The organism is Clostridium sp. AF17-21AC (genome assembly GCF_003461365.1).
GTDB lineage: Bacteria > Bacillota > Clostridia > Lachnospirales > Lachnospiraceae > Coprococcus > Coprococcus ammoniilyticus.
The window spans coordinates 1-57,671 of sequence record NZ_QTWY01000003.1 but is presented as its reverse complement, the minus strand read 5'-3'; the positions used below and the strand labels follow the sequence as shown (position 1 = coordinate 57,671).

The window sequence follows — 57,671 nt, the reverse complement described above, 5'->3', positions numbered from 1 at the left end:
AATTAACCAGTAAGTCAGAATCATACATACCATTCTTATTCCTATCGGTAATGACATCAATACGAACCGGTTAAATGACATAACACCATACAATCCAGCCACAGCTCCCACAAAACCTATTATCAAAGAAATAATTTCTTTTTTCTTACTCATCCTTCTTATGGCCTTTCTTAATTCATTCGATTTTTTCTAAAGAAACATATATTATTCGCACACGTCTGGAGGCCTATACTATTCCGGCGCATGTCTGGTGTTTTCGCAAATTTTGGCACCCCTCTTAAATTTCTATTTTCTATCTACATTTTTTCTGTTAAAAACACAGATACATAATCTTCAAAAAAGCCCGCTAACCCCCATAAGCTCAAAGTTTCTTCGACAGCAAGCAAACATTTTCACAATGCCCGGTGTGGCCAAATTGGTCGACGACAGCGACTTTTTCGAGGTGGTAGCCGGCGGGAGTGAGGATGGCGATGTCACGGGCAAGGGTTGCGGGATCGCAGCTTACATAGACAAGCCGTTTTGGATTCATCCGGATCAGGGTGTCAAGGAGTACCTTGTCACAGCCTTTTCTTGGTGGATCGACAACGACGACATCTGCCTGGGAACCATCGCCGCCTTTTTCGTAAATGGCAGGAACGACTTCCTCCGCTTTTCCGGTAAAGAATTCGACGTTGTGGATATCGTTAAGTTCCGCGTTTTTACGGGCATCCAGAATTGCCTGGGGAACGATCTCCACACCGTATACCTGTTTTGCTTTCTGAGCAAGGAACAGGGAAATGGTTCCGATGCCGCAGTACATATCCCAGACAGTTTCTTCACCGTTCAGATCTGCATATTCCAATGCTTTTTCATAAAGTACCTTAGTCTGCACAGGGTTTACCTGATAGAAGGACAGAGGTGAGATCCGGTATTTTACATTGCCGATATAATCTGTGATGTATGGACTGCCCCACAGTGTTTTGCAGGTTGGCCCAAGAATCTTATTTGTTTTTTCTGTATTGATGTTCAGGCAGATTGAAGTCATTCCGGAAATTTTTGTCAGACGGGAGATGAGTTCATCTGCATGAGGTAGTTTTTTTCCATTTACGATGAGACAGACCATAACTTCGCCGGTTGTAAACCCGACACGGGTCAGAATATGACGTACCAGACCCTGTCCGGTTGTTTCGTTATAAGTGGAAATGTTATATTCCGTGAGAAATGCACGGATGATCGGCAGAATCTGATCGTTTACTTCTGCACCGATCGCACAGGTATCGGAATCGATGATTGAATGGGTTCTGCCGGCATAAAAGCCGATCACGATATTGCCGTTTTTGTCTCTGCCAACCGGAAACTGTGCTTTATTTCGATAGTGGTATGGTTCTTTCATACCATAGATCGGTTCCATCAGAGTATCGGGATTCTCAATCTTGCCGATCCGGCGCAGACATTCTCTTACCTTGTTCCATTTGTATTCCAGCTGTTTCTCATAGGAAATGTGCTGAAGACTGCATCCGCCACAGCTCTTTGCGACCGGGCAGACCGGAGTTACGCGGTAAGGGGATGGTGTGATCAGGCGAACCAGCCGTCCGTAGGCGATCGATTTCTTTGCCTTCATGATTGAGATCTCGGCTACATCACCGATTACCGTATCTTTGACAAATACAGTGATATTCTGCACGTTATTTCCATCTTCGGATGAAGCTTTCGTGGAAATGTCTGTGCCTGTTTTGTTATTTGCTACATCAGAAAGAGAGAGATGGCCGATGCCTTCTCCCTCATTTCCCATGTCCGTTATTTCTATTGTATATATACTGTTCTTTTTAAGTTCCATAAAATAAATATCGTATCCTTTATTTTGTAGATCTGCGGATATTACTTTCTATCATTTTATTGTAACCAAGCCAGCCGGTCTCGTCCTTGCTGTCTAATGCTTCCATGAATGTCTGGATCTTGGCATCTGTATTATCGGCAAATGATAATGCAAGTGCTTCGATCAGGGCAGGCTTCTTTGGAGAGCCGTATTCCAGTTCGCCGTGGTGGGCGAGGATACAGTGCTCCAGTTCGTTTGCTTCCTTTGCAGGAAATTCCGGAACAGAATCACGAATCTTGTCGCGGATCATCATAGTACCCATTACGATGTGACCAAGTAACTGACCGGAATCTGTGTAATCGTTTTCCGGGAATGTTGAAAGCTCATAGACCTTGCCGATGTCATGAAGCATGGCAGCAGTCAGGAGCAGGTCACGATTTAAGATCGGGTAGTATGTAGTGTAGTAGTCACACATGCTGGTAACTGCCAGAGTGTGCTCTAACAGACCACCGACAAATCCATGATGAATGGATTTGGCAGCCGAATGTTTTTTGAATTCTTTTGCAAGAGCTTTGTCCTCTACAAAGAAGCTTTCCAGAAGCTTTTTGTAGTAAGGCTTTTCGATCGTTGCGATAATGCCAAGCAGCTTGTCAAACATTTCATCGACATTTTTCTTCGTGCATGGCATATAGTCGTTGATATCGTATTCCCCTTCTTCAGCGATACGGATCTTCTTAATTGTCAACTGGAGAGTGTTGTTAAATGAGGTAACCTGGCCGTCAACCTTAACATAGTTCATGGATTCAAAATGTCCAATTCCGCTGTTCAGTTCCCAGATCTTACCATCCATTGTTCCGCTGGCATCTACCAGTTGCAGAGAATAGTAGGATTTACCTGATTTTGTCTTTCCTGTGATCTTGTTTTTGCAGAGGTAAACCTCTGAAACCATTTCGCCTTCGCGAAGCTCGTGTATATATCTCATAATGTAAGCCTTCCTGTTATTTTGTTCCGAAAATTCTGTCGCCGGCATCACCGAGACCCGGGCAGATGTAAGCATTTTCATTTAAGCATCTGTCAAGCTGACCAACATAGATCTGGATGTCCGGGTGATCCTTCTGAAGTCTTTCCAGACCTTCGGGAGCAGCGATGATACACATGAATTTGATATTCTTGCCGCCGTGCTGTTTGATAAATGAAACAGCTTCGGAACCGGAACCGCCGGTTGCTAACATTGGATCAACAACAAGGATTGTTCTCTGCTCGATCGGATCCGGCAGTTTACAGTAATACTCATGCGGCTCGTGTGTCTCCGGGTCTCTGTAGAGCCCGATGTGTCCAACCTTTGCTGATGGAACCAGAGCAAGGATGCCGCTTACCATGCCAAGCCCGGCACGGAGGATCGGTACAACTGCCATCTTCTTGCCTGCGATCATAGGAGATTTGCAGGTTTCGATCGGAGTCTTGATCTCTACATCTTCTGTAGGCAGATCACGAAGTGCTTCGTAGCCCATAAGCATAGCGATTTCTTCTACAAGTGTACGGAATTCATTTGTTCCGGTGTTCTCGTTTCTTAACATTGATATTTTGTGTTTGATCAAAGGATGATTCATAATTGTGACATTACTCATATCGGTAACCCCTTTTCGTAAAATTTTTAACTGTGTATAATTCTACCATAAGACAACAGGAAATTAAACCCTGCGATACCGGAAAAATCAACGGAAAACATTTCGGATAGACATAAAAAATCATCGACCGCGCCAACAGAACAGTTTTTAGAATGATCAGGAAAAACTGTCGGTCGGCAGGACCGATGATTTTGTATAATATGATATTAATCGTTGTAGTCCGGCAGATCGTTATAGTACATTTTGATCGCATTTGTGCTCTTTTCCAGAACGGCCATTGTCGATGGAAGGGGAACCGCGATCAGATCATCGAATTCAAATTCACCAAGCTCCGGTCGGAGCTCATATCCAAGATGTCGTTCGTTGATCGAGAAATCAGCCTGAAACTGGTAATTGTTTCCTCTGGCATCCAAGCGGATCCATTTCTTGACATCCGGTTCAAATACCGCATTCAGTGCATGAAGTGCCAGCTTGTTATCATATGTGAATCGTTTGATCCTCTGGTAGCAGAATCCGGTGTAAATACCGTTTGCACGCATCAGTGCGGCTAACAGATTTGCCTTTGAATAGCTGATGCCGGTTTTCTTTTCCAGAACATCTGACGCAGAGATTGTGATCGTGGAATCTTTGGCGTCCCAGGTGTGATCAATTTCATCTCTGACAAAATAATATATGGTTTCTATTTTTTCGTAAACAGATCTGCAGTTTTTGGTAAGATCCATAGCCTTCTCCATAACCATGGGATTGTCGAAATCGACATATTTATCATACTGTAGATATGCTGCATCCCTATTTCTCTGTATTAGCTTCATGTTTACCTCCCAAAAGTATTACAAGTAAGATAAATGACAGAGGACCAATCTCTGAAACTCCAGCTATTTGTCGCTGGTTACTTGAAATATGTAGAACTTCAGATAGTATGATTCATCTGCAGCCCACAGAATCGGATGATCAGGAGCCTGAGTACGGAATTCAACCTGTCTCAGTCGTTTGTGAGAGTTGGAAGCAGCCTGTCCGATGGTTTTTGTAAAGAGTTCATAGTCCATGAAATGGGAGCATGAACAGGTGGCAAGAAAGCCGCCATCTTTAACGAGCTTCATGGCTCTCAGATTTATTTCCCGATAACCTTTTACAGCGTTTTTAATTGAGTTGCGTGATTTTGTAAATGCAGGTGGATCCAGAATTACAACGTCGAATTTCTCGCCCTGTTCTTCCAGTTCAGGAAGCAGATCAAAGACATCTTTACAGATAAATGTAACCGAATCCTCCAGGTGGTTCAGCTTTGCATTTTCCTGTGCCTGTCTGACCGCAAGTGCGGAAGCATCTACACCCAGTACGCTTGCGGCACCGGCAATTCCGGCATTCAGCGCAAAAGAGCCTGTGTGTGTGAAACAGTCAAGAACTTTTGCATCCTTACAAAGACGCTGGATCGCAAGTCGGTTGTATTTCTGGTCAAGAAAGAAGCCGGTCTTCTGACCGTCTTTTACGTCAACAATATAGTGTACGCCATTTTCAATAATTTCCACGTTCGTGTCGAATTCATCCCCAATGAATCCCTTGAATGGCTGCATCCCTTCATTTATTCTAACTTTAGCATCGCTACGCTCATAAACACCTTTGATTATTATACCATCCGATTTAAGGACATTTTTTAAAATATTTATTAACAAATTTTTAACTCTGTCAATTCCAAGTGCAAGTGACTCAACGACCAGCACATCTTCAAATTTGTCAATCACAATACCGGGCAGGAAGTCTGCCTCGCCAAATACGATACGGCAGCTGCTTGTATCTACGGTTTTCTTACGATAATCCCATGCTGCCTGCAGACGCATGCGGAAGAAATCTTCATTGATCTCGGTATCGACGTGACGTGTCAGCATACGGACAGTGATCTTGGAATTCGTATTGATAAATCCCTTTCCCATCGGATATCCGTCAAAGTCTTTTACAATGATGATATCTCCGTTTTCAAAACTTCCCATGATGGTATCTATTTCATTGTCATAAATCCAGGCGCCGCCGGCTTTGATGGTTCTGCCCTCGCCCTTCTTTAATGTTACGATTGCGCTCATGTTACACCTCGTTCATTTTTTTGATAAGACATAGTATACCATGGATGGCATGGTTTTTAAATCCGCTTTGCGGATGACACAGTGGGAAGCGGAAGGTTCTTATAGAATAAAGAACAAATATTCGATTTGCTCTGTACTTTTTTTAAATGGAATGATATATTAGACAGAGAACAATAATAAGAATATTGATTGTATTTAGATAGATATATCAGGAGAACATAATGGATCATTTCAAATTAGTATCAGAATATCAGCCGACCGGTGATCAGCCGCAGGCGATCAAAGAGCTGGTGGATGGATTTAAAGAGGGAAACCAGTTTGAAACCCTGTTAGGTGTAACCGGTTCCGGTAAGACATTTACCATGGCAAATGTAATAGCACAACTGAATAAACCGACGCTGGTGCTTGCGCATAACAAAACGTTGGCGGCACAGTTGTATTCGGAAATGAAGGAATTCTTTCCGGAAAATGCGGTAGAATATTTTGTTTCATATTATGATTATTATCAGCCGGAAGCATATGTGGCATCGACTGATACTTATATAGCGAAGGATTCTGCGATCAACGATGATATTGATAAGATGCGTCACAGCGCAACTGCGGCATTGATAGACAGAAAAGATGTTGTGGTCGTATCCTCGGTATCCTGTATTTACGGTATCGGTGATCCGGATGAATATCGGGAGCAGATGCTGTCGCTCCGTGTCGGAATGATCAAGGATCGGGATATGGTGATCGATGAACTGACGGATATCCAGTATGTCAGAAATGATATGGATTTCCACCGTGGAACATTTCGTGTACACGGGGATGTGCTGGAGATTCTTCCGGTATCGACATTTGAAGATGCTGTGCGGGTTGAATTCTTTGGTGATGAGATTGACCGTATCTGTGAATTTGATCCGTTGACCGGAGAGATCAGGCGCAGCCTGAATTTTACCTGTATCTTTCCTGCTTCTCATTATGTTGTCGGACATGAGAAGCTGGAGCGTGCACTTACAAAGATCGAAGCGGAATTGGCTGAACGGGTACAGTATTTTAAGGAAAATGATAAGTTGATCGAAGCGCAGCGGATTGAAGAACGGACAAATTTTGATATAGAGATGATGCGGGAGACAGGCTTCTGCTCCGGTATCGAGAACTATTCAGGGCCATTATCCGGCAGAGAATCCGGGGAGACTCCGAGTACATTGCTGGATTTCTTCGGTGATGATTTCCTGTTGATCATAGATGAGTCGCATATGACGATTCCGCAGGTCGGAGGAATGTATGCAGGTGACCGTTCCAGAAAACAGAATCTGGTAGATTATGGATTCCGTCTGCCATCCGCATTGGACAACCGTCCGTTGAATTTTGAAGAATTTGAATCGAAGTTAGATCAGGTGTTATTTGTATCGGCGACACCATCCAAATATGAAGCAGAGCACGAGCTGCTCCGGGCTGAACAGATCATCCGGCCGACCGGATTGCTGGATCCACCGGTGGATGTCCGTCCGGTAGAAGGACAGATCGACGACCTGATGTCAGAGATATTGAAAGAGACAGAACAGGGACACAAGGTTCTGGTTACAACACTTACAAAACGTATGGCAGAGGATCTGACAGATTTCCTGCGTGAGAATGGCATTAAGGTCAAATATCTTCATTCCGATATTGATACAATGGAGCGTGTAGAGATCGTGCGCGATCTCAGAATGGGTGTATTTGACGTATTAGTTGGTATCAACCTCCTTCGTGAGGGACTTGATATTCCGGAGATCACACTGGTGGCTATCCTGGATGCAGATAAAGAGGGCTTCCTGCGTTCGGAGACTTCATTGATCCAGACGATCGGACGTGCTGCGAGAAATTCAGAAGGTCATGTTATCATGTATGCGGATACCATGACGGATTCCATGAAGCATGCGATCTCGGAGACGAATCGACGCCGGAAGATACAGGATGCATATAATAAAGAACATGGGATCATACCGAAGACGATCCAGAAGAGTATCCGTGATCTTATTACAAATGAAGTCACAGAAGATAAACCGGTTGTGGATGCAGAGAAAGATATTGAATCCATGACAAAGAAAGAGCTGAAAGCAATGATCGATAAGCTGACAAAGAAGATGAACATGGCAGCCGCTGACCTGAACTTTGAAATGGCAGCGATCGTCCGTGATGAGCTGAAGAAGTATAAAGAAGCACTTCGGGACTATGATAAGTAGAAAATACAATACAGATCATGCTGTCGTACTAATTGAAAGTGTATAAACATGTATGATCATAATATTATTTGTTTGAATATTAGTTGTTAAACTAATATGTAATGTATCTTTCATATTGTATAAAAGTAATAATAAATATAATGATCATACATGTTTATAAGATTCAAATAAAATGAGCAGAAAGAAGGTCAACCGAAATGGGTGATATTAAGTATATTACGATTAAAGGTGCAAAAGAACATAACCTGAAGAATATAGATGTGAAGATTCCGAGAGATAAATTTGTCGTTGTGACAGGTCTGTCCGGTTCGGGCAAATCCTCACTGGCATTTGATACGATCTATGCCGAAGGTCAGCGACGCTATATGGAGTCCTTATCTTCCTATGCAAGACAGTTCCTTGGACAGGCAGAGAAGCCGGATGTCGAGAAGATCGAGGGCCTGTCGCCTGCGATATCGATCGATCAGAAATCGACGAATAAGAATCCGAGATCCACAGTCGGAACAGTAACAGAGATCTATGATTATTTCCGTCTGTTATATGCAAGAGCAGGAATCCCACACTGTCCGAAATGTGGAAAAGTGATCAGCAAACAGAGCGTGGATCAGATGGTAGACGATATCATGCAATTGCCGGAACGGACAAAATTCATGGTACTCGCACCGGTTATAAGAGGCAGAAAAGGGGAACATGTGAAGCTGTTGGAGAAGGCGGCAAAGAGCGGTTTTGTCCGTGCGATCATTGATGGCAGTATGTATGAGTTATCCGAGGAGATCAAGCTGGATAAGAATAAGAAGCATAATATTGATATCGTTGTGGATCGTCTGGTCGTTCGTCCTGATATGGAACGAAGACTGACAGATTCTGTAGAGACAACTCTGCGGATGGCAGAAGGTCTGATGAAGATTGAGGTTATAAATGCAGATGGAGAAAATGAGATCTTGAATTTCTCTGACAGCTTTTCCTGTCCGGATTGTGGAATCAGCATTGATGAGATCGAGCCCAGAAGCTTTTCATTCAACAATCCATTTGGCGCATGTCCATGTTGTGCCGGTCTGGGATTTAAGATGGAATTTGATCCGGATCTGATGATCCCGGATAGCAAGCTGTCGATCAATGAAGGGGCAATTGTTGTGCTGGGCTGGCAGTCCTGTAATGATGGAAAGAGTTTCACAAATGCAGTACTTCGTGCATTGGCAGAGGAATATCATTTCTCACTGGACACACCATTTCAGGATTACAGTGATGAGATCAAAGATCTGTTATTATATGGCAAGAACAGCCGTCCGGTAAAGGTTCACTATAAAGGACAGCGTGGAGAAGGCGTCTATGATATTACATTTGAAGGTCTGATCAAGAACGTCCAGCGAAGGTACCGGGAGACCGGAGGTGAGACGACCAAGGCAGAGTATGAGACTTTTATGACGATCACGCCATGTGAAGAATGTAAGGGAAAACGTCTGAAACCGACAGCACTGGCTGTTACGATCGCCGATAAGAATATTGATGATCTAACCAGAATGTCGATCGAGGATCTTACAGACTTTATGGATAATATTAAGTTGACAGACCGGCAGATGCTGATCGGCGGGGCAGTTTTAAAGGAGATCCGGGCGAGATTGCATTTTCTGATCGATGTAGGCCTTGATTATCTGGCACTTTATCGTTCTACAGGCACATTGTCCGGTGGCGAGGCACAGCGAATCCGTCTGGCGACACAGATCGGTTCCGGGCTTGTGGGCGTTGCTTATATTCTGGATGAACCAAGTATCGGTCTGCATCAGAGAGATAATGATAAGCTGATCGGAGCATTGGAGCATTTGCGTGATCTTGGAAATACTCTGATCGTAGTAGAGCATGATGAAGATACGATGCGTGCTGCGGATTATATTATAGATATCGGTCCGGGAGCCGGTGAAAATGGTGGTTATGTCGTTGCGGAAGGTACGGCAGAGGAGATCATGAAAAATGAGAACTCGATCACCGGTGATTATTTAAGCGGAAGAAAAAAGATTCCGGTACCGGAGGTACGAAGAAAGCCAACGGGCTGGCTGACCGTTCAGAATGCTTATGAGAACAACCTGAAGCATATTGATGTGAATATACCACTGGGTATTATGGTATGCGTGACTGGTGTATCCGGTTCGGGAAAGAGCTCACTTGTAAATGAGATCTTATATAAGAAGCTGGCGAGAAGACTGAACAAGAGCCGTATCAAACCGGGACATCATGATCACATCGTGGGATACGATGCACTCGATAAGGTGATCAATATCGATCAGTCACCAATCGGAAGAAGCCCGAGATCGAACCCGGCAACCTATACAGGTGTATTTGACATGATCCGTGATCTGTTTGCAAATACAAAGGATGCCAAGGCAAGAGGATATAAGAAGGGAAGATTTTCATTCAATGTATCGGGTGGACGATGCGAAGCCTGCCGTGGTGATGGTATCATCAAGATCGAGATGCATTTCCTGCCGGATGTCTATGTTCCTTGTGAGGTATGCGGTGGCAAGCGGTACAATCGTGAGACACTGGAAGTAAAATATAAAGGTAAGAGCATTTATGATGTTCTGGATATGACTGTGGATGAAGCCTGCGAGTTCTTTGCAAATGTTCCAAGCATTCTGCGCAAGATCGAAACGTTAAAGGATGTTGGTCTGGGCTATATCCGTCTGGGACAGCCATCTACCACTTTATCCGGAGGAGAGGCACAGAGAGTAAAGCTTGCGACGGAGCTTGCCAGACGTGGAACCGGAAAGACGATCTACATTCTGGATGAACCGACGACCGGACTTCATTTCGCCGATGTTCATCGTCTGGTGGATATTCTTCGCAGACTTAGTGACAGTGGAAATACCGTAGTTGTTATCGAGCATAATCTGGATGTTATAAAGACTGCCGATTATATCATCGACATGGGACCGGAAGGCGGTGTCCGCGGTGGAACAGTGATCGCACAGGGAACACCGGAGGAGATCGCAGAATGTGAGAATTCATATACCGGACAATATCTGAAGCGGTATTTATAAAGTGTGAAGATAGAGAATACAATTAAGCTCTTATATAGATATCAGTTTTATAGAATGTGTAGAATTGATATAGAGGAATTAGAGATATAGAAATTTGGAAACATAAGGAATTAGCAACATGAGGAATGATAAGATCATTGGCGCATTGATCGGCCTTGTAGGTGCGGCCGGTAATTCCGGCTGGACAGAGAAAACAGATCAGACGATCGCAAGTGCGTTATTACAGGAAGACAATGATGAGACAATAGAGGAAATACACCGGGAGAAATACCGGCTTTCTCCCGGGTGTTCCACCTGTACGGCTCCATGCGGGAATACATCTGATTATGATATGAGCTGTTTCTGGAATGGCAGCCTGGAAGAACAGAAGCGTAAGCATGACATAATCAATGAATTACAGCAGGTGGCAGAACAGTATAACAGCGGAAAACTTAAGAGATTACCTGAGGTCTGTTTCCGTGCACTTGCATGCTTTTCTTATGGCATGGACGAAGCTGCATACGAGTCTTTAATGAGCGACTTCCATAATATAGCCGAAACTGTTTAAGAGCAGAACTGCAGATAGAGTTACAGTTATATCTTAGCGTTTATGTTCTATATAGATTTGCTTTTCAGGCAGCCAAGGCTGACAAATAACACTACGACTTCAACGATCGGCATAACAAACCACAGGCTGGATGCACCCAGACACAATGGAAATACAAGGATACAGATACTGCTTAAGATGATATTTCGGAGCAGTGAGATGCACAGGGATTGTGCAGATTGCAGTATCGCCTGTAAATAGTAAGAAGTCAGCAGGTTAATGCCAAATGGCAGGAATGCAAAAAAGTAGGTTCGTACACCCAGATTTGCAATATCAGTCAGTGTTGGATTCATTTTAATAAAAATACGACAGACCGCAGTCGGGAATAAGATTCCACTAAGTGAGAAGATGGCACCCATTATAAGGATAGTGGTATATGCCATCTTTTTTATTCCTTTGATTCGGACCCCATTTCCTGCACCATAATTAGTAGAGATAACAGGCTGGATCGACTGACCGACTCCGGTAAACAGGGAGTTGAACAGGATTACACAGTTTGAGATCACGCTGTAGATCGAGAGTGCATTTTCACCGCAGTATTTCAGGATTTGGATATTAAACAGCAGTACGATGAATCCATTTGCAAATTCATTGAAAAAACTTGGGATACCACCGACAATAATATGACGGATACTGGGAATCGTGTGAATCGGTCGGATGAAATGAAGACCGTTTTTGCGTGAGAAAAAGTGTGAGCCACCGACAATTACCTGGATAGTCATACCGAGAACGGAAGCGAATGCGGCACCGCCCATTCCCATATGCATAGGAAATACAAAAATGATATCCAGTGCGATATTTACGACGCCGCCAAGCAGAACTCCCGCCATTGCACGGTTTGGATCATTGTCGGCACGGATAAAGATTGCTACATAATTTGAAAATACAGCAACCGGAAGGAAAATGTTGATATAACGCATGTAGGACATGGCGTATGGGAATAAGGTGTCATTTGCTCCCATCAGATGAAGCAGCTTAGGCATGCAGGTGGCATAGATCAGCCATAAAAGGGCAGTAACAGCCGTAATCAGGAAAAAAGAGATCGTAAAATAACGATTGGATTTCTGATGATTACCACTTCCCCTGTGAACACTCATCTGTACAGAGCCGCCGACACCAAACAGGATTCCGGTTGACATCAGGATGCAGAGAAGTGGTGTTGTAATACTTAGGGCAGCAAGAGCATTTGCGCCGACACCTTTTCCAATGACGATCGCATCTGTCAGTGTATAAATAGACATAACCATGGCACTTCCAAGTGATGGTATCAGAAATTTGAAGTATAATTTTTTCAGATTGTCTTTTAATAAATCCATTATAAGTCCTCCTATGCTGTGCTGTTCACAAAAAAAGAGCCAGATAAGATAATCTTATCTGGCTCATAACATTCATGTCCATCCGGGAATCCTGAATAACATTCAGAACACCTTGCAAGGTATATCATATATACCGTCCGATTCGTGCCTATTATACCAAGTTGATAGAAAATGTCAATCAATTTTATGGCATTTTTAGTATGCGGGTGTTATAATAGCATCCGCAAAAAACACAGTGAGGTAGGAATAAATGAATTTTATTAAGAAAAACTGGATAGGAATTCTGGTGTGTTTTATCATAGCAGTTCCTTCATGGTTAATTGGAAAACGGTTTCCGGTTGTCGGCGGACCGATCATTGCGATATTAGCCGGTATGTTGATCGCACTTGTATGGACGGATAAGGGAAAGGCAGAAGCCGGTATCAAATGGACATCAAAGATTGTTTTGCAGACAGCCGTTGTATTATTAGGATTTGGCATGAATCTCGGAGTAATCCTGCAGACAGGAAAACAGTCGCTTCCGATCATTATCTGTACGATCGGTACATCCTTATTGATCGCATGGATCCTTCGAAAGGTGATGAAGGTTCCGGCAAATACTTCGATTCTTGTCGGTGTTGGATCTTCTATCTGTGGTGGTTCTGCAATCGCAGCAACAGCACCGGTTATAGATGCAGATGACGATGAAGTCGCACAGGCTATTTCTGTTATCTTTTTCTTTAACGTGCTTGCGGCTATCTTCTTCCCAATCATTGGAAAAGTAATAGGATTTGACACGGCATCCGGTGATGCATTTGGAATATTTGCGGGAACAGCCATCAATGATACATCTTCTGTAACAGCGGCGGCATCAACATGGGACAGCATGTGGAATCTTGGAAGTGAGACTCTCAATAAGGCAGTAACGGTAAAACTGACCAGAACACTGGCAATTATACCGATCACATTAGTGCTTGCGGCAGTTCGTGCAAGACAGGCGGCAAAGACAGAGCAGAAGACAAATGGATTCAGCTTGAAAAAAGCATTTCCTATGTTCATTCTGTATTTTGTGATCGCATCTATAATCACAACGATCTGTATCAGTCTGGGCGTAAATGCGGATGTATTTGCACCGTTAAAGGAGCTGTCCAAATTCTTCATTATCATGGCTATGGCGGCGATCGGGTTAAACAGCAATGTTATTAAGCTGATCAAAACCGGTGGCAAGCCGATTTTGTTAGGTGCATGCTGTTGGATCGGCATTACCTTGGTCAGCCTGCTTATGCAGCATGTTATGGAAATCTGGTAAAGAGATATAGGAATGCCCGTGGGGCTCAAACAGGCACCCACATTTGCAGATATATGCATTTCATCACGAAATCCTCGCAATATTTTTCAGGTATTATGCCGGCTGGCAGCTATGCCCGGGGACGTTCCTGAATGAAAATATTTATGTAGCATGAGAGAAAATTCTCCATAGCACAGAATATCATAACATAGTACAAGCCAGATATGGTTTATGTAGCAGAACGAGATTATAAGGCAGTTGTCAGATGATACATTCACTATTATGAAGCAAGCCTTTTTCAACGTCGGTTCTTAGCGAACTACCACAGGTAGTGAGGTTAGAACCGCTACGTTGAAATAGAGCAAAAGCGCCTTGCGGAATAATATGTGAAATGTATCAGCTGGCAACTGTTATACAGAAATCTGATCTGCTACATAAAGCCATATCTGGCTTGTACTATGTTATGATATTCGTACTATATACTAGTCGTTAGCTTTGCCAACTGATCCGAAAAGTTCCATCTTTTCTTTAACAGTAGCCTTGATAGCTTCGAAACCAGGAGCAAGAAGCTTTCTAGGATCAAATCCCTTACCTTCAAGATCCTTACCAGCCTCGATGTACTTTCTTGTAGCATCTGCGAATGATAACTGGCACTCTGTGTTAACATTGATTTTTGAAACGCCAAGTGAGATAGCTTTCTTGATCATGTCAGCAGGGATACCTGTACCACCGTGAAGAACTAATGGCATAGTACCTGTCTTCTGCTGGATAGCATCAAGTGTTTCGAATGAAAGACCCTTCCAGTTTGCTGGGTACTTACCATGGATGTTACCGATACCGGCAGCAAGCATATCTACGCCAAGATCAGCGATGATCTTACACTCTTCTGGATCTGCGCACTCGCCCATACCAATAACACCGTCTTCTTCACCACCGATTGAACCAACTTCACACTCGATAGAAAGACCAAGCTGATGAGCAACATTAACAAGCTCTGTTGACTTAGCAAGGTTCTCTTCGAATGGATAGTGTGAACCATCGAACATGATAGATGTGAATCCGGCCTTAACACACTTGTAGCATCCTTCATATGTTCCGTGATCAAGGTGAAGAGCTACAGGAACTGTAATTCCTAAAGAATCGTGCATAGCCTTAACCATAGCTGCAACTGTTTCAAATCCAGTCATATACTTTCCAGCGCCTTCTGAAACACCAAGGATTACAGGAGACTGAAGTTCCTGAGCTGTAAGAAGAACAGCCTTTGTCCATTCAAGGTTATTGATGTTAAACTGACCAACGGCATATTTTCCAGCCTTAGCCTTTTCCAACATTTCTTTTGCTGAAACTAACATTATAAATTCCTCCATTGAAAAAATTATTTTGGGCTTTCATCTGCCCGAATTGTCCACATTTATAATGTAAAAATCCGGTTAGATAACCCTACTCTGTCGCCATTATACATTATTTATTTCCAAAATAAAAGCCATTTACAAAAACTTGATAAAAATAAAAAAATACTGCGCCATAATAACCCTGATATCGCGGCGTAGTATTTTATCATTATGTAAAACATTTATAAAAGAATCCGCCATTTCCTTGAAATGCTAAAACCGGGATGGTAAAATTTTTATAATATAATTCGTGGAGGAAACAATATATGCTTCAGTTAAAGAAGATTGTGAAGGACTATCAGACTGGAGATGAAGTGGTAAAGGCGTTAAAAGGCATTTCCATTAATTTCAGAAAGAATGAATTCGTATCGGTACTTGGTCAGTCCGGTTGTGGTAAGACAACGCTTCTTAATATTATAGGCGGACTTGATCAGTATACGAGTGGTGATCTGGTTATCAATGGCAGATCAACAAAAGAATTTAAGGCAAGAGACTGGGATTCATACCGGAATAATTCGATCGGTTTTGTATTCCAGAGTTACAATCTGATTCCGCATCAGACGGTTCTCGCAAATGTCGAGCTGGCGCTGACCTTATCCGGTGTATCCAAATCCGAGCGCAGAAAACGTGCAAAAGAGGTGTTGGAAAAGGTTGGTCTGGGCGATCAGATCTATAAGAAGCCGAATCAGATGTCCGGTGGACAGATGCAGCGGGTAGCGATCGCCAGAGCATTGATCAATGATCCCGATATTCTGCTTGCAGATGAGCCGACTGGAGCCCTGGACTCCGAAACCAGTGTCCAGATCATGGAGCTGTTAAAGGAGATCGCAGAAGAAAAGCTGGTCATCATGGTAACACACAATCCGGAGCTTGCAGACAAATATTCTACAAGAATCGTGAAGTTGTTAGATGGTAAGATCATAGATGATTCCGCACCATTTTCAGATGAAGACGAAGCGAAAGAATCAGAAGAAGCATATGCACCGAGAAAGACATCTATGTCTGTATTTACGGCATTTTCCCTCAGCTTTAATAACCTGCTGACGAAGAAAGGACGAACCCTTTTAACGGCATTTGCCGGAAGTATCGGTATCATCGGTATGGCTCTGATCCTGTCATTATCCAGTGGATTCCAGGGCTATATCAATGATGTGCAGGAGGAAACCCTGTCATCCTATCCGATCGAGATCCAGAAAAAGGCAATGGATTATTCTGCCCTGATCTCGGAAATGGCGGGTAATACAAAGGAAGAAGATCTGAGTGATCATGACCCGGATCGTGTATACTCCGGTGATGTCATGGGCGATATGATGGTATCCATGCTCTCAGAGGTAAAGGAAAACGATCTGGAAACATTTAAGAAATATATTGAAGATGATACAAATGGATTCAAGGATATCGTGAGTGATATCAAGTATACCTATGATACTCCGATGTATGTATTTAACGAAAATGCAGCAGGCGGTACACAGCAGGTAAATCCAAGTATCATGATGCGAGAGATGGGATTTGGCGATATGGAAGAATCTCAGAAATCCCTTTCAGGCTTCATGTCGGCATTCAGTTACGGAAATAATTCCATGGATATGTGGAAGCAGTTAATGAGTAATCGGGAGCTGTTGGAACAGCAGTACGATGTGCTTGCAGGACACTGGCCTCAGAATAAAAATGAAGTTGTACTGGTCGTTGATAAGAATAACGAGATCAGTGATTTTACCTTATATACATTAGGTGTCAGAAATGCTTCTGATCTTGGAGAGATGGTTCCGAAGATCATGGCAGGTAAAGATTACGATGCACCGGAGGAAATGAGCTTCTCCTATGATGATCTTTTAAATCTCAAATTCAAGCTCATTCTGCCGAGTGACATTTACCAAAAAAATGCAGACGGAACATGGGCAGACAAGAGTTCCGATGAAGATTATATGGCAGATGTGATCAGCAAAGGTCTGGATATTCAGGTCTGTGGTATCATCCGTCAGAGCGAATCCTCTTATGCAGCATCGATCGATGCGGGAATGATCGGTTATACCGCTGAACTTGCAGAGTATGTTGTATCCGAAAATGAAAAATCGGAGATCGTAAAACGACAGCTTGACAATCCGGATACCGATGTATTTACAGGACTTCCGTTTTCAAACGGAGAAGATATCGACATGAGTCAGGTGGACATGCAGCAGATCGTTGCATCTATGAACCTGTCAGAGGAACAGCAGGCATATATTTCACAGATGTCTGATGAGCAGTTATTTGAAATGTTAAAGGAACAGGGCTATTTTGCACAGTCTACCGCAACCTATGATGATAATATCGAGAAGCTTGGATTTGCGGATCTGGCAAAGCCGTCCGTTATCAGCCTGTATTGTTCAGAATTCGCGGACAAGGATAAGCTGACAGATCTGATCGACAAATATAATGATTCACATTCAGACAGCGAGATCACTTATACCGATTATATCGGGCTGATGCTATCTTCCGTTACGAAGATCATCGATGCGATCACTTATGTATTGATCGCATTTGTAGCTATCTCGTTGATCGTATCATCGATCATGATCGGAATCATCACCTATATCTCTGTACTGGAGAGAACGAAGGAGATCGGTATTCTTCGAAGTATCGGAGCGTCGAAAAAGGATATTTCCCGTGTGTTTAACGCAGAGACATTTATTATCGGACTGGTATCCGGTGCGATCGGTATTCTGGTTACGGTGCTGTTAAATATCCCGATCAGCAAGGTGATAGAGAAATTTGTAAATGTGCCAAATGTATCTTCACTTCCGGTAAAGGGTGCGGTGATCCTTGTGGTCATTAGTGTTGTGCTTACTCTGATCGGCGGTCTTATCCCATCTAAGATGGCAGCGAAGAAAGACCCTGTAATAGCACTTAGAAGTGAATAACAGAAAGGAGCGAGGCGGCATGAGTGCATATGTTGAGTTTAAGGATGTTAAGAAAATATATAAGACCGGTGAGGTTGAAATCCATGCTCTGCGGGATGTGAACTTTGAGATTGAAAAAGGAGAATTCTGTGTCATCGTTGGAGCGTCAGGAGCGGGAAAGACAACGATTCTGAATATCCTGGGCGGAATGGACACGCTGTCCGGCGGCAGTGTATATCTGGACGGAAAAGAAATCTCCGGGCTGAACAAGCGGCAGCTTACGGCATACAGGAGATATGATGTAGGATTTGTATTTCAGTTCTATAATCTGGTGCAGAATCTGACGGCACTGGAAAATGTAGAGCTTGCGGCACAGATCTGTAAGGACCCGTTAGATGCGGCAACGGTATTAAAGCAGGTAGGGCTTGAGGATCGTATGGCAAATTTCCCTGCACAGTTATCCGGTGGAGAGCAGCAGCGGGTAGCGATCGCCAGAGCACTTGCAAAGAATCCGAAGCTGCTTTTATGTGATGAACCGACCGGTGCGCTGGACTATAATACAGGAAAATCCGTACTCAAATTGCTTCAGGATACCTGTAGGAATACCGGAACTACGGTTATCGTTATCACACATAATCAGGCACTTACAGCAATGGCAGATCGTGTGATCACAGTTAAGAGCGGAACAGTAGAGAAGGTTGTTCTGAATGATAACATTAAAAATGTAGAAGATCTGGAATGGTAGGTATGTCTTATGAAATCAATGATGCGTCGTACGACATTTCGAGAAATTAAAAACAGTTTTGGACGGTTTGCAGCGATTCTCGCAATCATAGCGTTAGGTGTTGGTTTCTTTTCAGGCCTGAAGATGACCAAGCCGGCTATGGTGAAGACGATTACGGATTTCCTCAGTGATTCGGAATTCTATGATCTGCATCTGGTGTCTACTCTTGGCTATACAGATGAGGATGTGGAAGCATTTGCGGGTGAGGATGATGTCCGGTATGCAGAGGGCAGCTATTCATTTGATGTGCTTTATGATGGTATGGGTGATAATGAACGTGCACTCAAAACCCTGTCATTGCCGGAGCATGTGAATGACATCCGCTTGGTGGATGGCAGACTGCCGGAAGAGGATGATGAATGCGTAGTGGATGACAAGCTGACAGATGTGAGAATCGGTGATGTCATTACCGTGGCAGATACGAATGGTGATGCCACTGAGACAAAGCTCCGCTATAGGGAATTTACGGTTACCGGAACCGTACAGTCCTCCCTTTATATTAATTTTGAACGTGGAACGACTACTCTCGGGACCGGTAAATTAAGTGGATTTGTATATATGAAGCCGGAAGCATTCGACTGTGAATGCTACACTGACGTCTATGTCAGGTTTGATCAGGACTATGCGTTATACAATGATGCGTACGATACCTATATGGACGAGAAAAAGGATGAATGGGATGCTATCTGTCATGAGCGTGTTACGAAACGATATCAGGCGCTTTTGATGCAGACCGGGCTTACCGAAGATATGGTTGCCGGCGTAACCATAGATGACGCACCGGATGTCAGTTATTATATTCTTGGCAGGGAGACGAATGTCGGTTATGTCTGTTTTGAGAGTGATTCCGATATCGTGGATGGTGTAGCAAAGGTATTTCCGGTGTTCTTTGTATTGGTTGCTGTGCTTGTCTGTATGACGACGATGAATCGTATGGTCGAGGAACAGCGAACAATGATCGGAATGCTAAAGGCACTTGGATACAGTGAGCATACGATCATGAGCAAATATATGATCTATTCAGGGCTGGCAGCAGTTATCGGATGTATAGGAGGCTTTTTTGCTGGAACGTATGCATTCCCACGGGTAATCTGGAAAGCATATCATATGATGTATCTGAATATTAGCTTAAAATATATTGTAGACTGGAAGCTGGCAGGAATTGCTATGCTGGTATCTCTGGCATGTTCGGTAGGAACGACATGGTTTACCTGCCGGTATGAGCTGTCGGAGACTGCGGCAGGTCTGATGCGGCCGAAGGCACCGAAGGCGGGCAAACGTGTATTTCTTGAGAAAATATCATTTGTATGGAAACGGTTAAAATTCCTGCATAAGGTATCGGTTCGAAATATCTTCCGGTATAAGAAGCGTTTCTTTATGATGGTAATAGGAATCAGCGGATGCACAGCCCTGCTTCTGACCGGATTTGGTATCAATGATTCGATCGCCGGCTTTGCAGATCGTCAGTATGATGAGATCCAGATCTCAGACGGAACGATGACCCTTGCAGAGAGTGTTGATGATGTGAAGAAAACGAATGCAGCTTCTGAGGAAAATCAGAAGGATCAGCAGGAAGCAACGCAGACGGGTTCGGAATCAGCGGCAGCCGGTGATCTGTATGATAAATTAGACAAATATATGCAGGACTATGATTTTGTTGGTGAGACAAGCTGGGATCTGATAGAGTCCGATGGCATTAAGAGCATTAATCTGGTTATTATGAAGGAACCGGAGCATTCGGACAAATACATGGATTTTCACAACAGTAAGAATGAGAAGGTCGCTTATCCGGGCAAGGATGAGGCGATTATCAACAGTGCTCTGGCAACCCGGTATGATCTGTCCGTTGGAGATACCATTACGATCCGGAACAGTGATATGAAAGAGATCAAGGCAAAGATTTCCGGCATCTTTGAAAATTATGTATATAATTATGTATATCTGTCGCCGGAAACATACATGGATCAGATGGGAGAAGCTCCGGTATATCATTCCGTCTATTTCAATCTGAAGCCTGATATGGATGCACATGAAGTGGCTGCCGATCTTATGAAAGGAAATGTAGTTTCTGCAGTAGTCGTGAATGGAGATATGCGCGAACGTATCAGCAATATGATGAAGAGTCTGGACTATATCGTTCTGGTCGTTATCCTGTCGGCGGCAGCACTGGCATTTATCGTGCTGTATAACCTGACAAATATCAATATTACAGAACGAATCCGGGAGATTGCAACCGTAAAGGTGCTTGGATTTTTCAGAAATGAAACCTCATCTTATGTGTTCCGTGAAAACTGGGTGCTGACGGCAATCGGAATAGCGGTCGGTCTGGTGCTCGGAGTATTTCTGCATAGCTTTGTTATGGATCAGATTCGTGTGGATATGGTTTCATTTGACACTTACATTTCACCGCTTAGTTATGTGTACAGCATTATCCTGACGTTTGCTTTTAATGGCTGTGTCAACCTGTTCATGTCGGTGAGACTGGAGCGGATCAATATGGCGGAGTCCTTGAAGTCTGTGGATTAAAGCGGATAAGATAAAAATGCAAAGAACATATTGTATCGGGTTCTGTGTTGATACCATATGTTATAAGAAAACTGCAGGTGTATAGAGTGATTGCAGGCAGAAAATATATAAATGAAATGACAGGAGGAAGAAAAGAATGACAGTTACAAATGATATTAAGTACATCGGTGTGAATGACCATGAGATCGATCTGTTTGAGGGACAGTATATTGTGCCAAATGGCATGGCATATAATTCTTATGTGATCATGGATGAGGAGATTGCCGTTATGGATACGGTGGATCAGAATTTTACAGATGAATGGTTTGCAAAGCTGGAAACGGAGCTTGCAGGCCGGACACCGGATTACATCGTAGTTCAGCATATGGAGCCGGATCATTCGGCGAATCTTGCAAATTTCATGGAGAAATATCCGACAGCAACAGTTGTTGCAACAGCGGCAGCATTTAACATGATGAAGAACTTCTTTGGAAAAGATTATGCTGATAGAAGAATGATGGTGAAAGAGGGAGATACCTTATCACTTGGAAAGCATGAGCTGACATTTGTCATGGCTCCGATGGTACACTGGCCGGAGGTTATGGTGACCTATGACAGCACAGATAAGGTATTATTCTCCGCGGACGGCTTCGGCAAATTCGGAGCCTTGGATGTAGAGGAGGACTGGGCATGTGAGGCTCGCCGTTACTACATCGGAATCGTAGGAAAGTTCGGTGCACAGGTTCAGGCATTGTTGAAGAAGGCAGCAGGACTGGATATCCAGATCATCTGTCCGCTTCATGGACCGGTTCTGACAGAGAATCTCGGATACTACATCGGTTTATATGATACATGGTCATCGTATGGAGTGGAAACGGATGGCGTAGTGATCGCTTACACATCTGTTTATGGACATACAAAAGAAGCAGCAGAGCTTCTTGCAAAGAAGCTGACCGAGAAGGGATGCCCAAAGGTAGCAGTCAATGATCTTGCCCGTTGTGATATGGCAGAGGCAGTAGAGGATGCGTTCCGTTATGGCAAACTGGTGCTTGCAACAACGACCTATAACGGTGACATTTTCCCATTTATGAGAGAGTTCATCAATCACCTGACAGAGCGTAATTTCCAGAACCGCACGATCGGTCTGATCGAGAATGGCGCATGGGCTCCAATGGCTGCAAAGGTTATGAAGGGTATGTTTGAAAACAGCAAGAATCTGACATTTACTGATACAACAGTTCAGATCAAGGCGGCATTAAATGACGCAAGCCTTGCACAGATCGATGCACTGGCAGATGAACTGTGTAAATAATCGATTCTTATATAGAAGTATTGTTCTACCACTATGATAAAGAGGTCGTACATATAAATGACAGAATGGAGAAACTATGAGTCTGGTAAAAATCTGTGGAATCACAGAAGAACAGGAAGTTGAATATGTAAATGAAGCCGGCGTGGATTTTATGGGAATGGTGATGTTCTTTCCGAAAAGCAAGCGGAATATCACAGTAGAAAAAGCATCTTCCCTTATAAAAAAACTGAACCCTGCGGTCACATCCGTAGCGGTAACGGTAGAACCGACGCTCGATCAGATCCGGGAGATCGAAGCTGCCGGAATCCAGATGATCCAGATTCATGGGGATATCAGCCAGGAACTGCTGCAGGAGATCCATATTCCTGTTATCAAAGCATTTAATGTACATGATCTGTCTTCCTATGAGAAATATCATCAGGCTGATATAGTAAAAGGATATATCTTTGATGCACAGACACCGGGCAGTGGGAAGATCTTTGACTGGTCTGTACTTTCCGATATTCCACATGATGAGAAGTTTGCCCTTCTTGCCGGAGGTTTAAATCCTGACAATGTGGCAGAGGCATTTGCCGCAACTCATGTGGATGGTGCAGACACCAGCTCCGGTGTGGAGAACGACACCGGAATCGGCAAAGACCGGGAGAAGATCCTGAGATTTGTGGAGAATGTGAAGAATCAGTAGAAGATGTATTATTTCAGGCACTCTGTGGGCAGTGATACGTTTTTGAGCAGACATTGGTTATTTTCATTGACTGCTTGAAAGGTATCATGCTTATAGGGTGCTGTTTTATTGTGCGATTCGCAGCAATGCTTTTCGTATGTCATCCAGATAATTTCTTCCGACCGTCTGGGTCTGTTTATTTGCAAGATAGATCGTGGAGCCGGATAAGGAAGTGACATGATTTATATTGACAATGCAGGATTTGTGACACCGTATAAATGGTTCGGGCAGATGCTGTTCCATGTTTTTCAGCGAGGTTCGTTCTGTGTATAAGCCGGAAGCTGTTGTGATACAGCAGTCATGCCCCAGCCTGCTTATGGAAATGATATCGTTGAATGGAATCCGTATGATATTATTGTCCTTATGCAGGCAATAGTAGTCTGAAGAATGCAGTGAAATATACTGATCCAGGCAACGTTCGATCGCTTCAGGTGAAACAGGTTTTAATAAATAGTTGATCGCCTGTGCCTGATATCCGTCAAAGACATATTCGCGGAAGGCTGTAAGAAAAATAATATCTCCTTGATATCCGTTTTTCCTTAATTGTGTACAGATATCGATTCCATTTTTGATGTGATCATCGGCAGGTATATTCGTGTCGGCATTTTTCAGTTCAATATCGGAAAACAGCAAATTACAATCTTTCATAAATGCTGATCCTAAAATAGAAGTTTCATCGTGAAACCATTTGACAGAAACAGCATATTCCTTTTTCTCAGCCCAGTTATGTATAACTTCCGCTAATTGTTTATAATGTTTTGGAATGTCTTCCAGTACAGCGATATTTATATTCATCCGATTAGTTCATCCTTTCATTTAAGTGGCAATAATATCCGGATCATAAAGGTATCTGTTGTTGGTTGAATATCTAAGATACCGTTATGATCATTTATAATGCTTTGGATTCTCGACAGCCCTAATCCATGTTCGGGTGTATCCTTTATGGTTTTCGTTGATAGAAAATGATTCTTCTTATCTATTCTGTAATTTCCATTTGTCCGGTTGCTTATGACGATGGAAAGCATATTCTGAAATGGTTTCATCGAAAAATCAATCGAGCGTTGTTCTGTTTCCGGAAGCTGTTCACATGCTTCGATGGCATTGTCAAATAAATTACCAAGTAAGGAACATAATTCAATATCCGATAGCGGAATGCTGTCCGGCAGAAATACCGAGTATTCAACCTGAATCTGTGCAGATTTACATTGGATCAGTTTATTTGTGAGGATGCTGTCTACCGTGGAGTTGCCACTCGCAAGAATGTAGTGGTTGTTATTTACGGTTGCGGTCAGGTCCCGGATAAATGCCTCTGCTTCCGGATATGCATGATTTACCATCAGGGCGTGAAGGGTGTCCAGATGATTGCTGATGTCATGCTTCAGATAGCGAAGCTCTGATATGGAGCTGATGATCTGGTCGTATTGCTTACGCTCCATTTCTGATAGGAGCTGTTGTCTGGACAACTGGATATTTTTCTCACGTTCTATGCCGAGATGGTACAGGTATATTGTCAGGGAGACAAATAAGATCAAGATCAGGAAACAGATGGCAGACAGAAGATCTGCATAGGTTTCCGGGCTTCCGGTATGGATATTTACCTGACCGGCAACGATAAGATTTTCAATCACGATGCATAAGACTGACAACAGAACGAAGGTTATTTTTTCTGTTCGTGAGAGCTTGAAGGCTCTGGATGAGAAACAGAGCAGAATGGATGTCAATACCGTAAGGGTCAGAAGATACAGGATCGTAACCGAGCTTTGTACTGCATGATCCGTCAGCATCCTATCGGCATCTGTGTGCAGCCATTCTACAGGGAATATGGTCGCTGTGAATTTGGAAGCAAGTTCTACTATGCAGAATATAACGACCCAGAACAGATTGCTGATCTGGAACGTAAAGAATATACAGGTATACAGGTAATGTAAGACCAATAGTATAGTCAGGGATTTGATGATAACGGGAGCCTGCATGACATCCAGTAATAAGGCACATTCTGCCAATACGAGAACCGACAGGATCTGTAACAGATAAGAATATTTCAAGTTTCGTCGGTTTAATTTTCCATTTGCAAGTATCAGAAAAAGAAATGATACCCAGATATTTATAATAAATTCTACAATATAGTCACTCAAAAATATCCCCTCGCATTCCCATATCGTTTGTGTTCATTTTCGATAAATCTACACTTCTACAATATTTATTGTAACATACCAGCCTTTGCTGTGAAGACTATAATTTCATTTCCGTATGTTGTTTGCATCCGGCAGGATGTTGTTTGCGCCGGCGTGCCTTGAACAGGGGAATGTGGATGGTATGATGATGAAAAATCATTTACTTGCAAGGGATGATCTTTCAGGTGTACGGGGTGAGAGGTGGCTGCAAAATCATTTACTTGCATGGTTATTTAGGAAGGAGGGCATATCTATGATATTCGGACATGTATTAAAGAAACACATAAGCATGAATCCTGTCATATCCGGGTTGTTATTGTCAGGCGTTGTCATATGTGTATATTGCATCAGTATCATGCTGGGGTTGGCAGTTGGACAGTATCAGTTGGCTACCTGCAGCAATACGGAAGCATCTCTGACGATAGATATAGACGAGAAAAACGGTATAAATATGGATGAGATGTCTGCATATCTGAACAGCATCTCAAAAAAAGGGATGGTAAATGTATTATATTTCACAAGGTTGGAAAGTAAAAAAATATTGGTAGGCTGGGATGGAACAAAAGGAAACAATTGGTTTCCGATCACTTCAGGAAATTTTTTTAACAAAGAGGAACAGGCAGCAGGTGAATATGTTGGTTTTGTATCTGATAATATGAAAAATGCAATAGCCGGAAGCGGAAGTTTTGAGGCAGGAGAGCATACATATGAAGTAATCGGTATGGGCTGGATCGTTCCATGGTCCTTTGCTTCAGCCAGATCATCACAGTCGCAGATCGACATTTTAGGGGAAGAAGCCGGTGAGGAAATGCAATATATGTTGATTCCATATAAATGCTATAAAGAAGAATTTCAACCGGAACAGATACTGGCACAATTCAATTATGCATCTTATGAGGATTTGCAGAAATATGCAGAAAAAATACAGGATATGTTTCCTTCGACGCAGGTATATTTACCTGATAGTAATTCCGATGATGTGCTGGAAGAAGGACGGACGCAATATGAAATACTGGCATTTCTTTTGTGTATGATCGCCGGGATAACAGTGATCAGACTCATGTCAGAGTGGATCACAACTTATAAAAAAGAGATCACCGTTTTGTGGTTGTGCGGGATGCCAAAAGTACGATGCATGTTATTGATCTATGGACACTGGCTTTTATATTATGGCGTTGGCAGTATCATTGCGATTATTCTGCAATATCTTACATTTCCATTACTTCAATATGTCTATGGAAATGCATTCCCAATGCCTGACAGCCTGAGATATATATTAGCTGTTATGTTTGGATTTTCGATATTATGTACGTTAAGACCAATGGGAAAAGTCGTTCGTTTATATACAAAGGGGGAGATCGTATGAATTTTCTTCGGATATGCAGGTATTTATATACAAAAAGGTTATGGGGGGAGTTTGTTTTATTTGTTCAATTAATATGTATGTTAGAAATGTCGTTTGTTGTATTAAAACCGGTTGATTCATATTTAATGGAGAAAAAACAATTAAGGGCGGCATATGTATCAGACCTCGATTCTATGGTGCATTTTAGTAAAAATAATTTGATATATGAACAAGAGATGAAAGGAAATAGAGCTGCGGCACAGGAAATCTATAAACTTCTGCTGGAGGCAGACGATGTTGAAAAAGTGGATCGATGTGCATTTGAAAATGGTACTTATATGCAGACGGATGGGAAGATGAGCAGTGCAAATCTGGTTTTATATTCGAGTGAAATGTTAGATGTTATCCGGTTAAATACGGAATCGGCGGCGTTGAAAAATGTATCGGAAGGATATGTTCCGATATTGGTCAGCAGTTCTATGGCAGAGGAATTACCGGTTGGAACAAAGACAGAAATCAATCTTGCTTTTGATGATACGATAAAAATACCGTGTGAGGTGGCAGGTATCTTACAGGAAGACAGTGCGGTTCCTGTGGTTTTCAGTTATGGAGATATCATGGAACTGGGAGATATGGCAGTTCCGTCGAAAGATTTATCGGAATACAGATTTATTGTATTTGGCAAGGCTATGGATGAATTATTTGCTCGTTTGACAAATGTTAATTTCCTGATAGAACCGGATGAACATATATCGGGAGAAAATCTGGCAACCTCTTTGCAAAGCAAAATGAGAAATTATGGAACTTTAAATACTTATCGGACGATAGCAGCAGGAGCTTTTAAGAATATGCTGAAAGAAAATGCATGGTATGTGCTTGCATTTGCTTTGTTGACCTTGATCGCAGTATTTGGATATGGCGGGTATCTGTATCTTATGATCGCACAGAAGAAAAATGAGTTTGCAGTATTTTATATATTAGGAATGACAAGAAAGAAGATGATAGCGGTTATTTTCTCATCCGGTGCAATTTTGCTGGCTGTGTCATTTGGAATAGCGGCACTTTTATATCCATGGTTTACAAAAACGGTATTAAAAATACAGGAGAGTTACGGATACACAGGGATATTTAGTTATGGATTTTCAGCAGGTGTGCTTTTGTTCATTCTGCTATTGAGCATATGGATGGGATTCCGGCGAACCGGAAAACAGGCAGAGATCGAATTATTAAAGGGTGGTGACTGATATGATCGAATTAGAAAAGATTGAAAAAATATATAATGCAGGAAAAGCAACCGAGACGCACGCATTAAAGGATATTAATCTGAGAATAGAAGAGGGGGATATGGTTGCCATTACTGGACCCTCCGGTTCCGGGAAATCAACTCTGCTGCATATTATTGCAGGAATTGATTCGCCGAGTTCCGGGAAATATCGTTTTTGTGGGAAACTGGTTTCTGATATGTCTGATAAAGAAAGATGCAGAATACGCAATCAAAAGATAGGGATGATCATGCAGGATTTTGGACTCCTTGGAAACGATACAGTTCTGCGGAATGTATGTCTGCCCGAAGTGATCGGAGGACGATATAATCGTAAATTTGAAAATAAAGCAAAGGAAATATTGTCGGCTGTTGGGCTTTCGGGGTTAGAGCAAAAAAAGACAAATCAGTTATCGGGCGGACAAAGACAGCGGGTTGCGATCGCCAGAGCATTGGCAATGGATGCAAAAATAATCATTGCAGATGAACCAACGGGAGCGTTAGATTCTGAAAATACCGATAGTCTTATGGATTTATTGTTGGAACTAAACAGACAGGGGATAACGATCATTATCGTATCGCATGATCCAAAGGTTGCGATGCGGTGTCCGATCCGGTACAGGATAGAGGATGGAAGAATTGAACGAACGAAAATATATTAACATTACACAATTGTTGTGTATAAATAATATTATAAGGAGGGATAATACTGGGTGAAAAGATCGGATTTAATTAGACAACTTGAGGCAATAAGGATGAGAAATGTATATCCAGTTTATTTTACAAAGACAGAAAAAAATATATTAGTTGAAGTTCCAGATTTCGATATTTTGACAGAGGGAAGGGATATGAACGAAGCCATTGATATGGCTCGTGATGCTATTGAATTGAAATGTATATCCATGGAGGATGATAAAGAGGATATTCCTGATCCATCCAGAATAACAGAGTTAGATATTAGTAGTGGAACATTTGCTGAAGAAGGTGAGACCATTGTTTCTTTTGTGGATGTTGATTCGGCAGAATATAGACGAAAAATTGATACAAGAACTGTTAGAAGAAATGTAGCGCTTCCAAGCTGGTTAAATTATGAAGCGGGTTATTTTGCGCACTGTATATAATTTGAGCAAAAAATACTTTGCGTACTGTATATAGTTTCAGAAATTTACTTCAACACCGTTTCCGTTTTGGGCAGAAGAAGTGACGGTTGCATTTTTGATCGTAACAGTTGCACCATCCACCCGGAGAGCGTTCTCATCATCGCCGGTAGAGGTATAAGATTCGTTGCTGTAGGTTCCGGCGGAATCAATCGTATTTGCGCTATTACACTGAGTTACTTCGCTTGAACCGCCAAATCCACTGCCGAGCTGACCTGCGTTGTCACCATCCGGCTTATCAGGAGGAGTGCCATTGGAATCTTCCGGTGCATTGTCGTCGTCCGGTTTTTTCGGTGGAGTACCATTCGAATCGGATGGAGCGTTCTGGTCTCCAGACTGACCGGAAGAAGCGTCAGATGCTGTTGAACTATCATCCGTGGATGCAACAGCTTCTGTTGTTAAAAATTCGCTTACCTGTATGTGCGGTTATAAAACAATCCGTTTCTTGTGTTGAAATACAAAAATGGAAGGATACATTACTATTATGCAGCAAGCCTTTTCTAACGCCGGTTCTTAGTGAGCCGCCAAAGGCGGGGAACTTAGCACCGTTGCGTTAGAATAGAGTGCAAACGTCTTGCGTAATAATGGGTAATGTGTTCTTCCATTTTTAAGATTTGGAAAAACGGATTGTTTTATAACTGTGCGTAAAAAAGAGCACAAAAAAATCGGCGCGACAGGATTTGAACCTGCGACCTCTTCGTCCCGAACGAAGCGCTCTACCAAGCTGAGCCACGCGCCGAAAGAAAATCCATACTCAAATGTATGGTTCCCAACACCTGTATTAGTATAAATATTTCTCCTGAAAAAAGCAAGTGTTTTGTTAGAAAGAATTAAAAATTATAAAAAAGCGTGCAACACTAGCCGTTTGTCCAGTGTACAGTGTACCAAAACAAGTGATATAATGAGTGAATAACCCCGGCAAGCAATTACACAGCATGCCTGCTAGCAGGCGAAGCTGTGTAATTATTTGCCGGGCAAACAGACATGAGCAAGAAGGACGAAAGTCCGGAATGCGAATGCCTGTGGCGATTTCAGGAGTTCGAAGAACGGAGAAATCGTAGTTATTCACGGAGAAGAAATAAGCGAATGACAGCATGCCTGCTAGCAGGCGAAGCTGTGTAATTATTTGCCGGGCAAACAGACATGAGCAAGAAGGACGAAAGTCCGGAATGCGAATGCCTGTGGCGATTTCAGGAGTTCGAAGAACGGAGAAATCGTAGTTATTCACGGAGAAGAAATAAGCGAATGACAGCATGCCTGCTAGCAGGCGAAGCTGTGTAATTATTTGCCGGGCAAACAGACATGAGCAAGAAGGACGAAAGTCCGGAATGCGAATGCCTGTGGCGATTTCGGGAGTTCGAAGAACGGAGAAATCGCAGATATTCACGGAGAAGAAGGAACAAACGAAAGGACAGCGGTTATGAACGGAACAAGATTAATAGAAAAAGACTGTTATATCAAACCGAAAAAAGCGTGGCGGTTATTAAAGACAGCAGATGATGAGAATGTAACCGCGTACATATATGGAGTCAGTGGAACAGGAAAAAGCACCCTGATCACTCGCTATCTTGGAAAGAGAAAATACAAAATGCTTCATGCAGGAACGATAACACTGGAGGAACTTCAGATTCCGGAAGGAGCGGTGCGGAAGATCATAGTGATCGATGATCTGCATGAGTTGATCTGGGAAGAAGATGATGCAATCCAGGATGCTATTTTCCGGTTGATCGTGAGGGAAGATGTCTGGGTGATCTTGTCAGGACGATGCCCGGTTCCGCCGTGGCTTACCACGATCCGGTTTCGGGAAGGCTTCTATATCATAGATGAAACCATGCTTATTATGGACATGCAGGCTATATTAAAATATGTGGAACAGACACAGATGGTTTTAACAGAAGCCCAGAAGCAGCGTCTGTCACGCGAAACCGGAGGTATGGCATTTGCATTGTGCGTGGCAATGTCCATGTATTATGAACTGGGATATACAAATGGACTGACTGATTCAGAGTATGATGAATATTCCAGAAAAGTAACAGAGCAGATGTGGAATTATCTGGAATTTCATGTATACGACAAGTGGGATATCCGTATGCAGGAATTCTTGATGAAGATATCGATCGTGGATACATTTACGGTTCGTCTGGCAGAGATGATCACAGGAACAAATGATGCAGAAAATCTGATCGAACATGCAAGATGGATGGGTAATTTCTTAGATGAACAGATGGGAGCAAACGGAGAAAAAATCTATAAGCTTCGAGATCATATGCGGTTATCCATGCAGCGCAGGATGCACAGAAAGTACACAAAGGAACAGATAAAAAATGTATATGAAAATGCCGGACTGTTCTATCAGTTAGCTGGTGATCCAATGCAGGCACTTACAATGTATGAGAAAGCAGGTTCAACAGAACGGATGCTTTCTATCCTGATCGACAATGCAAGAAAATCACCAAACAGCGCATATTTTTATGAATTGAAGCAATATTATCTCGCACTGCCGGAAGAGAGCGTGAAAAAAAGTCCGGAGCTTATGTGTGGCATGAGTATGCTGCAATCGCTATTGCTGAATCCGGAAGAAAGTGAACGGTGGTATCAGGAACTGCAGGCATATGCAGACAGTCATCAGGGCAGTAGCCGGAGAATCGCAAAAAATAATCTGCTGTATCTGGAGATCGGATTGCCGCACAGAGGTTCTGTGGATATGGTCAATATTATGAAGCAGGCATACCGGCTGGTATTTGACCGGCAGGCAACGCTTGGAGAATTATCAGTTACATCCAACCAGCCATCGATGATGAACGGCGGCAAGGATTTCTGTGAATGGAGCAAAAAAGACCGCGAACTGGCAGGCAAGATAGGTAAGCTTGTGGAATTTGTCCTTGGCAAATACGGCAAAGGGTTGGTCAATCTGGCATTGGCAGAGAGCTTTTTTGAAAAAGGCGAAGACAATTACGAGGTTGCTGTCCTTGCAAATAAAGGACGGATGCAGGCAGAAGCAGGCGGCAAGATCGAGCAGTGCTTTGTAGCAGATGGAATCCTGGCATGGCTACATATCATAAATGGAAAAGTTCAGGAGGCGGAAGAGATTCTGTGCAGCTTTTATGAAAAAGCAGAAAAGGAAGGTGCAGAAAAGCTACTTCCGAATATACAGGCATTTCTGATCCGGTGTGCATTGTACAAGGGCGAGTGGTCAGAAGTGAACCGATGGATGGAACAGACGGCAGATGAAAATGTGGAATTTTCGATCTATGAGCGTTTCTTATATATAACGAAGGTGCGGGTATATATCCAGCGTGGAAAATATGATCAGGCATATAATCTGCTAGTAAAGCTGCAATATTATGCAGATGTCATGAAGCGTACTTATATCCGGATAGAATGTAATCTGTTGATGGCGGTTACTTTGTACCGGATGGGAAATGATGACTGGAAAGTGGTTCTTCAGAAAGGTCTTGCAGAAGCGGAAGAGTACCATTTTGTAAGGGTGATATCCAGAGAAGGAGCGGCTATATATCCATTGCTACAGGCATTTCCGGATGACGAGGGTAAGGCAGAGGAGGATGCAGAACTGGTGAAAACACACCGCCAGTATTACAGACAGGTAATGAAGGAAACGGAGAATGTTGCAAAGTCGTATCCGGGGTATCTCAAAGCAGGAAAGGCTGAGGTCCGGTTAAATGAAACCGGTATCCGTATCATTAAACTTCTGGCAGAAGGATATTCCAGAATACAGGTTGCAGAGCAGCTCGATATGACGGAAGCAAATGTAAAATATCATATGGCACAGGCGTATAAAAAGTTAGGTGTAAAAGATAAAGCTGGTGCAGTACTGGAAGCAAAAAACAGACAGTTGATCTGACTCTGATAAGGGAGTATGGGTTCAATATATTCCTGAAACGACTAAAAAACGGTAAAATAAGACAGAAAATGGGACATTTTTGCAGGGACTATTGCAAATTGACCGGTATTTTTGTAAACTGATGCTGTATTGGTTTTGGGGACGAATACAAATGGGTTAAGGAGGAAACAAGAATGGATGAGAGAGAAGTATATGGAAATGAAGTCCGGAAACTTCGAGACAGTATGGGAATGAACCGTAAAAAGTTCTGTGACTATTATGGAATTCCATATCGTACCGTGCAGGATTGGGAGGCAGGAAAAAGAAAGATGCCATCCTATGTGCTTCGGATGATGAAGTACGTTGCTGAAAAAGAGCAGATGATAAAGGTATCATAATGTTCTGATTAAATGAAATGATCTGTAGGCAGGATAGTCAGAAATGACAGACTTGCATGCAGATCATTTTTTGATTTATAATGTTGTGCAAGTCGGATTTTGAAACGAACAAGGAGATAAGCAGATTTTTATGAAATTAAAGGAATACATACAGACAAAACGTATCATTGCAGATGGAGCGTTTGGTACTTATTATATATCGTTATATGGGGATGGGAGCAGGGCAGAAAATGGTGCAGGACTTTCCAATCTTCCGGAGCTTGCTAATATAAAAGCGCCGGAGCGTGTTATCGGGATCCATACAGAATATATAGAGGCCGGCGCACAGTTTGTCCGGACGAATACATTTGCATCAAATACAAAGAGTCTTTCTGCTGATATGGAAAAAGTGAAAGAGAATATCCGTGCAGCGGTTATGTGTGCAAAAATGGCAGCGGGCAAAGTGGATCGGGAAATTTATCTTGCAGGTGATATCGGACCGATTCCTGTCGAAGGTATGCTGCATTCTGACCGGCTGACACAGGAATATATTGCGATTGGAGAAACATTGCTCAGTCAGGGAATCGATATCCTGTTATTTGAGACCTTCCCGGAGCTCGAAACGATCCTTCCGGCGGTTACATATCTGAAAGAAAACCATGACTGTACGATCCTGGTACATTTCAGCGTGAATCAGTTTGGTTACAGCAATACAGGGCTGTCTGCAAAACGTCTGATCGCAGAGGCAAATGCCTGCCCGTATATTGATGGTACCGGTTTAAACTGTGGTGTCGGTCCCGGACATATGGAGAAGCTGATCCGGAAGATCGTACCGGACGATACGACATTTCTGTCGGTGTTTCCAAATTCCGGATACCCGAAGTATCTGAACAATCGTCTGACATTCACAGATAATGCAGAATATTTTACTGAGAAGATGGAAGAGATCGCAGCTCTTGATGTCGGTATCTTTGGCGGCTGCTGCGGTACAACACCGGAGTATATCCGAAGGATCGCAGCAGGCATATCAGCCGATCATCCGGTTAGGAAAACAGAAACAGAGGCAGAGAAGATTACTGTCTCTGAGCATCCGGCATATGGATTTATGGAACGCCGGGTGAAAGAGCCTGCCCACAAACTGATCGCAGTTGAACTGGTGCCACCATTGAATGCAAATGATGAAAAGCTATTAGATGCGGCGCATATATTAAAAAATGCAGAGGTCGATGTTGTAACTTTCCCGGATTCCCCATCCGGAAGAACCAGAGCGGATTCCGTATTGATGGCAGAGAAGATCAGGCTGGAGACCGGATTATGTGTAATGCCGCATATCTGCTGTCGGGATAAGAATGCGATTGCGATCCGTTCTACGATCCTTGGTTCAAGTCTGAACCACATCACGAACTTCCTTTTGCTGACAGGGGATCCGGTTCCGGTACTGTTCCGTCAGACAACAAAGAGTGTATTTAACTTTGATTCGGTTGGAATGATGAAGATTGTTCAGGAGATGAACAGTGATACATTTACCGACCATCCGGTTACCTATGGCGGGGCGATCAATCACAACCGGATGAATACCAAGGCAGAAACAGAACGGATCAGAAGAAAAATGGCAGCGGGAGCGACCTTCTTTATGACACAGCCGATCTTTTCAGCCGAGCAGGCAGATGTTATAAGGCAGATGAAAAAAGAAACCGGGGCAACGATCCTGGTTGGATTGATGCCCCTTGTCAGCCGCAAAAATGCGGTATTTATGAAAAACGAAATGACCGGTATTGAGATACCGGATACGATCATAGAACGATACCGGGAAGATATGAGCCGGGAAGAAGGAGAAGCCTGTGGTGTCCAGATCGCCAGAGAATTCATGGCGGTGACAGATGATTTTGCAGACGGATATTATTTCTCATTCCCATTTAATCGTGTTCATATGCTGAAGAAGATCCTAAAATAGAAGCAAACATTTTCTCCGGAGGATTGGACAGGTACATGATCGTAAGCATGAGCGTGCAGGCTGCCCAGATGATCGGTTCTGTGATCGCAACACCGAGATAGCCAAGTGCAGGAGCAAGGAACAGAACAGCAAGGATTTTTCCTACCATTTCCATGGTACTGGAAAGAACCGGTACGATCTTTCTTCCCATACCCTGCATTGCACAGCGGAGAACAAATAAAGGACCAAGGACATAGAAGCAGCAGACGCTGATCCTTATATACATAACTGCCGGATCGATGACTGCCGGGTCATTTGTTCCTGCGATCAGCCGGATCAGAAGCGGGGAAGCAGGGAATCCGATCAGAATGATGATCGTGGTTGCGATCGTATTGATAATGATGCCGGCACGGACACCTGTTTTTACACGGTCGATCCGCTTTGCACCCAGGTTCTGGCTGACAAATGTTGTAACTGCATTTCCGATGATATAGAGAACGACATCCAGAATGTCGAAGATCTTTCTGGCAGCCGTATGTGCAGTAATGATATTTGTTCCTAATTTATTGATCGAGCTTTGTAAGGTGACAGTACCGAAATTAACGATGCAGCTCATGAAGCCCATAGCCAGAGCGGACTGTACCAGATCATTAAAATCTGCACGGGCAACACGGAATTCGTCTTTTTCCGGAATCAGAAAACGACACTTTGTAAATATATAGATAAAACATGCAATTCCTGCGACTGCCTGCGAGATGACAGTTGCGATGGCAGCACCAGCAACGCCTGACTGGAAGACCTGAATGAACAGCAGATCCAGACCGATATTTAATACAACGGATATGCTCAGGAAGATAAGCGGTGTTTTGCTGTCACCGACAGCACGCAGCAGATTTGCACCAAAATTATAAACAGCGGAGAAGATCAGTCCGGCTAAAATATATTTGACGTAGTTGTCAGCCATATGTATAATTTCCTCAGGTGTATCAAGAAGCACCAAAAGGTCATAGATAAACAGTAATCCTACGATGGTAAGTACAATGGCGGAGACAAGTGTGAGAATGGCAGAAACACCGATGCATTTTCTCATATTTTTCTTATCCTGCGCACCAAAATATCGGGCAATCGGTATGGACAGACCCAGAGTGGCACTGTTTAAGAAGCCGATCAGGGTGTTGGAAATAACACTGGTCGCTCCAACTGCGGCAAGTGCTTCCGGATTGATACAGTTTCCGACGATAGCGGAGTCACAGAAGTTATAAAGCTGCTGTGCGATCTGACCCAGGATCATTGGAAGAGCGTAGAGCCAGATTACTTTTATTGGTTTTCCTTCGGTTAAATCTTTCATATATATAAACGGCAGCATTTAAAATTGCTGCATCCTCCTTTCTGCTTTATAGAATTATATACATTTTTGTAAAAGTGTAAATAGCTTATACGGCAAAAAGGTATGGAGAAAATGATTGAGGTAATTTAGTGAAAATGACGGTTTGCGGAAGAAAATGATTTCTGATGCAGGAAAATAAATGCGCAGCAAAACCGGGTAACCGGATATGTAAGATAAATTTAGATTTGATAAAATAGTTATATGCTAGAATAAAATAACTGGAAGGTCTGGTCACATATGAAGAAAAAAGGCTTTTTATTTTTTGTAGTCTATATTCTGGTACTGGTGGGTATCGGAGTGATGGCTGTTACAAGAGCAGGAGAAACAAGCAGAAGAAAGATATCCATATATAAAGAGGCAACACCGGAGGATGGAACCGGGCAGGGAACAGAGACCTTGCAGGAGGTACTTCATCTGACAAGAGAGGCAGAGATCCTTGAAGTTGCAGAGCTTCCGCAGAAACAGGAATATAATGGTCTGCGGTTGGATGATAACGGGATGCCTTATGCGATCAGGATCAACCGGACACTGAATATCGTAACGGTATACAGTCTGGATGATGAGGGATATTATACAGTGCCGGTAAGAGCAATGCGGTGCTCGATCTCACTGGATGATACAACACCGGTCGGATTGTTTACGACGACAGAGAAGCGTCTGGAATGGGCGTTTCTGCAGGGAAATGTATATGGACAATATGCATATCAGATTCATGGAGGAATTTATTTCCATTCTGTGCCATATACAGAAAATAAACATGATAAGCTGGAAACATGGGAATATAACAAGCTTGGTGAGGGTGCATCCCTTGGCTGTATCCGGTTATGTGTGGCAGATGTCAAGTGGATCTATGAGAACTGTCTGCCGGGGACACAGGTTTATCTGTTTAACAGTGACTATCCGGGACCGCTTGGCAGACCGCAGCAGCCATATACATTTGCAGATGTGTCTGAAACCGGATGGGATCCGACAGATACGGCAGATGGCAGCCCGTATGAAGGAACGGCAGCGATCTATGGCGCAGAGGATCATACGATCAAGATTGGTGAACCGTTTGACAGCAGAACAGGTGTCATGGCATTTTCATCGGACAGACAGAATGTAACAGACCGGCTTATGGTAGATGGTACGGTGGATAATCAGATACCGGGGGAATATAAGTTAGCGTATTCTTTCTATGACAATGGAAAGAAAATAGAGCGGGATATATTTATCCGGGTTGTTGATACAGAAGCTCCGGTTATTACGATGCTGCCAGACCGGTTATATCTGGCCGGATATCATGGAGATAAAGAAGAACTGGCAGACCTGATCGCCAGAAATATTACTGCTTATGACAATGAGAAACAGATCATCCAATACAGATGGACACCAGAGAAGGATACAACAGAGGATGCAGAGCTTGTTATAGATCTTTCCAGGGTGGAGGATATACCGGGAAGCTATGAGATATCCTGTTACGCAGAAGATGCGGCAGGCAACCGATCCGAAAGTTATACAATATGGATCGAACTGGAATAAACAATGGTTGAAGATATCCTGATATAAAGGAGAGAAGCATAATTGGAGATTAAGTCAGAAAATGAACAGAAACCCGGCTACGAGGTTCTGGCGGAAACAGAGGAACGGGTTATCCTGTTTGCTGCAGCGATGGATGGTGTGGAGGTTTCTGAAACAGAAAAGTCGCTGGACGAACTGGAGGAGCTGTTAAAGACAGCAGGAGCACAGTCGGTTGGACGTCTGATCCAGAGCAGGGACCGGGCAGCCAGTGACCTGTATCTTGGAAGAGGAAAGGTAGAAGAGCTTCGGAGCATGATCGCAATGTATGATGCGACCGGAGTGGTGTGTGACGATGAGCTGTCGCCGGCACAGTTGATGAATCTGCAGGATGCATTGGAGATCAAGGTTATGGATCGTACAATGGTCATCCTTGATATATTTGCGGCACATGCAGGCAGTTATGAAGGCAAGCTGCAGGTCGAGCTTGCACAGTTGAAGTTCCGTGCGACCAGACTGGTCGGAATGAGGGATTCCCTGTCACGTCTGGGTGGCGGAATCGGAACCAGAGGACCTGGTGAGAAAAAGCTGGAGATTGACCGAAGAGTGATCAGAGACCGTATATCCAAGCTGAAAGCGGATCTGCGGCAGGTGGAAAACCGACGGACGGAACAGCGAAAGCAGAGAAGCCGGACCGGAATCCCGGTTATCAGCATCGTAGGATATACGAATGCAGGAAAATCCACCCTGTTGAACAAGCTGACGGATGCCGGAGTGTTGGAGGAAGATAAGCTATTTGCAACACTGGATCCTGCAACAAGGAATGCGGAGCTTCCGGCGGGGCAGCAGGTGTTATTTACGGATACAGTCGGATTCATCCGAAAACTTCCGCATCATCTGGTAGAGGCATTCAAGTCAACACTGGAAGAAGCCAGATACAGTGATGTGATCCTTCATGTGGTGGATGCATCGGATCCGAACTGGGATGATCATGTTGCTACAGTATATACAACGCTCAGACAGTTGAATATTGATGACGAGAAAGGCCGGCCGGTGATCACGGTATTTAACAAGATCGATAAGCTGCCGGAGGATGCCGATCAGTCATCGATCAAGGATCTGAGAGCGGATCGTATGGTTTATATGTCGGCAAGAACCGGAGCAGGTATACCGGAGCTGTTGTCGGTGATCGAAGAAGTTCTCCGGGATCAGAAAACCTATATCCGCCATACATTTTCCTATCAGGAAGCGGGAAAACCGGGGCTTATCCGAAAATATGGCGAAATGATCACAGAAGAATATCTGGAGGATGGCATTTTCGTGGAGGCGTATGTTCCGAAGAGCCTGATCGGGCAGCTTGGCTTGTCTGATGAGGATTAAAGGAATATAGAGGTATTAAAAGTAAATTAAAATCAGGCAAATGCTTTGACAAATCCGGAGATATCTACTAATGTAAGATTTGTCAGGGCTTAAGACAAATATAAACAGAAAGCTGATTTCTGTAACATATTTATTATGAAAGGAAAGACAAATGGACGAAAATAATATGAATCAGGGATTTCCAGAAAATCCAGACGGTTATCAGGCAGCTCCGAATAATGGGGAATATGCCAATTACAACGCAGATCCAAATGGGAATGCATATGGCGGTTACAACGCAGATCCAAATGGAAATGCATATGGCGGTTATAATGCGGATCCGAATATGGGTGGCTATGCAGACTATAATGCAGACGCAGGCAATGGCGGTTATGTACAGCCGGAAATGAATGCATATGGAGATCAGGTTCCATATCAGGTTCCTGCACCAAAGAAGAAAAAAGGCGGCAAGATCGCATTGATCTCACTTATCGCAGTGGTATTAGTTGCTGCAATTGTTGCTGTTGTATTCTTCCTTGTAAGAAAAACACCGGAAGAAGTGATCAAGAGTTCGATCAAGAAAACAATTACTGATACGGTAGATAAATCTCCGGTGGAGGAAGCAACCGGTATTTCAGAATTCAGTGATGACAAGATGGATTTTGATGTCAATATGACAGTCAATAGTATCTATCAGATGGATGGTATCGCAGGATCTAATCTGGATCTGAATGGTGCATTTGAGAAGCAGAGTGACAATTCATATAATATGAATCTGAATGGTTCTCTTTCGATCGCAGATCAGGCATTATCCGCAAGTGTGTATTGTGTTGACCGGGTGATTTATTTTGAATTGCCGGAATTATACAATGATGTGTTTAAGATGGATCTGGCATCTATGATGGATGCACTTGATACATCTGATCTTGATACAGATGCACAGAATAAAGTGAAGGAGCTGTATGAGAAATATATGACTCCTGCAAATGAGGATCTTAAGAAGGCAATTTCTTTTGATAAGGTCGGAAATGCAACAGTAGAGAATCACAATGGAGATTCTGTTTCCTGTAAACAGTATACAGTTACACTTCCAACTGCAGATGTAAAGGCATATGTTACCGCATTATGTAATTATCTGAATGCATATGCATCTGAATTTATAACAGATGAGCAGCTTGAGTCTGCTGACATAACAAGATCAGATCTTGCACAGATATTTAATTATGTACCAACCTATTATGGTATGCTGTTCTCAAGAGATTTTGTATTAAATGTATATGTAAAGCATAATGAAGTTGTTAAACTGGGTATGGATTACAAGTTTACTGTACTTAATGCAGAGGCCTCACTGGCAGTTGACTTTATGGGTACAGACAGTCCGGCTGATGATATCTATGCAGCACTTTCTGTTACAAAGGATGAAGAAGAACTTGCATCTGTTACGATCAGTGACAAGAGTGAGAATGGCAAGGGTTCATATACAAAGAAGCTGGAAGAGACAGTTGTTGTAAATGGAGAAACGACCGCAACCCTTACACAGAACAGTTCATTTGTAAAATCAACAAATGCATTTGAGAGCCATATGACAGTTTCAGCAGCAGAACAGCCTGTATTTGCTTATGATCTGACAGGAAGCCTGAAGGATATCAACAAAGGAAAGTCTTATACAGTTGCTATAGATTCCCTGAAGGTAACAAACGGTGATTCTACTGTATATGCAGATTTGAGCGGGGAGATTAAATTAGGTGATCTTGGTACTGAGATTAAGACACCGGATTCTTCCAAGAATGTGATCGATTATACAGAAATGACAGATGATTACATGCAGAATAATATGAACACAGACAATCTGGAAAAGATCGTATCTGCATGGAAAAAGGCACTTGGTTCATCAGCAGATATAAAGGATGATATCAGTCTTGGAGATCTGACATCTTCTGATATTGATCTTGGAGATATCTCAGACATTGAGGATGATTCTGAGATGGTCGTAGACAGTGCTGATATTGATGATCAGGACTATTCCGGCATCAAGATGTCAGGCGACAGCTATACGATCGCGATCAAGGATCCGTCCGGCTATGACCGTGGATATGCAGATGATTCTGAAGTTGATATTTACAATGATAAGTACAATGTATACTACACACTGACACCGGACTGTGATAAAGAAAAAGAATGCGAGAACTTTGAAGCATATTTTGATTATCTTGGAGAAGATGGCAAAGTAGTTGATAAGAAGATGGAGCAGGTTACAGGTGCAAATGGCCAGACACTGGACTGCTATGTAATAAATTCAGAAGTTTACGGAACAAATATCCGTGATTATTATTACTTCTATCCTGTCAACGACAAGGATTACCTGGTTGTAAATGTCAATGTATGGGCAGACGGAGAAGGCGAAGAAGTAAAGGCAGATATAACAGCCATAGCAGATGAGCTTGTAAATGATCAGGTCATTGATATACAGAAATAGCAGGAGAAAAGAATTCCGGGAGCACAGATGATATGAATGTAGTAGAAGTGAAAAGGGTAAGGATCGGTGAGGGCGCAACTAAGATCTGCGTACCGATGGTTGCACCGACAGACTATGATGTAGATGCGCAGATCCGTACGATCAAAAGATCTAAGACAGATCTGGTAGAATTCCGGGCAGACTGCTTTGAGGACTGTCTGGATATGGATATATTAACAAAGACGCTGGAAAAGATTCAGGATAAGTTATCTGAGTTCCCGATCATTTTCACATTTCGTACCAGAAGTGAAGGCGGCAGTCATGATATTACACCGGATCAGTACCGGGAAATGCTTCTGCATGTGATCAAAAGCGGATATGCGGATCTGATCGATGTAGAATATTTCTATGATATTCCATTCGTGACGGAAGTGATCGAGACAGCACATGCACATGGCGTAAAGGTTATCGTATCGAATCATGATTTTAAGACTACGCTACCGATGGAGCAGATCGTAAACCGGTTTAAAGATATGATCAATACCGGAACAGATATTGCAAAGATTGCAATGATGCCGGAAGATGGCTCTCAGGTTGTTGATATGATGCAGGCTGCAAAGGAGCTTCAGGAATCTGGAAATCAGACACCATTGATCGTTATTTCGATGGGTGAGCTTGGCGTATCCACAAGAACGACCGGAGAAATGTACGGAAATTGTATCTCATTCGCAACTGCGGGAATCCCTTCTGCACCGGGACAGATCGATGTAGAAGCACTTCGCAGTCAGCTGGAAATGATACATAATATAATTGGCAGCTAAAGATGAAGGATGGAGACTGGATGGTTTTATTTGCAGAGAACAGGGATTTTTTGCAGATAAGATTCTCCGGTCTTTCTTCTTATAGAACAGGAGAGATCAGCTTGAAAGAATATATTAATCAATATCTGGACAGATACAGGAAAGGGGATTATTACCCATGGCATATGCCGGGACATAAAAGGCAGGATGTATTTAAAGATGATTTCTGGGAAAATATGTTTCTCCGGGATTTTACGGAAGCAGAAGGGCTGGACGATCTTCATGAACCGGAGCTGTTCATGAAGGACAGTCTGGAGCAGATGCAGCGGTTTTATGGTACGGAGAAAACCTATATGATGGTAAATGGAGCCACCGGAGGCATCCTGACAGCCCTGTATGCCTGTGCACCGGAGGGGGCATCTGTGTTGATGGGACGGAATTGTCACAAATCGGTTTGCCATGCAGTCAGTCTTCTGAATCTGAAGCCGGAATATGTCGTACCGGAGTTGTTGCCGGGAACGGATATATTTGCAGATATCACACCGGAACAGATGGAACAGGCATTAAATGAACTAAAAAAAACGGACAGGCTGCCGGCTGTGGTTGTTATCACATCCCCAACGTACGAGGGCGTGATATCAGATATCTGTGGGATTAAAAATGTGCTTGAGCCATATAATATTCCATTGATCGTAGATGAGGCACATGGAGCACATCTCCCGTTTATGCCGAAACGAAATCTGTCAGCGGTCGCAGCAGGAGCAGATCTGGTCATACAGAGTACGCATAAGACGCTTCCTTCACTGACACAGACAGCACTTCTTCATGTGAACCGGAAGGAGCTGGTTCCGAAGGTGGAGCGGTATTTGCATATTTTTCAGACATCATCACCCTCTTATCTGTTCACACAGAGCATGGAGAAAGCAGTCGTATATGCGGGGAATCATCCGGAAGTATTTGATGCATATAGAAAACGACTAAAGCATTTTCGAAAAAAATGTAAGGAACTGAGGCATATCAGACTGTTACAACCGAAGCAGACATGTTATGCTTATGATAAAGGTAAGCTTGTATTTACTGTATCAGGTGTGCACCCGGCAGAACCGGGAACGGACAGCCGGAACGACATTCCGGCTACAGGACCGTGGCTTGCGCATGTATTAGCGGCGGAATATCAGCAGGTGGTTGAGATGGCAGGAACGCATCATGTGATCCTGATGACCTCATTTGCAGATAAGAAAAAGGCATTTGAGCATCTCTATGAGATATTGAAACATATAGATTCGGAGCTGACAGAAGCAGCGGATAAAGCAGGAAGAAATGCAGATCAGATGAACCATGCAGATTCCATGTCGGTGCTACCGGATATGGAGAATGCCGTTTTATGTAGTACAGGGTTTCATCTGCCGGAGCAGGTTATGACGCCGGGAGCAGCGTGGAGACTGGATAGCAGCAGAGAGAAGCTGGCAGAGGCGGAAGGAAGCATAGCGGCAGATTATGTATATGCATATCCACCTGGAATTGCAGTTATAACACCGGGCGAGAAGATCGACGGGCAGGTGATCCGGGATATTACGCAGATGGTGGAAACCGGTCTGAATATGATCGGAGTCGAATATCAGACGGATGGGATCTATATTCCGGTTACAGAACCTGTGCGGTAAAGAAAACATCAAAAGTTCAGGTGTTTAGATGACGATCATTCATTTACAAATATGATTAAACACATAAAGGAGCATGGAATATATGCAGGGAATATTTATAACGATGGAAGGTCCGGACGGAGCCGGTAAGACAACACAGATCGAACTGTTAAAGGATTATCTGAATAAAAAGGGATATGATGTACTTATCACCAGAGATCCGGGCGGAAATGCTGTCAGTGAAGCAATCCGTGAGGTCATTTTGAATAAAGATTTTACAGAGATGGGATATATGACAGAGCTGTTATTATATGCAGCAGCGAGAGCACAGCTTGTAAAGGAGAATATCAAGCCGGCATTATCTGCAGGCAAAGCAGTTATCGCAGACCGTTTTGTGGATTCATCAGCCGTATATCAGGGAATCGGACGGGGACTTGGAATTGATACCGTTTATAAAGTAAATGAATTTGCTTTGCAGGGCATCCTGCCGGATATGACATTTTTAATGGACCTGGATGCAGAAGTCGGTATTGCCAGAAAGAAAAATCAGGCAGAGCTTGACCGTATGGAACAGGAAAGTCTGGACTTCCATAAGAAGGTTGTTGAGGGTTATAGAAGTCTTGCAGAAATGAATCCCGATCGTATCGTAAAAGTCGATGCAGCTTTGCCAAAAGAGGCAATACATGATATAATAACTTCGTATGTAGAAAAATGGCTGGCAAGACCATAGCATAAGCAAGGAGAATAGCATGATAGAATTTTCTGAAATTATCGGACATGAGGATATAATCCAGCATTTTAAGAGAAGTATAGAGATGGGAAAGGTATCCCAGGGCTATATCATAAATGGAGAAGAAGGCAGCGGAAAGAAGACTCTGACGCGTGCCATAATCAAGACTCTGGAGTGTGAAGAAGGCGGAACGGAACCATGCTGCAAGTGCAAATCATGCAAGCAGATGGATACGGATAATCAGCCGGATGTTATATGGGTCACACATGACAAGCCAAATGTGATCTCGGTAGAGGAGATTCGTGATCAGGTAAATAAAGATATAACGATCAAACCGTATAGCAGCCGGTACAAGATCTATGTGATCGACGATGCACAGCTTTTAAATGCAAATGCACAGAATGCTCTGCTCAAGACAATCGAGGAGCCACCGGAGTATGCGATCATTTTCCTGCTGACCAGCAATATTGACAAGATCCTTCCGACGATCATTTCCAGATGTATCGTACTGAATATCAAGCCTGTCAGAGAGCGGGATGTACTGGATTACCTGATGAATGAGCTGAAGCTTCCAAAGGAAAAAGCAGATTTTTGTATGGACTTTGCGCAGGGAAATCTGGGTAAGGCGATCCGGCTTGCGACCAGTGAAGAATATAAAGAGATCATAGAGGATGTAACAGGCATTCTCCGCAGGATCCCGGATATGACAGTCGATGATATTATATTTGCGATCAAGAATATGAACCATCATAAGCTGAAGATCAGTGATTATATTGATCTGATGATGATGTGGTATCGTGACATCCTGATGTTAAAGATCACAGGAAATGCCGGACGACTGATGTTTAAGGAATATTATACAGATATCCGCAAACAGTCAGCTCACATTTCCTATGAGGGTATCGAGAATGTTTTAAAGGCGATGGATAAGGCGAAGATCCGTCTGGAAGCAAATGTTAATTTTGATGTGGCTATGGAACTTATGCTTCTGACTATAAAGGAGAATAAATAATGAAAGAGATCATAGGAGTCCGGTTCAGACCGAACGGCAAGATTTATTTCTTCTCACCGGGAGATCATGATGTAGAATGTGGACAGTTTGTTATCGTGGAGACTGCCCGTGGCGTTGAATTCGGCAAAGTGGTTCTGGGAAAGAGAAATATAGACGATGGCAAGATCGTATCTACTTTAAAGACCATCATAAGAGTAGCTACAGATGAAGATAAGAAGAAAAATGAAGATAACAAGGAAAAGAGCAAAAAAGCATTTGTGATCTGTAAAGAAAAGATCGCAAAGCATAAGCTTGATATGAAGCTGATCGAGGCGGAGTATACATTTGATAATAACAAGGTGCTGTTTTATTTTACAGCAGATGGAAGAATTGATTTCCGTGAGCTGGTAAAGGATCTGGCATCTGTATTCAAGACTAGGATCGAGCTCCGGCAGATCGGTGTCCGTGATGAGACCAAGATGGTCGGCGGTATTGGTATCTGCGGCAGGGAGCTGTGTTGCCATAAGCATCTTTCGGAATTTGTTCCGGTATCGATCAAGATGGCAAAGGAACAGAATCTGTCTCTGAATCCGACAAAGATATCCGGTGTGTGCGGCAGACTGATGTGCTGCCTGAAGCATGAACAGGACACATATGAATATTTGAATGAAAAACTTCCAAATGTTGGCGATTTTGTCCGTACAACAGATGGAAACAAAGGTGAAGTCTTATCTGTAAGCGTTCTTCGCCAGAAGGTAAGGATTGTTGTTACGGATAAGGATGACAATAAAGAGGTTATGGAATATCCGGTCAGTGAATTAAAATTCAAGCCGAAGAAACGCAGAAGTACAGAGCGTATCAGCGACGAAGAATATAAGGCATTGGAAGCACTGGAAGATAAGGGAGGGAAATCCAAGTTTGATGATTGATCTTCTCCCTGATGAACGAATCGATGATCTGCAATGCAAGGGACATCATATCATACAGAATCCGAATATGTTCTGCTTTGGTATGGATGCGGTGCTGCTTGCAAATTTTGTAAAGCACAGACGGGATGGCATGTACATGGATCTGGGAACAGGAACCGGTGTGATACCGATCCTGCTGGCGGCAAAAGAGCCGTCTGACGGCACCTGCCAATTTATCGGTCTGGAGATTCAGGATGCCTGTGCAGAGATGGCTGGAAGAAGTGTCCGATTAAATGATCTGGAACAGAAGGTTCGAATCGATCATGGAGATATCAGAGAGGTCTCCTGTAATTACAGGAAGGCCTTTTTTGATATTGTGACATCGAATCCTCCATATATCAGCGGAAATCATGGACTGACGAATCCGGATGAACCGAAGAATATTGCCAGACATGAAATCTGCGTGACGCTTTCGGATGTGATCGAAGCAGCAGCATATCTGCTGAAGCCGGGCGGCAGTTTCTATATGATACACAAACCATTCCGGCTGGCGGAGATCTTTGAAGGGCTGCTTGCAAATGGATTGGAACCGAAGCGGATGCAGCTCATTCATCCATATATTGATAAAGAACCGAATATGGTGATCGTAGAGGGCGTAAAGGGCGGTAATTCCAGAATCAAGATCGAGCCGCCGCTGATCGTCTATAAAGAACCGGGCGTTTACACGGAACAGCTTCTTGCCACGTATGAAGGAGAAGCAAAGAAATAAAACAGACAGAACAGGAGAATCTACATGGCGGGTATATTATATCTGGTCGCTACACCGATCGGGAATCTCGAGGATATGACATTCCGGGCGGTGCGTACACTGTCCGAAGTGGATCTGATCGCAGCAGAGGATACGAGAAACAGTATCAAGCTGTTAAACCATTTTGAGATTAAAACGCCAATGACCAGTTACCATGAATTTAATAAATATGATAAGGCGAAGGTTCTGGTGGACAAGCTTCTTGCAGGAACAAATATTGCCGTTATAACCGATGCAGGAACGCCGGGTATCTCGGATCCGGGCGAGGAGCTGGTACGGCAGGCACTTGCAGCAGGAGTAACCGTAACAGCTGTACCAGGGGCATGCGCCTGTATCACGGCGCTGATCTCATCGGGATTGCCGACCAGACGGTTTACATTTGAAGCATTTCTGCCACAGGACAAGAAAGAAAAGGCAGAGGTTCTTGCAGGATTAAAGGATGAGACCAGAACGATGGTGATCTATGAAGCACCACACCGGCTGCAGAAGACACTTGCGGAATTATTTGATACACTTGGCGACCGCAGGATCACACTTTGCCGGGAACTTACGAAACGGCATGAAACAATCGAACAGTTTCTGTTGTCGGAAGCGATCGCCTATTATGCAGAGCATGAGCCGAGAGGTGAATATGTGATGGTGATCGAGGGCATGGATGTGGCTGCAGCAAAAGCAGAAAAGCAGCAGGAATTTCTTTCGATGACGATAGAAGAACATGTTGCCATGTATGAGAAACAGGGCATGACGAAGAAGGATGCGATCAAACAGGCGGCAGCAGACCGTGGCGTTCCAAAGCGTGAAGTATATAATGTGGTTATGCGATAGAAATAAATAGTTGTAAAGTTCATGCCGGAATGATTCATGTGAGATGAAAATGGTGTTTTGCAGGCGATTATAAACAGATGAAAGGTGAAAGGGGTATAAGCATATGACGTGGTTGGAGATATCAGGAACAGTTGGCAGGGTGGCAGCCTGCCTTGGATTTTTTATTGCAGGTATGGTGATCTTCTATCTGCTGACAAAGGTGATCTACTGGATACCGGAGAAACAGCAGTTAGAGCGGCTGCATGAACCGGGAAAGTTCAGAAATGCAGGGATCATTATATTTGGTGGTCTGGCAGCAGTTTTATTTACCGGATTTTTCGGAATGGGGTTACAGGGGATTATTTATTTCCTGTTTCTGGCGGTTCTTACGGTAGTGACCTTTATAGATATGGATACCATGGAGATCCCGTTTATACTGAATGTCATTATTTTCGTGATGGGTGTGGTATCTCTGATCCTTCAGTTCGTGTCCGATGCAGCTCCGGGATCTGAGTTCCTTGCAATGGATGGGGTTACGATCGTATCCAGACTGATCGGTATGATCTGTATCAGTCTTCCGTTATATCTGATCGTTCTTATTATTCCGGAAGGCTTTGGCGGCGGAGATATCAAGCTGATGTTTGCTGCCGGCTTCTTGCTTGGCTGGAAGGCAACAGTAGTTGGTTTCTTTATCGGACTGATCCTTGGCGGAATCTATGGCGTGATCTGTCTGGTTCGCAGAAGCCATGGTAAAAACGATCATTTTGCATTTGGCCCTTTCTTAAGCGTAGGTCTGGCTATTACATTATTCTGTGGAAATAATCTCATGAACCGGTATATTGATTTCTTGAAAGCAGCAATGAACCCGGAGATATAAAGAGATAAATCCTGAGCTGATATTATTTATAGAAAAAACTGCTTGTGTATTCGGATGAGATTGAGTATACTAAAGGGTATGGATGTTTAACGCGTTAAAGCGTTTGAGCGAAAAAGTTGTAATATACGGAGGAATATAGGTATGCCAATTATAGATTATCTGGAAAGAAATGCCAGAGAATTTGGGGATGATGTAGCGCTGGTTGAGATTAATCCGGATGTCACAGAGACGAGAAGAGTGACATGGAGAGAATATGAGCTGATCGAGGCGAATCCAACCTGTCAGTATAGACGGGAGATCACATGGAATGTATTTAACGAGAAAGCCAATCGTTTTGCAAATCTTCTGGTTTCCAGGGGAATCCAGAAAGGAGATAAGATCGGTATCCTGATGATGAACTGTCTGGAATGGCTTCCAATCTATTTTGGAGCATTAAAGACAGGAGCTTTGGCAGTGCCGCTTAATTTCCGTTATGATGCAGAGGAGATCAAATACTGCGTAGAGCTTGCGGATGTGGATGTACTTGTATTTGGACCTGAATTTATCGGGCGAGTTGAGACAGTTGTAGATGAGATCGCAGAGAAGCGTATTCTGTTATATGCCGGTGGCAACTGCCCAACATTTGCAGAGGACTACGACAAGCTGACAGCAAACTGTTCCAGTACATTTGAAAAGAGAGATATTAAAGACAGTGACGATGCAGCGATCTATTTCTCATCAGGAACAACAGGTTTTCCAAAGGCAATCTTACATAACCATGAGAGCTTGATGCATGCAGCTACAGTTGAGCAGAAGCACCATGGACAGACAAAGGATGATGTATTCTTATGTATTCCGCCTTTATATCATACAGGTGCAAAGATGCATTGGTTCGGAAGCCTGATCACAGGCGGAAAAGCAGTTCTGTTAAAGGGTGTTAATGCAAAGACGATTCTTCAAACTGTATCCGATGAACAGTGTACCATTGTATGGCTGTTAGTACCATGGGCACAGGATCTGCTGCTGGCATTAGAATCAGGTGAAGTAAAATTATCAGATTATAAGCTGGATCAATGGAGACTGATGCATATCGGAGCACAGCCGGTTCCACAGAGCCTGATCAAACGTTGGAAAGAATATTTTCCACATCACCAGTATGATACAAACTATGGTCTGTCAGAGTCTATCGGACCGGGTGCGGTACATCTGGGCGTAGAGAATATCGATAAAGTTGGTGCAATCGGCGTGCCGGGATATGGTTGGCAGGTGCGTATCGTAGATGAAGATGGTAAAGATGTGAAGCAGGGAGATGTTGGAGAACTGCTATTAAAGGGACCTGGCGTTATGACCTGTTATTATAAGAATCCGGAAGCAACGGCTGAAACATTAAAGGATGGATGGCTGTATACCGGAGATATGGCAGAGCAGGATGCAGATGGCTTCATCTATCTGGTTGACCGTAAGAAGGATGTTATCATCAGCGGTGGTGAGAATATTTATCCGGTACAGATCGAGAATTTCCTGAGTAAATATCCAAAGGTCAAAGACGTAGCAGTTATAGGACTTGCAGATCCACGACTTGGTGAGATCACGGCAGCGATCATCGAGACAAAGGACGGTGTGGAATGTACCGAAGATGAGATCAATGAATTCTGCAAGGAGCTTCCAAGATACAAGAGACCGAGAAGAATTATTTTTGAGGATGTACCGAGAAATGCAACCGGTAAGATCGAGAAGCCGCTGCTTCGTAAGAAGCATAAGAGCGATAACCTTGTTGCAGCCGAGAATAATGCATAAAGAGATCACAGATTGTGGTATTATACAGATAAAGAATGCAGAATCTGATATGTATTCTTTACAAATCCAGATGTGTGTGCTTAAATATATAGTCGGAATTACAAAATACAACAGGAAGGTAAGATGATCATGAAGACACCATTTGTAACAAAAGCACAGGTTGATGAGATGATTAAGAAATACCCAACACCATTTCATCTTTATGACGAAAAAGGAATCAGAGAAAATGCAAGAAAGTTATATCAGGCATTTTCATGGAATAAGGGATTTAAGGAGTTCTTTGCGGTAAAGGCGACCCCAAATCCTACTATTCTTCGTATCTTAAAGGAAGAGGGATGCGGTACGGACTGCTCATCACTGACAGAGCTTATGATGTCAGATAAACTGGGATTTACCGGAGACGAGATCATGTTTTCATCCAATGATACGCCGGCAGAAGAATTTGTTCTTGCTAAGAAGCTTGGTGCAACGATCAATCTGGATGATTTCACACATATTGACTTCCTTGAAAAGACAGCAGGAATTCCTGAGAAGATCTGCTGCAGATATAATCCGGGTGGAACATTCTCTATTTCCACAACGATCATGGACAACCCCGGAGATGCCAAGTATGGCATGACCAAGGATCAGATCATTGAGGCGTATCGTATCCTGAAGGGCAAAGGTGTAAAGAGATTTGGAATGCATGCATTTCTTGCAAGCAATACAGTGACGAATGACTACTATCCGGTTCTTGCAAGAACCTTATTTGAGGTAGCGGTTGAGATTAAGGAAAAGACAGGCGTAAAGCTTGACTTTATCAATCTGTCAGGCGGCGTAGGTGTTCCGTATACACCGGATAAAGAGCCGAATGATATCCTTGCGATCGGCGAAGGCGTAAGAAAGGTATACGAGGAGATCCTGGTTCCTGCAGGAATGGGTGACGTAGCCCTTTACACAGAGCTTGGACGATTCATGTTGGCTCCTTATGGCCATTTGATCACAACAGCGATTCATGAGAAACATACACACAAGGAATATATCGGTGTAGATGCATGTGCAGTTAATCTGATGCGGCCTGCCATGTATGGTGCATATCATCATATTACAGTTCTTGGTAAAGAGAATGAACCATGCGACCACAAATACGATGTAACAGGTTCACTGTGTGAGAATAATGATAAATTTGCGATTGATCGTATGCTTCCAAAGATCGATATGGGAGATGTTCTGGTAATTCATGATACAGGTGCACATGGCTTTGCAATGGGATATAACTATAACGGCAAACTGAAATCCGCAGAGGTTCTCCTCTGTGAAGACGGCAGTACCAAACTGATCCGCAGGGCAGAGACACCGGATGATTATTTTGCTACATTAGACGGCTTCTGGAATGTGGATCTGAACGAAAAATAAGTTCACCTGAGACGGTTGAGAATCGTTGTGCCGGGTTACAGAAAAAAGCAAAAAAAACAGCCATTTTGGAGAAATATTTGTTCCCAAAATGGCTGTTTTAGTTTATACTGAATTTTAGTCAGGCTTTTTCAGGTTCCGGGTAATCAATACCAAATGTGTCAACAGTTACGGAAGCCATTTTCTGTTCTTTTACAGGACGATCACCGTAAGTTGTTCGGGTTGTTGCAATCTTATTTACAACATCCATTCCTTCGATTACTTTGCCAAATGCAGCGTATGCACCGTCTAAATGAGGAGCGGCCTTGTGCATGATAAAAAACTGGGAACCTGCAGAATCCGGTCGCATGGAACGAGCCATCGAGAGAACACCTTCAGTGTGCTTCAGGTCGTTCTTGAAGCCATTCTGTGAGAATTCACCTTTAATGCTATAGTTTGGTCCGCCCATTCCGGTTCCTTCCGGGCATCCGCCCTGAATCATGAAACCATTGATGATACGGTGAAAGTTCAAACCATTGTAAAAGCCTTTTTTTACGAGTGAGATAAAGTTATTAACTGTATTAGGAGCAATGTCCGGGTACAGCTCAGCCTTTATAACATCACCGTTTTCCATTGTAATTGTTACTATTGGATTTGCCAAAATAAATCGCATCCTTTCATTTATGATGAGGCTATCATATCATTACAGGCTTTACAAAGTCAATGTTGGATGCATTGTTTTGGGTTGGGGTATATTTTTTATTGGGGAATAAAAAGTTACAAACAGAAAAAGGAGAAACGCAGAGTGAAGAACGGAAAAGGTATTAAGGTAATTATTGTATTGGTCGTCGTTATTGCCCTTGTTGTGATAGGCGGATTAAAGATTAAAAATGTCTATGATGGATTTATGGATGAGTACAAGGGGACGGAGAGCACATCGGGAACAGATGTAACGATCGAGATTCCGGAAGGAGCATCGTCAAAGAAGGTGGCAGCGATCCTGCATGACGCTGGACTGATCAAGTATGAATATGCATTTGTATTACGAGTGAAAGAATCAGAATACAGAGGACGGATCCAGCCCGGTACATTTACACTGAACACCGGAATGAGTACACTCGAGATGATAGAAGAACTTTGTTATGTAGAACCTGTCAAGGAAGTTGTTGATACACTGACGATACCGGAAGGATACAGTATCGAACAGATCGCAGCAAAATGTGAGGAGCAGGATATTTGCAGCTCGGAGGAATTCCTGAATGAAGTAAAGAACGGAAATCATCAGATCCCGTTCAGTACCGGAGACATGAATACAGATGGTGCGAAGTACGACCTTCAGGGATATCTGTTTCCGGCAACCTATGATATTTATGAAGATACGACTGCGGCAAGTCTGATTGATACGATGCTGGAAAAATTCCGGAGTGTTTATACCTCAGAATACAGTGCCAAGGCAGCAGATCTTGGATATACAGATTATCAGATCCTGATCATGGCATCAATCGTGGAACGTGAAGCAAAGATTGACAGTGAGAGACCAATCATTGCAGGTGTTATCTATAATCGTTTAAAGATCGATATGATGCTTCAGATGTGTCCGACGGTTCTGTACCCTCTGACAGACGGAATGTATGATAAGTCAGAGGTTACTTATGATGATCTGGAGATCGAATCACCATACAACACTTATAAAAATACCGGACTTCCGGTAGGACCGATCTGCAATCCGGGTCAGGCATCGATAGAGGCTGTATTATATCCGGATGAGAACGATTATCTGTATTATCATACCAGTGATGCCGGAGATGGAAGCCATATCTTCTCATCCACATATGATGAACATATTAATACGCAGTAATGTATTGGGCAGATTGCCGATTTCTTTTTAAAAAGACTTGCGATATATGGTGAAATTATATATACTTATAGAGTATGCATGAACAATGGGATAATTTGTTACCTTATATGCACAGCAGAACGTGTGATAGGAGGATTGTTTGATGAGAAAAGTGAATTTCAAAGTAAGAAATATAGGCTCTGAAAAGTATTTGTCTTATGTTTTGGATGATGAGACAGATCTGGATGAAGAGTTGCTTGATTACCTTGATGATAATAAAATTGCAGAACTCATTGATATCATTTATGAAGAAGATGATGAGAATGATTATCTTACATACAATATAACGGACAGAACAACAGTTGGAGCACTCCTTTCAGGCACGGTACATGCAGAGATGATGCTGGGTATAATCAGAGGGGTTGCATCAGGAATTATGAATATGCGTGATCTGGGAATCCCTGTTTCATATGTTATTCTGAATAAGGATTTTACATATGTAAATCCTGTAACGTTTGATGTAAAGATGATCTGTATTCCGGTAGGATCGGATGTGGCAGCAAATGCGGAATTTAAGGCTTTTGTAAAAGGCCTGATTCTGAATGCAACATATGCGGACGATGAAGATTGTAATTATGTTGCTAAGCTTATAAATATGCTGAATGTAGAGAAGTTCACGATCCGTGGTTTTGTAAGTCAGATCACAGAGCTGATGGAGGCTGCCGGATTACAGGTAGAAGAAGAATTTATGGATGTTGGAGATTCCGGCGTGGAGGTTTCTCAGGGTGTGGATATTCCACAGGGTGATACCTCTCTGGATGATCTTCCGGAATTTAAGGATATATCATTTGACGATGATGACGATGATGGCCTTGAGATGTACGAGGAAGAACCGACAGAAGAGAATACGATCTTCAAAGATCTGGATTTGAATGCAGATGTTGACAGCGCACTGAATTCTGTAAATATGGATCTGTTCGATGAGAGTAATCTGGAAGAGCTTACACTGGATGAAGATGCAGAGTTAGAAGAAACGGCTCATGATGAGGCAGAACCGGAAACAGAAGAAGCAGAGGCGGAAGATATTAAGCTTGCGACAGAGATTCCAATAGAGACACCGGAGGAGACAGAAGAGTCAGAAGGTATGACAGAGATGCTGACAGGTGCTGATCTGGCGGACATCGGTGAAGAAAAGCCACATGCATTTAATATCAAGGAGATTGCACATACTGCTGAGGGTGTGACAGAAATTTCTGCTGAAAGTAAGATGGAAGAAAAACCGGTATTGATCGATACTCAGGATCTGGATAATCTGATCGAGAAACCACCGGTTATGAAGAACATAAGAATCAACCGTGCAAAGATCATTCAGAAGGCTTCTGTTGAGATGGAGGATGATGAGGTTATTGATAATCCAACGGAGCAGATCCGGGGAGCGGGTGACGTAGATGAGGCGGATGCAGTAGAGCCTGAAACCCTTACAACACCGGTTCCTGTTGAAGAAAAGGAAGAGCCTGAAACAGGAGCGACCGGAACAACGGTTGAACTTACAGGTGGCATGAGTGTTGTACAGGATCAGACACCGGAGGAAGAGAAGAAACCTGCACCGGGTGTGCCGAAGGCAATGCCATATATTATCCGTGTAAACACAAAGGAACGTGTTATGGTAAATAAGGCAGTATTTAAGCTTGGTAAGGCAAACCGTGGTGTTGATTTCACAATTGACGGAAACGGTGCGATCAGCAGAGTACATGCGATCATTTATCAGAGAGATGACGGTTGTTACCTGAAGGATAACAAAGCGACAAATGCTACACTGGTAGATGGCGTGAAGCTGGAAGAAGGTCAGGAAGTTAAGCTTAAGAATGATGCGACGATCACAATCGGCGGAGAAGATTTCATTTTCAAATTAAGCTAATATATATTATCACCCGGATCGGGTGAACACGAGCAGGTAGGAATACCTGCTTTTGGTGTATACATGGAAAATAATTATCCGGACAGTATTGGAATTTCCGGATCATGAATGGAGAGAGGGACATGAAGAAGAACAAAGTATTACTTACAAAAACGGGAGATACATATAACTGCAGATATGTGCTGGATCAGACTGATATTATTGATGAAAAGGTAGATAAGGGTGTGAGTGGAAAATTTCCACAGATTATACCGTACAGACTGGAAGAGAAAGATAATCAGAGAGAATTTATTTATGAGATTGGCAACAAGGTACAGTTGACCGAGTTCCTCAAGAAAGAGATCAACAAGAAGCAGATGCTGACATTACTGTATAACCTTTTAAGCGGTCTGGAAGCATTTGGAATGAATATGATCTCATTAAGCTATGTTGCCAAGGATATCCAGTATGTGTTTGTTGCTCCTGAGAGCCTGAATGTTTATTTTATTGTTGCAGGTGTCGATAAGGAGATCACGGATCTGAATGAGGTTCGCAATTTTGTAAAAGATGTTATCTGTAATGCACATTATTTTGAGATGGATCGGGATAATTATGTAGCAAGACTGATCACATTTACGAATAAACTTGGAACATTCTCAGTTGGTGATATGAAAGAATTTGTCAATCAGCTTCTGATTGATATGGGAATCCACATAGAGGAAGAAAAGAAAAAAACAGAGAAAAAAGAAGAAAAAACTGCAAACGACAAGGTAAGCCGTATTGGTGTTATGCAGAATAATGCAAAGATGGTACAGCCTGGTGCTTCTGCCAGAGGATCAGTGCCACCAATGCCAAACCGTCAGGTACCACCGATGCCGAACGGACAGCCAATGCCGGGACGGCCAATGCCAATGCAGATGGGACCGGATGGCAAGC

45 protein-coding genes and 1 tRNA gene (1 of these 46 running past the window's edge) are annotated in these 57,671 nt (G+C 43.1%); 32 read left to right on the top strand and 14 right to left on the bottom strand.

What is annotated here, in order from left to right; genetic code table 11:
* From DWW85_RS05410 to DWW85_RS05385, 6 genes are all read right to left on the bottom strand, one after another.
* Nucleotides 1-153, bottom strand: the beginning of a protein-coding gene (locus tag DWW85_RS05410) for a type II CAAX endopeptidase family protein (RefSeq protein ID WP_117807844.1). It extends 513 nt beyond the left edge of the window; the window shows 153 of its 666 coding nt (coding positions 1-153); its start codon is at nt 151-153; the stop codon falls past the left edge of the window.
* A 208-nt stretch (nt 154-361) separates the two neighbouring features.
* Nucleotides 362-1,816, bottom strand: a complete 1,455-nt coding sequence (gene rlmD, locus DWW85_RS05405) for a 23S rRNA (uracil(1939)-C(5))-methyltransferase RlmD (protein ID WP_117807842.1) — start codon at nt 1,814-1,816, stop codon at nt 362-364.
* A 19-nt stretch (nt 1,817-1,835) separates the two neighbouring features.
* Complete coding sequence (locus DWW85_RS05400; RefSeq protein WP_021944344.1) at nt 1,836-2,777, bottom strand: HD domain-containing protein; 942 nt, start codon at nt 2,775-2,777, stop codon at nt 1,836-1,838.
* A 16-nt stretch (nt 2,778-2,793) separates the two neighbouring features.
* On the bottom strand, nt 2,794-3,423 hold the full coding sequence (gene upp, locus DWW85_RS05395) for a uracil phosphoribosyltransferase (protein ID WP_117807840.1): 630 nt from the start codon (nt 3,421-3,423) through the stop codon (nt 2,794-2,796).
* A 206-nt stretch (nt 3,424-3,629) separates the two neighbouring features.
* Complete coding sequence (locus tag DWW85_RS05390) at nt 3,630-4,235, bottom strand: transglutaminase family protein (RefSeq protein WP_117807838.1); 606 nt, start codon at nt 4,233-4,235, stop codon at nt 3,630-3,632.
* 63 nt (nt 4,236-4,298) lie between these two features.
* Complete coding sequence (locus DWW85_RS05385) at nt 4,299-5,498, bottom strand: class I SAM-dependent rRNA methyltransferase (RefSeq protein ID WP_117807836.1); 1,200 nt, start codon at nt 5,496-5,498, stop codon at nt 4,299-4,301.
* Between the two features lie 221 nt (nt 5,499-5,719).
* On the opposite strand from DWW85_RS05385, the gene uvrB reads away from it, so the two are divergent.
* The 3 genes from uvrB (at nt 5,720) to DWW85_RS05370 (ending at nt 11,290) form a co-directional block, all read left to right on the top strand.
* The gene (gene uvrB / locus DWW85_RS05380; RefSeq protein WP_117807834.1) at nt 5,720-7,708 is read left to right on the top strand and encodes an excinuclease ABC subunit UvrB; all 1,989 of its coding nucleotides are present in this window, start codon (nt 5,720-5,722) and stop codon (nt 7,706-7,708) included.
* A gap of 197 nt (nt 7,709-7,905) precedes the next feature.
* A complete protein-coding gene (gene uvrA / locus DWW85_RS05375) occupies nt 7,906-10,743 on the top strand; it encodes an excinuclease ABC subunit UvrA (RefSeq protein ID WP_117807832.1) in 2,838 nt (945 codons plus the stop codon).
* 118 nt (nt 10,744-10,861) lie between these two features.
* Nucleotides 10,862-11,290: a hypothetical protein gene (locus DWW85_RS05370; RefSeq protein ID WP_117807830.1), complete on the top strand. Its 429-nt coding sequence runs from the start codon at nt 10,862-10,864 to the stop codon at nt 11,288-11,290.
* 47 nt (nt 11,291-11,337) lie between these two features.
* Here the strand turns inward: DWW85_RS05370 and DWW85_RS05365 are convergent, their stop codons facing one another.
* Complete coding sequence (locus DWW85_RS05365; protein WP_117807828.1) at nt 11,338-12,645, bottom strand: MATE family efflux transporter; 1,308 nt, start codon at nt 12,643-12,645, stop codon at nt 11,338-11,340.
* Between the two features lie 250 nt (nt 12,646-12,895).
* On the opposite strand from DWW85_RS05365, the gene DWW85_RS05360 reads away from it, so the two are divergent.
* Nucleotides 12,896-13,933, top strand: coding sequence for a YeiH family protein (locus DWW85_RS05360; protein WP_117807826.1), 1,038 nt, complete (start codon nt 12,896-12,898; stop codon nt 13,931-13,933).
* 461 nt (nt 13,934-14,394) lie between these two features.
* On the opposite strand, the gene fba is transcribed toward DWW85_RS05360, so the two are convergent.
* A complete protein-coding gene (gene fba / locus DWW85_RS05355; protein WP_021944348.1) occupies nt 14,395-15,264 on the bottom strand; it encodes a class II fructose-1,6-bisphosphate aldolase in 870 nt (289 codons plus the stop codon).
* A 305-nt stretch (nt 15,265-15,569) separates the two neighbouring features.
* On the opposite strand from fba, the gene DWW85_RS05350 reads away from it, so the two are divergent.
* The 5 genes from DWW85_RS05350 (at nt 15,570) to DWW85_RS05330 (ending at nt 23,468) form a co-directional block, all read left to right on the top strand.
* On the top strand, nt 15,570-18,203 hold the full coding sequence (locus DWW85_RS05350; protein ID WP_117807824.1) for an ABC transporter ATP-binding protein/permease: 2,634 nt from the start codon (nt 15,570-15,572) through the stop codon (nt 18,201-18,203).
* A 19-nt stretch (nt 18,204-18,222) separates the two neighbouring features.
* Complete coding sequence (locus DWW85_RS05345) at nt 18,223-18,927, top strand: ABC transporter ATP-binding protein (protein ID WP_008401792.1); 705 nt, start codon at nt 18,223-18,225, stop codon at nt 18,925-18,927.
* 9 nt (nt 18,928-18,936) lie between these two features.
* A complete protein-coding gene (locus DWW85_RS05340; RefSeq protein WP_181986507.1) occupies nt 18,937-21,492 on the top strand; it encodes an ABC transporter permease in 2,556 nt (851 codons plus the stop codon).
* A gap of 136 nt (nt 21,493-21,628) precedes the next feature.
* On the top strand, nt 21,629-22,783 hold the full coding sequence (locus DWW85_RS05335) for an FprA family A-type flavoprotein (RefSeq protein ID WP_117807821.1): 1,155 nt from the start codon (nt 21,629-21,631) through the stop codon (nt 22,781-22,783).
* A gap of 76 nt (nt 22,784-22,859) precedes the next feature.
* Nucleotides 22,860-23,468: a phosphoribosylanthranilate isomerase gene (locus DWW85_RS05330; RefSeq protein WP_117807819.1), complete on the top strand. Its 609-nt coding sequence runs from the start codon at nt 22,860-22,862 to the stop codon at nt 23,466-23,468.
* Between the two features lie 105 nt (nt 23,469-23,573).
* Here DWW85_RS05330 and DWW85_RS05325 read toward each other — a convergent pair whose 3' ends face one another.
* Nucleotides 23,574-24,302 (bottom strand): LytTR family DNA-binding domain-containing protein, encoded by a 729-nt coding sequence (locus DWW85_RS05325; RefSeq protein ID WP_117807817.1) that lies wholly within the window; start codon nt 24,300-24,302, stop codon nt 23,574-23,576.
* Nucleotides 24,303-24,319: 17 nt separating this feature from the next.
* Entirely contained in the window at nt 24,320-25,642 is a 1,323-nt protein-coding gene (locus tag DWW85_RS05320; RefSeq protein WP_117807815.1) for an ATP-binding protein, read from the bottom strand.
* A gap of 292 nt (nt 25,643-25,934) precedes the next feature.
* Here DWW85_RS05320 and DWW85_RS05315 point away from each other — a divergent pair, with 292 nt between their 5' ends.
* From DWW85_RS05315 to DWW85_RS05300, 4 genes are all read left to right on the top strand, one after another.
* Nucleotides 25,935-27,047 carry an FtsX-like permease family protein gene (locus tag DWW85_RS05315; RefSeq protein ID WP_181986506.1) on the top strand — a complete coding sequence of 371 codons (1,113 nt, stop codon included), beginning with the start codon at nt 25,935-25,937 and terminating at the stop codon, nt 27,045-27,047.
* Between the two features lie 125 nt (nt 27,048-27,172).
* Nucleotides 27,173-28,270 (top strand): ABC transporter permease, encoded by a 1,098-nt coding sequence (locus DWW85_RS05310; RefSeq protein WP_181986505.1) that lies wholly within the window; start codon nt 27,173-27,175, stop codon nt 28,268-28,270.
* A 1-nt stretch (nt 28,271) separates the two neighbouring features.
* The gene (locus tag DWW85_RS05305) at nt 28,272-28,949 is read left to right on the top strand and encodes an ABC transporter ATP-binding protein (RefSeq protein WP_117807809.1); all 678 of its coding nucleotides are present in this window, start codon (nt 28,272-28,274) and stop codon (nt 28,947-28,949) included.
* 51 nt (nt 28,950-29,000) lie between these two features.
* Nucleotides 29,001-29,408 (top strand): type II toxin-antitoxin system HicB family antitoxin, encoded by a 408-nt coding sequence (locus DWW85_RS05300; RefSeq protein WP_242996048.1) that lies wholly within the window; start codon nt 29,001-29,003, stop codon nt 29,406-29,408.
* A 212-nt stretch (nt 29,409-29,620) separates the two neighbouring features.
* Here the strand turns inward: DWW85_RS05300 and DWW85_RS12625 are convergent, their stop codons facing one another.
* Both DWW85_RS12625 and DWW85_RS05290 read right to left on the bottom strand, forming a co-directional pair.
* The gene (locus DWW85_RS12625) at nt 29,621-29,818 is read right to left on the bottom strand and encodes a hypothetical protein (RefSeq protein ID WP_147340896.1); all 198 of its coding nucleotides are present in this window, start codon (nt 29,816-29,818) and stop codon (nt 29,621-29,623) included.
* Nucleotides 29,819-30,109: 291 nt separating this feature from the next.
* Nucleotides 30,110-30,183: transfer RNA gene (locus DWW85_RS05290), tRNA-Pro, on the bottom strand.
* A 681-nt stretch (nt 30,184-30,864) separates the two neighbouring features.
* On the opposite strand from DWW85_RS05290, the gene DWW85_RS05285 reads away from it, so the two are divergent.
* From DWW85_RS05285 to DWW85_RS05275, 3 genes are all read left to right on the top strand, one after another.
* On the top strand, nt 30,865-33,306 hold the full coding sequence (locus DWW85_RS05285) for a LuxR C-terminal-related transcriptional regulator (protein ID WP_117807803.1): 2,442 nt from the start codon (nt 30,865-30,867) through the stop codon (nt 33,304-33,306).
* 173 nt (nt 33,307-33,479) lie between these two features.
* Nucleotides 33,480-33,683, top strand: coding sequence for a helix-turn-helix domain-containing protein (locus DWW85_RS05280; RefSeq protein WP_021944353.1), 204 nt, complete (start codon nt 33,480-33,482; stop codon nt 33,681-33,683).
* A gap of 130 nt (nt 33,684-33,813) precedes the next feature.
* On the top strand, nt 33,814-35,616 hold the full coding sequence (locus tag DWW85_RS05275) for a bifunctional homocysteine S-methyltransferase/methylenetetrahydrofolate reductase (protein ID WP_117807801.1): 1,803 nt from the start codon (nt 33,814-33,816) through the stop codon (nt 35,614-35,616).
* Here DWW85_RS05275 and DWW85_RS05270 read toward each other — a convergent pair.
* Nucleotides 35,579-36,943, bottom strand: a complete 1,365-nt coding sequence (locus DWW85_RS05270) for an MATE family efflux transporter (protein ID WP_117808127.1) — start codon at nt 36,941-36,943, stop codon at nt 35,579-35,581. The genes DWW85_RS05275 and DWW85_RS05270 overlap by 38 nt on opposite strands.
* A gap of 276 nt (nt 36,944-37,219) precedes the next feature.
* Between DWW85_RS05270 and DWW85_RS05265 the strand changes: the two genes are divergently transcribed.
* The 13 genes from DWW85_RS05265 to DWW85_RS05205 all read left to right on the top strand — a co-directional run bounded on the left by DWW85_RS05265 (nt 37,220) and on the right by DWW85_RS05205 (nt 53,025).
* Complete coding sequence (locus DWW85_RS05265) at nt 37,220-38,503, top strand: L,D-transpeptidase family protein (protein ID WP_117807799.1); 1,284 nt, start codon at nt 37,220-37,222, stop codon at nt 38,501-38,503.
* Between the two features lie 42 nt (nt 38,504-38,545).
* Entirely contained in the window at nt 38,546-39,859 is a 1,314-nt protein-coding gene (hflX, locus tag DWW85_RS05260; protein WP_330584338.1) for a GTPase HflX, read from the top strand.
* Nucleotides 39,860-40,010: 151 nt separating this feature from the next.
* On the top strand, nt 40,011-42,314 hold the full coding sequence (locus DWW85_RS05255) for a hypothetical protein (protein ID WP_117807797.1): 2,304 nt from the start codon (nt 40,011-40,013) through the stop codon (nt 42,312-42,314).
* Between the two features lie 32 nt (nt 42,315-42,346).
* Entirely contained in the window at nt 42,347-43,114 is a 768-nt protein-coding gene (gene aroD, locus DWW85_RS05250; protein WP_021944359.1) for a type I 3-dehydroquinate dehydratase, read from the top strand.
* A 2-nt stretch (nt 43,115-43,116) separates the two neighbouring features.
* Nucleotides 43,117-44,757 carry an aminotransferase class I/II-fold pyridoxal phosphate-dependent enzyme gene (locus DWW85_RS05245; RefSeq protein ID WP_117807795.1) on the top strand — a complete coding sequence of 547 codons (1,641 nt, stop codon included), beginning with the start codon at nt 43,117-43,119 and terminating at the stop codon, nt 44,755-44,757.
* A gap of 82 nt (nt 44,758-44,839) precedes the next feature.
* Nucleotides 44,840-45,466 (top strand): dTMP kinase, encoded by a 627-nt coding sequence (tmk, locus tag DWW85_RS05240; RefSeq protein WP_021944361.1) that lies wholly within the window; start codon nt 44,840-44,842, stop codon nt 45,464-45,466.
* Nucleotides 45,467-45,485: 19 nt separating this feature from the next.
* A complete protein-coding gene (locus tag DWW85_RS05235) occupies nt 45,486-46,478 on the top strand; it encodes a DNA polymerase III subunit delta (RefSeq protein ID WP_117807793.1) in 993 nt (330 codons plus the stop codon).
* Nucleotides 46,478-47,386, top strand: a complete 909-nt coding sequence (locus DWW85_RS05230) for a stage 0 sporulation family protein (RefSeq protein WP_021944363.1) — start codon at nt 46,478-46,480, stop codon at nt 47,384-47,386. Before DWW85_RS05235 ends, DWW85_RS05230 begins: the two co-directional genes overlap by 1 nt.
* The gene (locus tag DWW85_RS05225; protein ID WP_181983894.1) at nt 47,379-48,134 is read left to right on the top strand and encodes a tRNA1(Val) (adenine(37)-N6)-methyltransferase; all 756 of its coding nucleotides are present in this window, start codon (nt 47,379-47,381) and stop codon (nt 48,132-48,134) included. Before DWW85_RS05230 ends, DWW85_RS05225 begins: the two co-directional genes overlap by 8 nt.
* Nucleotides 48,135-48,158: 24 nt before the next feature.
* Nucleotides 48,159-48,998, top strand: coding sequence for a 16S rRNA (cytidine(1402)-2'-O)-methyltransferase (gene rsmI / locus DWW85_RS05220; protein ID WP_117807789.1), 840 nt, complete (start codon nt 48,159-48,161; stop codon nt 48,996-48,998).
* 103 nt (nt 48,999-49,101) lie between these two features.
* Complete coding sequence (locus tag DWW85_RS05215; protein ID WP_117807788.1) at nt 49,102-49,854, top strand: A24 family peptidase; 753 nt, start codon at nt 49,102-49,104, stop codon at nt 49,852-49,854.
* A gap of 141 nt (nt 49,855-49,995) precedes the next feature.
* On the top strand, nt 49,996-51,630 hold the full coding sequence (locus tag DWW85_RS05210) for a class I adenylate-forming enzyme family protein (RefSeq protein ID WP_117784635.1): 1,635 nt from the start codon (nt 49,996-49,998) through the stop codon (nt 51,628-51,630).
* Nucleotides 51,631-51,759: 129 nt separating this feature from the next.
* Nucleotides 51,760-53,025: a diaminopimelate decarboxylase gene (locus DWW85_RS05205; RefSeq protein WP_179960555.1), complete on the top strand. Its 1,266-nt coding sequence runs from the start codon at nt 51,760-51,762 to the stop codon at nt 53,023-53,025.
* Nucleotides 53,026-53,143: 118 nt separating this feature from the next.
* On the opposite strand, the gene DWW85_RS05200 is transcribed toward DWW85_RS05205, so the two are convergent.
* A complete protein-coding gene (locus tag DWW85_RS05200) occupies nt 53,144-53,662 on the bottom strand; it encodes a peptidylprolyl isomerase (protein WP_021944557.1) in 519 nt (172 codons plus the stop codon).
* A gap of 144 nt (nt 53,663-53,806) precedes the next feature.
* Here DWW85_RS05200 and mltG point away from each other — a divergent pair, with 144 nt between their 5' ends.
* The 3 genes from mltG to DWW85_RS05185 all read left to right on the top strand — a co-directional run.
* Nucleotides 53,807-54,859, top strand: coding sequence for an endolytic transglycosylase MltG (gene mltG / locus DWW85_RS05195; protein WP_242996046.1), 1,053 nt, complete (start codon nt 53,807-53,809; stop codon nt 54,857-54,859).
* Nucleotides 54,860-55,001: 142 nt separating this feature from the next.
* Nucleotides 55,002-56,756, top strand: a complete 1,755-nt coding sequence (locus DWW85_RS05190) for an FHA domain-containing protein (RefSeq protein WP_117807785.1) — start codon at nt 55,002-55,004, stop codon at nt 56,754-56,756.
* A gap of 122 nt (nt 56,757-56,878) precedes the next feature.
* On the top strand, nt 56,879-57,671 hold a 793-nt coding region (locus tag DWW85_RS05185), incomplete at its 3' end, for a DUF6382 domain-containing protein (RefSeq protein ID WP_147340895.1).

What these genes read in the sequence shown, in the direction of transcription:
- rlmD (WP_117807842.1), bottom strand. Translation starts at nt 1,816, where the DNA reads ATGGAACTTAAAAAGAACAGTATATATACAATAGAAATAACGGACATG.
- DWW85_RS05400 (WP_021944344.1), bottom strand. Translation starts at nt 2,777, where the DNA reads ATGAGATATATACACGAGCTTCGCGAAGGCGAAATGGTTTCAGAGGTT.
- upp (WP_117807840.1), bottom strand. Translation starts at nt 3,423, where the DNA reads ATGAGTAATGTCACAATTATGAATCATCCTTTGATCAAACACAAAATA.
- DWW85_RS05390 (WP_117807838.1), bottom strand. Translation starts at nt 4,235, where the DNA reads ATGAAGCTAATACAGAGAAATAGGGATGCAGCATATCTACAGTATGAT.
- DWW85_RS05385 (WP_117807836.1), bottom strand. Translation starts at nt 5,498, where the DNA reads ATGAGCGCAATCGTAACATTAAAGAAGGGCGAGGGCAGAACCATCAAA.
- uvrB (WP_117807834.1), top strand. Translation starts at nt 5,720, where the DNA reads ATGGATCATTTCAAATTAGTATCAGAATATCAGCCGACCGGTGATCAG.
- uvrA (WP_117807832.1), top strand. Translation starts at nt 7,906, where the DNA reads ATGGGTGATATTAAGTATATTACGATTAAAGGTGCAAAAGAACATAAC.
- DWW85_RS05370 (WP_117807830.1), top strand. Translation starts at nt 10,862, where the DNA reads ATGAGGAATGATAAGATCATTGGCGCATTGATCGGCCTTGTAGGTGCG.
- DWW85_RS05365 (WP_117807828.1), bottom strand. Translation starts at nt 12,645, where the DNA reads ATGGATTTATTAAAAGACAATCTGAAAAAATTATACTTCAAATTTCTG.
- DWW85_RS05360 (WP_117807826.1), top strand. Translation starts at nt 12,896, where the DNA reads ATGAATTTTATTAAGAAAAACTGGATAGGAATTCTGGTGTGTTTTATC.
- fba (WP_021944348.1), bottom strand. Translation starts at nt 15,264, where the DNA reads ATGTTAGTTTCAGCAAAAGAAATGTTGGAAAAGGCTAAGGCTGGAAAA.
- DWW85_RS05350 (WP_117807824.1), top strand. Translation starts at nt 15,570, where the DNA reads ATGCTTCAGTTAAAGAAGATTGTGAAGGACTATCAGACTGGAGATGAA.
- DWW85_RS05345 (WP_008401792.1), top strand. Translation starts at nt 18,223, where the DNA reads ATGAGTGCATATGTTGAGTTTAAGGATGTTAAGAAAATATATAAGACC.
- DWW85_RS05340 (WP_181986507.1), top strand. Translation starts at nt 18,937, where the DNA reads ATGAAATCAATGATGCGTCGTACGACATTTCGAGAAATTAAAAACAGT.
- DWW85_RS05335 (WP_117807821.1), top strand. Translation starts at nt 21,629, where the DNA reads ATGACAGTTACAAATGATATTAAGTACATCGGTGTGAATGACCATGAG.
- DWW85_RS05330 (WP_117807819.1), top strand. Translation starts at nt 22,860, where the DNA reads ATGAGTCTGGTAAAAATCTGTGGAATCACAGAAGAACAGGAAGTTGAA.
- DWW85_RS05325 (WP_117807817.1), bottom strand. Translation starts at nt 24,302, where the DNA reads ATGAATATAAATATCGCTGTACTGGAAGACATTCCAAAACATTATAAA.
- DWW85_RS05315 (WP_181986506.1), top strand. Translation starts at nt 25,935, where the DNA reads ATGATATTCGGACATGTATTAAAGAAACACATAAGCATGAATCCTGTC.
- DWW85_RS05310 (WP_181986505.1), top strand. Translation starts at nt 27,173, where the DNA reads ATGGAGAAAAAACAATTAAGGGCGGCATATGTATCAGACCTCGATTCT.
- DWW85_RS05305 (WP_117807809.1), top strand. Translation starts at nt 28,272, where the DNA reads ATGATCGAATTAGAAAAGATTGAAAAAATATATAATGCAGGAAAAGCA.
- DWW85_RS12625 (WP_147340896.1), bottom strand. Translation starts at nt 29,818, where the DNA reads ATGATAGTTCAACAGCATCTGACGCTTCTTCCGGTCAGTCTGGAGACC.
- DWW85_RS05285 (WP_117807803.1), top strand. Translation starts at nt 30,865, where the DNA reads ATGAACGGAACAAGATTAATAGAAAAAGACTGTTATATCAAACCGAAA.
- DWW85_RS05280 (WP_021944353.1), top strand. Translation starts at nt 33,480, where the DNA reads ATGGATGAGAGAGAAGTATATGGAAATGAAGTCCGGAAACTTCGAGAC.
- DWW85_RS05275 (WP_117807801.1), top strand. Translation starts at nt 33,814, where the DNA reads ATGAAATTAAAGGAATACATACAGACAAAACGTATCATTGCAGATGGA.
- DWW85_RS05270 (WP_117808127.1), bottom strand. Translation starts at nt 36,943, where the DNA reads ATGAAAGATTTAACCGAAGGAAAACCAATAAAAGTAATCTGGCTCTAC.
- DWW85_RS05265 (WP_117807799.1), top strand. Translation starts at nt 37,220, where the DNA reads ATGAAGAAAAAAGGCTTTTTATTTTTTGTAGTCTATATTCTGGTACTG.
- DWW85_RS05255 (WP_117807797.1), top strand. Translation starts at nt 40,011, where the DNA reads ATGGACGAAAATAATATGAATCAGGGATTTCCAGAAAATCCAGACGGT.
- aroD (WP_021944359.1), top strand. Translation starts at nt 42,347, where the DNA reads ATGAATGTAGTAGAAGTGAAAAGGGTAAGGATCGGTGAGGGCGCAACT.
- DWW85_RS05245 (WP_117807795.1), top strand. Translation starts at nt 43,117, where the DNA reads ATGAAGGATGGAGACTGGATGGTTTTATTTGCAGAGAACAGGGATTTT.
- tmk (WP_021944361.1), top strand. Translation starts at nt 44,840, where the DNA reads ATGCAGGGAATATTTATAACGATGGAAGGTCCGGACGGAGCCGGTAAG.
- DWW85_RS05235 (WP_117807793.1), top strand. Translation starts at nt 45,486, where the DNA reads ATGATAGAATTTTCTGAAATTATCGGACATGAGGATATAATCCAGCAT.
- DWW85_RS05230 (WP_021944363.1), top strand. Translation starts at nt 46,478, where the DNA reads ATGAAAGAGATCATAGGAGTCCGGTTCAGACCGAACGGCAAGATTTAT.
- DWW85_RS05225 (WP_181983894.1), top strand. Translation starts at nt 47,379, where the DNA reads ATGATTGATCTTCTCCCTGATGAACGAATCGATGATCTGCAATGCAAG.
- rsmI (WP_117807789.1), top strand. Translation starts at nt 48,159, where the DNA reads ATGGCGGGTATATTATATCTGGTCGCTACACCGATCGGGAATCTCGAG.
- DWW85_RS05215 (WP_117807788.1), top strand. Translation starts at nt 49,102, where the DNA reads ATGACGTGGTTGGAGATATCAGGAACAGTTGGCAGGGTGGCAGCCTGC.
- DWW85_RS05210 (WP_117784635.1), top strand. Translation starts at nt 49,996, where the DNA reads ATGCCAATTATAGATTATCTGGAAAGAAATGCCAGAGAATTTGGGGAT.
- DWW85_RS05205 (WP_179960555.1), top strand. Translation starts at nt 51,760, where the DNA reads ATGAAGACACCATTTGTAACAAAAGCACAGGTTGATGAGATGATTAAG.
- DWW85_RS05190 (WP_117807785.1), top strand. Translation starts at nt 55,002, where the DNA reads ATGAGAAAAGTGAATTTCAAAGTAAGAAATATAGGCTCTGAAAAGTAT.